At 59.3% G+C, this 55,686-nt stretch carries 54 protein-coding genes, 1 rRNA gene and 1 riboswitch (1 of these 56 only partly in view); of the genes, 27 read left to right on the top strand and 28 right to left on the bottom strand.

Annotated features, from left to right (window positions below; translation table 11 throughout):
• Positions 1-1,013, bottom strand: the start of a protein-coding gene (gene arcB / locus AB5Y90_RS02680) for an aerobic respiration two-component sensor histidine kinase ArcB (protein WP_201989610.1). The gene continues 1,300 nt to the left of window position 1, outside the view; 1,013 of the gene's 2,313 nt are visible here — the first part of the coding sequence; its start codon is at positions 1,011-1,013; its stop codon lies beyond the left edge, outside the window.
• A 206-nt stretch (positions 1,014-1,219) separates the two neighbouring features.
• On the opposite strand from arcB, the gene AB5Y90_RS02675 reads away from it, so the two are divergent.
• On the top strand, positions 1,220-2,227 hold the full coding sequence (locus AB5Y90_RS02675) for a DUF2860 family protein (protein WP_201989608.1): 1,008 nt from the start codon (positions 1,220-1,222) through the stop codon (positions 2,225-2,227).
• A 67-nt stretch (positions 2,228-2,294) separates the two neighbouring features.
• Here AB5Y90_RS02675 and AB5Y90_RS02670 read toward each other — a convergent pair whose 3' ends face one another.
• The 4 genes from AB5Y90_RS02670 to AB5Y90_RS02655 form a co-directional block, all read right to left on the bottom strand.
• Positions 2,295-2,993, bottom strand: coding sequence for a DUF3334 family protein (locus tag AB5Y90_RS02670; protein WP_201989606.1), 699 nt, complete (start codon positions 2,991-2,993; stop codon positions 2,295-2,297).
• A gap of 89 nt (positions 2,994-3,082) precedes the next feature.
• On the bottom strand, positions 3,083-3,529 hold the full coding sequence (locus tag AB5Y90_RS02665; protein WP_005358267.1) for an HIT domain-containing protein: 447 nt from the start codon (positions 3,527-3,529) through the stop codon (positions 3,083-3,085).
• A gap of 74 nt (positions 3,530-3,603) precedes the next feature.
• Positions 3,604-4,245 carry a DUF2057 domain-containing protein gene (locus tag AB5Y90_RS02660; protein WP_270820314.1) on the bottom strand — a complete coding sequence of 214 codons (642 nt, stop codon included), beginning with the start codon at positions 4,243-4,245 and terminating at the stop codon, positions 3,604-3,606.
• A gap of 71 nt (positions 4,246-4,316) precedes the next feature.
• A complete protein-coding gene (locus AB5Y90_RS02655; RefSeq protein WP_307896878.1) occupies positions 4,317-5,216 on the bottom strand; it encodes a LysR family transcriptional regulator in 900 nt (299 codons plus the stop codon).
• Between the two features lie 97 nt (positions 5,217-5,313).
• Between AB5Y90_RS02655 and AB5Y90_RS02650 the strand changes: the two genes are divergently transcribed.
• Complete coding sequence (locus tag AB5Y90_RS02650; protein WP_021231956.1) at positions 5,314-5,916, top strand: short chain dehydrogenase; 603 nt, start codon at positions 5,314-5,316, stop codon at positions 5,914-5,916.
• 128 nt (positions 5,917-6,044) lie between these two features.
• On the opposite strand, the gene AB5Y90_RS02645 is transcribed toward AB5Y90_RS02650, so the two are convergent.
• From AB5Y90_RS02645 to dapA, 3 genes are all read right to left on the bottom strand, one after another.
• On the bottom strand, positions 6,045-7,148 hold the full coding sequence (locus AB5Y90_RS02645; protein WP_265783925.1) for a phosphoribosylaminoimidazolesuccinocarboxamide synthase: 1,104 nt from the start codon (positions 7,146-7,148) through the stop codon (positions 6,045-6,047).
• Positions 7,149-7,314: 166 nt separating this feature from the next.
• A complete protein-coding gene (gene bamC / locus AB5Y90_RS02640; protein ID WP_005349235.1) occupies positions 7,315-8,442 on the bottom strand; it encodes an outer membrane protein assembly factor BamC in 1,128 nt (375 codons plus the stop codon).
• The gene (dapA, locus tag AB5Y90_RS02635; RefSeq protein ID WP_113740504.1) at positions 8,435-9,322 is read right to left on the bottom strand and encodes a 4-hydroxy-tetrahydrodipicolinate synthase; all 888 of its coding nucleotides are present in this window, start codon (positions 9,320-9,322) and stop codon (positions 8,435-8,437) included. Before dapA ends, bamC begins: the two co-directional genes overlap by 8 nt.
• A 205-nt stretch (positions 9,323-9,527) precedes the next feature.
• On the opposite strand from dapA, the gene AB5Y90_RS02630 reads away from it, so the two are divergent.
• The 3 genes from AB5Y90_RS02630 (at position 9,528) to AB5Y90_RS02620 (ending at position 11,213) form a co-directional block, all read left to right on the top strand.
• Positions 9,528-10,061, top strand: a complete 534-nt coding sequence (locus tag AB5Y90_RS02630) for a glycine cleavage system protein R (RefSeq protein ID WP_005349229.1) — start codon at positions 9,528-9,530, stop codon at positions 10,059-10,061.
• Positions 10,062-10,085: 24 nt separating this feature from the next.
• Positions 10,086-10,550, top strand: a complete 465-nt coding sequence (gene bcp / locus AB5Y90_RS02625; protein ID WP_167573810.1) for a thioredoxin-dependent thiol peroxidase — start codon at positions 10,086-10,088, stop codon at positions 10,548-10,550.
• A 162-nt stretch (positions 10,551-10,712) separates the two neighbouring features.
• Positions 10,713-11,213, top strand: coding sequence for a YfbU family protein (locus tag AB5Y90_RS02620; protein ID WP_043851808.1), 501 nt, complete (start codon positions 10,713-10,715; stop codon positions 11,211-11,213).
• Positions 11,214-11,271: 58 nt separating this feature from the next.
• Here AB5Y90_RS02620 and yfbV read toward each other — a convergent pair whose 3' ends face one another.
• Entirely contained in the window at positions 11,272-11,712 is a 441-nt protein-coding gene (gene yfbV / locus AB5Y90_RS02615) for a terminus macrodomain insulation protein YfbV (protein ID WP_005339116.1), read from the bottom strand.
• Between the two features lie 304 nt (positions 11,713-12,016).
• Here yfbV and AB5Y90_RS02610 point away from each other — a divergent pair, with 304 nt between their 5' ends.
• The 5 genes from AB5Y90_RS02610 (at position 12,017) to AB5Y90_RS02590 (ending at position 18,770) form a co-directional block, all read left to right on the top strand.
• On the top strand, positions 12,017-13,219 hold the full coding sequence (locus tag AB5Y90_RS02610; RefSeq protein WP_005349210.1) for an acetate kinase: 1,203 nt from the start codon (positions 12,017-12,019) through the stop codon (positions 13,217-13,219).
• Positions 13,220-13,273: 54 nt separating this feature from the next.
• Entirely contained in the window at positions 13,274-15,454 is a 2,181-nt protein-coding gene (pta, locus tag AB5Y90_RS02605; RefSeq protein ID WP_005339119.1) for a phosphate acetyltransferase, read from the top strand.
• A 377-nt stretch (positions 15,455-15,831) separates the two neighbouring features.
• Positions 15,832-16,152, top strand: a complete 321-nt coding sequence (locus AB5Y90_RS02600) for a ComEA family DNA-binding protein (protein WP_115521677.1) — start codon at positions 15,832-15,834, stop codon at positions 16,150-16,152.
• 95 nt (positions 16,153-16,247) lie between these two features.
• Entirely contained in the window at positions 16,248-17,159 is a 912-nt protein-coding gene (gene galU, locus AB5Y90_RS02595) for a UTP--glucose-1-phosphate uridylyltransferase GalU (protein WP_139405564.1), read from the top strand.
• Between the two features lie 213 nt (positions 17,160-17,372).
• Entirely contained in the window at positions 17,373-18,770 is a 1,398-nt protein-coding gene (locus AB5Y90_RS02590; RefSeq protein ID WP_047436211.1) for a peptide MFS transporter, read from the top strand.
• Positions 18,771-18,844: 74 nt separating this feature from the next.
• Here AB5Y90_RS02590 and AB5Y90_RS02585 read toward each other — a convergent pair whose 3' ends face one another.
• Entirely contained in the window at positions 18,845-19,816 is a 972-nt protein-coding gene (locus AB5Y90_RS02585; RefSeq protein WP_307895450.1) for a response regulator, read from the bottom strand.
• Positions 19,817-20,056: 240 nt separating this feature from the next.
• Between AB5Y90_RS02585 and AB5Y90_RS02580 the strand changes: the two genes are divergently transcribed.
• The 3 genes from AB5Y90_RS02580 (at position 20,057) to AB5Y90_RS02570 (ending at position 22,450) form a co-directional block, all read left to right on the top strand.
• Positions 20,057-20,755: a DnaT-like ssDNA-binding domain-containing protein gene (locus tag AB5Y90_RS02580; RefSeq protein WP_236367583.1), complete on the top strand. Its 699-nt coding sequence runs from the start codon at positions 20,057-20,059 to the stop codon at positions 20,753-20,755.
• Positions 20,756-20,826: 71 nt separating this feature from the next.
• Positions 20,827-21,681 carry a DnaA/Hda family protein gene (locus tag AB5Y90_RS02575; protein ID WP_005341142.1) on the top strand — a complete coding sequence of 285 codons (855 nt, stop codon included), beginning with the start codon at positions 20,827-20,829 and terminating at the stop codon, positions 21,679-21,681.
• A 133-nt stretch (positions 21,682-21,814) separates the two neighbouring features.
• Positions 21,815-22,450, top strand: a complete 636-nt coding sequence (locus tag AB5Y90_RS02570; protein ID WP_368166520.1) for an SDR family oxidoreductase — start codon at positions 21,815-21,817, stop codon at positions 22,448-22,450.
• Between the two features lie 110 nt (positions 22,451-22,560).
• Here the strand turns inward: AB5Y90_RS02570 and AB5Y90_RS02565 are convergent, their stop codons facing one another.
• The 4 genes from AB5Y90_RS02565 to AB5Y90_RS02550 form a co-directional block, all read right to left on the bottom strand.
• Entirely contained in the window at positions 22,561-23,757 is a 1,197-nt protein-coding gene (locus AB5Y90_RS02565) for an ABC transporter permease (protein WP_368166519.1), read from the bottom strand.
• The gene (locus tag AB5Y90_RS02560; RefSeq protein ID WP_139735817.1) at positions 23,757-24,911 is read right to left on the bottom strand and encodes an ABC transporter permease; all 1,155 of its coding nucleotides are present in this window, start codon (positions 24,909-24,911) and stop codon (positions 23,757-23,759) included. Before AB5Y90_RS02560 ends, AB5Y90_RS02565 begins: the two co-directional genes overlap by 1 nt.
• Positions 24,911-25,915 (bottom strand): HlyD family secretion protein, encoded by a 1,005-nt coding sequence (locus AB5Y90_RS02555; RefSeq protein ID WP_368166518.1) that lies wholly within the window; start codon positions 25,913-25,915, stop codon positions 24,911-24,913. The genes AB5Y90_RS02560 and AB5Y90_RS02555 overlap by 1 nt, the downstream gene beginning before the upstream one ends.
• 73 nt (positions 25,916-25,988) lie before the next feature.
• Positions 25,989-27,386, bottom strand: a complete 1,398-nt coding sequence (locus AB5Y90_RS02550) for a TolC family protein (protein ID WP_323897537.1) — start codon at positions 27,384-27,386, stop codon at positions 25,989-25,991.
• 291 nt (positions 27,387-27,677) lie between these two features.
• Here AB5Y90_RS02550 and dusB point away from each other — a divergent pair, with 291 nt between their 5' ends.
• The 6 genes from dusB (at position 27,678) to AB5Y90_RS02520 (ending at position 32,664) form a co-directional block, all read left to right on the top strand.
• Entirely contained in the window at positions 27,678-28,643 is a 966-nt protein-coding gene (dusB, locus tag AB5Y90_RS02545) for a tRNA dihydrouridine synthase DusB (RefSeq protein ID WP_019445016.1), read from the top strand.
• A gap of 26 nt (positions 28,644-28,669) precedes the next feature.
• Positions 28,670-28,966 (top strand): DNA-binding transcriptional regulator Fis, encoded by a 297-nt coding sequence (gene fis, locus AB5Y90_RS02540; RefSeq protein ID WP_005309538.1) that lies wholly within the window; start codon positions 28,670-28,672, stop codon positions 28,964-28,966.
• Between the two features lie 112 nt (positions 28,967-29,078).
• A complete protein-coding gene (locus tag AB5Y90_RS02535; protein ID WP_368166517.1) occupies positions 29,079-29,960 on the top strand; it encodes a DMT family transporter in 882 nt (293 codons plus the stop codon).
• Between the two features lie 258 nt (positions 29,961-30,218).
• Complete coding sequence (locus tag AB5Y90_RS02530; RefSeq protein ID WP_368166516.1) at positions 30,219-31,037, top strand: DUF3100 domain-containing protein; 819 nt, start codon at positions 30,219-30,221, stop codon at positions 31,035-31,037.
• On the top strand, positions 31,034-31,483 hold the full coding sequence (locus AB5Y90_RS02525) for a hypothetical protein (protein WP_322862721.1): 450 nt from the start codon (positions 31,034-31,036) through the stop codon (positions 31,481-31,483). The genes AB5Y90_RS02530 and AB5Y90_RS02525 overlap by 4 nt, the downstream gene beginning before the upstream one ends.
• Positions 31,483-32,664, top strand: coding sequence for a M20 family metallopeptidase (locus AB5Y90_RS02520; protein WP_368166515.1), 1,182 nt, complete (start codon positions 31,483-31,485; stop codon positions 32,662-32,664). The genes AB5Y90_RS02525 and AB5Y90_RS02520 overlap by 1 nt, the downstream gene beginning before the upstream one ends.
• An 89-nt stretch (positions 32,665-32,753) precedes the next feature.
• On the opposite strand, the gene AB5Y90_RS02515 is transcribed toward AB5Y90_RS02520, so the two are convergent.
• From AB5Y90_RS02515 to AB5Y90_RS02480, 8 genes are all read right to left on the bottom strand, one after another.
• On the bottom strand, positions 32,754-33,713 hold the full coding sequence (locus AB5Y90_RS02515) for a LysR substrate-binding domain-containing protein (RefSeq protein WP_368166514.1): 960 nt from the start codon (positions 33,711-33,713) through the stop codon (positions 32,754-32,756).
• 137 nt (positions 33,714-33,850) lie between these two features.
• Positions 33,851-34,477: a LysE family translocator gene (locus AB5Y90_RS02510; protein WP_368166527.1), complete on the bottom strand. Its 627-nt coding sequence runs from the start codon at positions 34,475-34,477 to the stop codon at positions 33,851-33,853.
• Between the two features lie 103 nt (positions 34,478-34,580).
• Positions 34,581-35,075, bottom strand: a complete 495-nt coding sequence (gene ilvN / locus AB5Y90_RS02505) for an acetolactate synthase small subunit (RefSeq protein WP_005311605.1) — start codon at positions 35,073-35,075, stop codon at positions 34,581-34,583.
• Between the two features lie 91 nt (positions 35,076-35,166).
• Positions 35,167-36,885 (bottom strand): acetolactate synthase 3 large subunit, encoded by a 1,719-nt coding sequence (locus AB5Y90_RS02500; protein WP_043823044.1) that lies wholly within the window; start codon positions 36,883-36,885, stop codon positions 35,167-35,169.
• A gap of 390 nt (positions 36,886-37,275) precedes the next feature.
• Positions 37,276-37,428 carry a hypothetical protein gene (locus AB5Y90_RS02495; RefSeq protein WP_005339147.1) on the bottom strand — a complete coding sequence of 51 codons (153 nt, stop codon included), beginning with the start codon at positions 37,426-37,428 and terminating at the stop codon, positions 37,276-37,278.
• 37 nt (positions 37,429-37,465) lie between these two features.
• Positions 37,466-38,575, bottom strand: a complete 1,110-nt coding sequence (locus tag AB5Y90_RS02490) for an MJ1255/VC2487 family glycosyltransferase (RefSeq protein WP_368166513.1) — start codon at positions 38,573-38,575, stop codon at positions 37,466-37,468.
• The gene (locus AB5Y90_RS02485) at positions 38,572-39,075 is read right to left on the bottom strand and encodes a phosphatase PAP2 family protein (RefSeq protein ID WP_005339149.1); all 504 of its coding nucleotides are present in this window, start codon (positions 39,073-39,075) and stop codon (positions 38,572-38,574) included. Before AB5Y90_RS02485 ends, AB5Y90_RS02490 begins: the two co-directional genes overlap by 4 nt.
• A gap of 126 nt (positions 39,076-39,201) precedes the next feature.
• Positions 39,202-39,822: a TetR/AcrR family transcriptional regulator gene (locus AB5Y90_RS02480; RefSeq protein ID WP_005349170.1), complete on the bottom strand. Its 621-nt coding sequence runs from the start codon at positions 39,820-39,822 to the stop codon at positions 39,202-39,204.
• A gap of 408 nt (positions 39,823-40,230) precedes the next feature.
• Between AB5Y90_RS02480 and leuA the strand changes: the two genes are divergently transcribed.
• The 5 genes from leuA (at position 40,231) to AB5Y90_RS02455 (ending at position 46,161) form a co-directional block, all read left to right on the top strand.
• Positions 40,231-41,793: a 2-isopropylmalate synthase gene (leuA, locus tag AB5Y90_RS02475; RefSeq protein ID WP_368166512.1), complete on the top strand. Its 1,563-nt coding sequence runs from the start codon at positions 40,231-40,233 to the stop codon at positions 41,791-41,793.
• Between the two features lie 192 nt (positions 41,794-41,985).
• A complete protein-coding gene (gene leuB / locus AB5Y90_RS02470) occupies positions 41,986-43,071 on the top strand; it encodes a 3-isopropylmalate dehydrogenase (protein WP_236321140.1) in 1,086 nt (361 codons plus the stop codon).
• Between the two features lie 33 nt (positions 43,072-43,104).
• Positions 43,105-44,502, top strand: coding sequence for a 3-isopropylmalate dehydratase large subunit (leuC, locus tag AB5Y90_RS02465; protein WP_257724796.1), 1,398 nt, complete (start codon positions 43,105-43,107; stop codon positions 44,500-44,502).
• Positions 44,503-44,514: 12 nt separating this feature from the next.
• Positions 44,515-45,114 carry a 3-isopropylmalate dehydratase small subunit gene (gene leuD / locus AB5Y90_RS02460; protein ID WP_368166511.1) on the top strand — a complete coding sequence of 200 codons (600 nt, stop codon included), beginning with the start codon at positions 44,515-44,517 and terminating at the stop codon, positions 45,112-45,114.
• A gap of 117 nt (positions 45,115-45,231) precedes the next feature.
• Positions 45,232-46,161 (top strand): transglutaminase domain-containing protein, encoded by a 930-nt coding sequence (locus AB5Y90_RS02455; protein ID WP_128815265.1) that lies wholly within the window; start codon positions 45,232-45,234, stop codon positions 46,159-46,161.
• A 30-nt stretch (positions 46,162-46,191) separates the two neighbouring features.
• On the opposite strand, the gene AB5Y90_RS02450 is transcribed toward AB5Y90_RS02455, so the two are convergent.
• Positions 46,192-46,482: a PilZ domain-containing protein gene (locus AB5Y90_RS02450; protein WP_005339160.1), complete on the bottom strand. Its 291-nt coding sequence runs from the start codon at positions 46,480-46,482 to the stop codon at positions 46,192-46,194.
• Between the two features lie 89 nt (positions 46,483-46,571).
• Positions 46,572-46,662, top strand: a riboswitch (TPP riboswitch).
• 60 nt (positions 46,663-46,722) lie between these two features.
• Between AB5Y90_RS02450 and thiB the strand changes: the two genes are divergently transcribed.
• Genes thiB through thiQ form a run of 3 tightly spaced genes read left to right on the top strand, consistent with a single transcriptional unit; the run spans position 46,723 to position 50,001 of the window.
• Positions 46,723-47,703: a thiamine ABC transporter substrate binding subunit gene (gene thiB / locus AB5Y90_RS02445; RefSeq protein ID WP_368166510.1), complete on the top strand. Its 981-nt coding sequence runs from the start codon at positions 46,723-46,725 to the stop codon at positions 47,701-47,703.
• Positions 47,700-49,319: a thiamine/thiamine pyrophosphate ABC transporter permease gene (gene thiP / locus AB5Y90_RS02440; protein ID WP_368166509.1), complete on the top strand. Its 1,620-nt coding sequence runs from the start codon at positions 47,700-47,702 to the stop codon at positions 49,317-49,319. Before thiB ends, thiP begins: the two co-directional genes overlap by 4 nt.
• Positions 49,306-50,001 (top strand): thiamine ABC transporter ATP-binding protein, encoded by a 696-nt coding sequence (thiQ, locus tag AB5Y90_RS02435; RefSeq protein WP_368166508.1) that lies wholly within the window; start codon positions 49,306-49,308, stop codon positions 49,999-50,001. The genes thiP and thiQ overlap by 14 nt, the downstream gene beginning before the upstream one ends.
• Before the next feature lie 78 nt (positions 50,002-50,079).
• Here thiQ and AB5Y90_RS02430 read toward each other — a convergent pair whose 3' ends face one another.
• From AB5Y90_RS02430 to rrf, 5 genes are all read right to left on the bottom strand, one after another.
• Complete coding sequence (locus AB5Y90_RS02430; RefSeq protein ID WP_005358170.1) at positions 50,080-51,450, bottom strand: PhoH family protein; 1,371 nt, start codon at positions 51,448-51,450, stop codon at positions 50,080-50,082.
• 220 nt (positions 51,451-51,670) lie between these two features.
• Positions 51,671-52,354 carry an NrdJb gene (locus AB5Y90_RS02425; protein ID WP_368166507.1) on the bottom strand — a complete coding sequence of 228 codons (684 nt, stop codon included), beginning with the start codon at positions 52,352-52,354 and terminating at the stop codon, positions 51,671-51,673.
• A 10-nt stretch (positions 52,355-52,364) separates the two neighbouring features.
• Positions 52,365-54,512, bottom strand: coding sequence for an adenosylcobalamin-dependent ribonucleoside-diphosphate reductase (locus AB5Y90_RS02420; protein WP_368166506.1), 2,148 nt, complete (start codon positions 54,510-54,512; stop codon positions 52,365-52,367).
• A 211-nt stretch (positions 54,513-54,723) separates the two neighbouring features.
• Entirely contained in the window at positions 54,724-55,176 is a 453-nt protein-coding gene (locus AB5Y90_RS02415; RefSeq protein WP_368166505.1) for a pullulanase, read from the bottom strand.
• 282 nt (positions 55,177-55,458) lie between these two features.
• Positions 55,459-55,573, bottom strand: a 5S ribosomal RNA gene (gene rrf / locus AB5Y90_RS02410).
• Between the last annotated feature and the right edge of the window lie 113 nt (positions 55,574-55,686).

Raw genomic sequence — 55,686 nt, 5'->3', positions numbered from 1 at the left:
ATGTCGTTGAAGATATTGCCAAGGGTCACCGCACTCAGGTGAATGGTCTTGAGCTGCTGGTGCTGCTTGGGATCGAGGGGGGTATCCATCAGCATCCGGCTTAAGCCCACGATGCCGTTGAGCGGGGTGCGCAACTCGTGGCTGATGGTGGAGATGAAGGTAGTCTTGTCGCGGCTCGCCTTCTCCAGCTTGTCCTGATACTGCTTGCGCTCGGTGATGTCGCGGCCAAAGCCGAGCAGGCCGAGTCGCTTGCCGAAGCGGTCGAAGAAGGGCACCTTGCGCAGCTCGAAGTAGGCTTTACGGCCATCGGGATACTCCAGCCACTGCTCGTAGGTGAGCGGCTCGTTGCTGGCAAAAACCTGCTTGTCGGTCTCCACCACCTTGTTAGCGATCTCCTGCTTGTAGACATCGAACGGGGTCAGACCGATCAGCTCGGCCTCCACCTTGCCGGTCAGCTCCTCCATGGCGCGGTTGCAACCGGAAAACTGCTCATCCTCGTTGCGGTAGTAGACCAGATCGGGGGAGCAGTCGATAAAGGAGCGCAGCAGGGCGGTACGCTCCCCCAGATGGAGCTGGGCTTTCTCCCGCTGGAACACCTCGTTCTCGAGATCCTCGATGGCCTGCAGACGCAGGCTCTCGGCCCGGTTGGTCTCGGCAATCTGGGCGTTGAGGCGGCTGATGTTCTCCTGCAGCTGGGTATTGAGCTCCAGATCCCGCTCACGCATATCTTGCAGCTTGCGCACCATCCGGCTCAGTCGCTGACGGGAATCCTCCAGCTGATCCACCACGATGGAGAGAAAATAGACCGCCCAGGGAGTCACCAGCAGGCCAAAGAAGACCGAGCGAACGAAGTCGATCACATCGATATTGCCGCGCAGGAACAGGGTCACCCCCATCTGGATGGCGACCGCCAGCACGATAATGCCCGCCGCCAGGAACATGCTGAAGCGCACCAGTCCCAGCTTGGTCATCAGATCGACATAATATTGCGCCCAGGATTTAATCTGTTTCATCTTATTGTTTTCCCCCGATATTCGCGGTACAGAATACCAGCACAACCGAGTGAACTCTTCTTAATCTCGCACAATTAATTAACGATTCGCCGAATGAAATGAGTGGGTTAGGATAATTGGCAATATTGAGTCAGTTGCCATTAAGTTTTTTTCTTTATACTCACCGGCTGAAATAATTCACAACCATTTAATTTAGGAGTTATCCGATGCGCAATACCACCTTGCTGGGCCTGGGCCTGCTGGTCGCAAATAGTGCTTATGCTGATTTGGGTGAAATTCCCAAGGAGTCTGGCTGGTCCGGTTTCCTGCTTGGCGGGGTCAGTGTCATCAATTACGAATCGAATTTTTATAGTGGTGATGATGAAAACCGCCGCCTGAGCGGACTGGGCAGTGCCGAGAGCAGCTCCGCCGTTGCCCCGCTGCTCAACGCCGATATCCGCTACACCTTTGCCGATACCCGCACCCAGGTCTTCCTCGGTAACCTGATCCAGGATGCCATCCGTTTCGACTTCACCCAGCAGCTCGGTATCCGTCAGGAGATGAGCGACAAGGGCATCGTAGCTGGCTCCGTGGTCTTTAATGCCATGCCGACCGAGCAGTGGAGCGATCCCTTCGCCGTAGGCGTTGATCGCCAGTCGACCGATATCAAGTCAAAAGGGGTGCGCTTCGCCTGGGACAGCATCTGGGGTAGCAACTTCAATGGCAGCCTGACCACCCGCAACATCGAGGTGGATGAGGAACGCAGCGGCCAGCAATACGATAAGGATAACCAGACAAACTATGCAGCCAAGCTGGATCGCAACGGCAAGATCCACGCCCTCGACCTCTCCTACAAATGGCAGCTGGCACCCGGTCAAATTCTGGAGCCAGCCTTTATCTACCGCCAAGCCGATCTGGACGGCAGCGCCCAAAGCTACAAGAGCAACGGCCTCCAGTTGACCTACGGCATGCGCGCTTCCCAGTGGTCTTTCGTCAGCAACGCCTATCTGGGCCAGACCAAATATGATGAAGCCAATCCAATCCCTGACTTTGGTAACAAAAAAGCCGACTCCGACGAGTTTGCCCTGACCGGCACCTTCTTCTGGCACCGCCTGTTCGGTATTGCTCCGCTCTCCGCAACCTTTACCGCTGGCTATGCCAAGTCCGATTCCGACATCAACTTCTACGATTCTGAATCAGTGATGTTCAACACCGGCCTGCTCTACAACTTCTAACGACAGTTGTGCGCACCGATACAACAAGGCCACCCGAAGGTGGCCTTGTTGCTATCCGGCGTTTGCTTCAGATACCCAGAGAGTCGAGCAGATCGTCGTGATCGTTGGCAACCGGGGCCGCAGCCTGAGCCTGCTTGGCGGCATCCTGCTTGGCCTGGGCGATCAGCGCATCGGGATCCAGCTCCTCGTGCTCCATCCCCTCATTGTGGATGCGGATGAACTCGGTTTTGTCCATCGCCAGCTCCAGATAGAAGATGTTGTTGCGGGCGGTGAAGAAGGTAACGCGGCGGGACTCCGGGCTGTCGAGATTGGTATCGACGCTCAGCATTACCTGCTTGTTGAGGGCCAGCATCTTCGGCTGGTTCTGGGTGATGTGGGTCTGCAGATCCCGACCCACCTTGACGGTGAAGCTGCCGACGATCTGGTTCATCAGCTCGCCCATCACGTTGCTCACCTCGTCAGAGGTGTGGGAGATGGCGAGATCCTCCTTGGAGAGCCCCATGCTCAGCATGTAGCTCTCGTACAGCTCCATGGCGGCGGCGGCGGAGAAGTTGATCACCACCAGACCGGAAAAACCGCCATCGAACAGCACGAAGCAGCCGATATCCGGCTTGAGGCAGGTCTTGCTGATCCGCTGCACCATGCCGGAAAACCGCACCTGACTCATGGTCGCGGCACTCAAAACGTCCGTCACCGAGTTGCACAGGCTGAGCAGCACATCCTCTGTGGTCAATACGGCATCGTCATCGGATCTTGTCACTATCATGGGACCTTCCTGAACATCGAAAATGGGCTTATCTATACCATAACTCTAACAGATGGCGCGGCCCGGAGACTGAAATAGCGACACGCCTCTCAGTTGACTCCATTATCAGCAGCCACAGGGGTGAAACCGCTCAGCTTGGCGAGCCGGGCACGCCATATATCGGCCTGCTGTGCCAAAACTTGTGGCTCATAAGGCACGACCGGATGAGCGCCCCAGATGGGGCCTGGCCAGGCGCGATCCGTCGCAAAGCGGGCTACATGGTGAAGATGGAGTTGCGGCACCAGATTGCCCAGCGCGCCGATGTTGATCTTGTCCGGGCTGAGGGCCTGTTCCATCAGGGCGGCGACGGCGCAGGACTCCTGCATCAGCTGTTGCTGCTGCTCCGGCGCCAGATGGTGAATTTCCCGCAGGTTGGCTACTCGCGGTACCAGGATCAGCCAGGGATACTGGCTGTCTTTGGCCAGCAAGACACGGCAGAGGGGCAGATCCCCGAGCCACCGGGTATCTGCCTGCAGGCGTGAATGCAATTCAAACATGAAAACCTCGTTGAGTACGATGAACAGAGCGCCTGAAAAAAGGAGTGTCCACGTTACTGCAACGGGCAGAAAACTTAAAGCTGTGGCACGGCCCAACCGATAAAGCGCTTGCGCAGGGCCGGGTCTGCCTGGAGGAACAACTGCTGCAACTGCCCTTCCAGCTCGCTGGCAGCCACAACGGGTTGCGCCCCACCGGAGAGCGTAGCGGTTGGTTGTGTAGTCACAGCGACGGCCGTCAGCGCCGCCTTGCCGCCGCTGCGGTTGTATTCAGCCAGTTTGCCATTCCAATCCACCCCAAGCAGCATGCCACTGGTCACCAGCACATCCTGCTGGATGGCAAGCGCGCGGCCATTCTCCTGCAGCGCCACCACCGGATCCTTGGCATAGGCCTGCATCCCCCGCTCGTCTCCCGGTACGCTGGCCGTCAGCTGCAAATGCTGATTGCTGCCCTGATAGCGCACCACCTGCGGCTCGGAACGTACCTGCCGATCATTCTCGCTGCTGCTGCGACTGGGGATCACCCCCTCGAAGCGCACCAGCAGTTGCTGTTCGCCATCCGCCAGGGTGGCATGCTGCTCATCCTGCAAGGTGCCGTTGCTCACCGCGAGGATGCGGAAATTCTCCGGCACCTTCACGTCCACCATGGCCTGTACACTGCCGGCCCCCAAGACTGCACAGAGCAGTACAAAACCGGTCAACCCTCTATTGTTCTTCATTCCCGCTGATCTTCCTGATGCCGATGATGGGCGCAGGGTAGCAGCCGAAGATGACAGAAAAATAACGCCGCTCAGAGAAGGTAGTGGGGTCGCTCGGCAAACCACTGGGCCAGCACCTGCTTGAACAGCCTGATCTTGCGCGGCACCCGCCGCTGCTGGGCATGCAGCACATGAAGCTGATGCAGCCCGCTCTGCCACTCGTCGAGCACGGTCACCAGCTCTCCTGCCGTCAGCTGCGATTCCACCAGCATCAGCGGGCACTTGGCATAGCCCATACCGGCGCGCGCCAGTTGCAACACTGTGCTGTAGTGGTTGGCCCGCACCTTGCCCTGCACCAGAATGTGGGCCTCTTCCCCCTCACGGATAAAGTGCCACTGCTCCCAGGCCGGATTGTGCCCCTGCAACAGGCAGCTGCGCCCGCTCAGCTCATAGGGAGTGGCAGGATACCCCTCTCGCACCACCAGCGCGGGGCTGGCCACCACCACATCCTTGAGCCGCCCCAGCGGCAGGGCCACCAGATTGTCCGGCACCTCGTTCATGGCGCGCAGGGCGATGTCGTTCTCCCCCTGGCTCATGTCGACCATCTGGTTGGTGAAATTGAGCTCCACCTCCACCCCCGGGCAGAGCGCGGCAAAACTGGTCAGCAGCTCACTCACCATGCGATCGCCGGTACTGACCGGGCAGGTAAAACGCAGTCTTCCGCTATCCTCTTCGGTCAGCGCCTGAATATCCTGCTCCGCCTGTCGAACCAGCGCGAAGCTCTCCCCCGCCTGCTGGTAGAGGGCCTTGCCCGCCTCGGTCAGACTGAGGCGGCGGGTGGTGCGCTGCAACAGTTGTGCATTGAGGGAGGTCTCCAGCGCACTGACATGGCGGCTCAGCATCCCCTTGCTGACCCCCAGCGTATCGGCAGCAGCCGAGAAACTGCCGCGCAGCACCACCTCGTAAAAACTGGCCAGATGGGCGATATCCATCATTAGCTCCAATATGGAAACAATGGGTTTATTTTACGCGCTTTTTCGCATTTTCTGTTGCGCTAGAATCTATACATCCCAACCAGGAGTGATGCAGATGAAAATTGTGATTGTGGGTGCCTCCGGCACCGTCGGCTCCGCTGTCAGTGAACTGCTTGCCAAAGATCATCAGGTGATCCGGGTCGGCCACAGCCGTGGCGATGCCACGGTCGATATGCGCGATCCCGCCTCCATCAAGGCGCTGTTTGCCCAGGTGGGCCAGTTTGATGCGCTGGTCGTCGCCAGCGGCAGTGTGGCCTTCAACGGCCTGACCGAGATGACCGACGAGCAGTGGCAGGTGGGACTGGAGAGCAAGCTGATGGGCCAGATCAACCTGACCCGAGCCGCCATTCCCTATCTGACTGACAAGGGTTCCATCACTTTGATCAGCGGTATTCTGAGCGAGGAGCCGATCAACTGGGGGGTGAGCGCCAGCACCGTCAACGGCGCCATCGATCACTTTGTGAAAGCGGCCGCCTGCGAGCTGCCCCGCGGCCTTCGCATCAACGTGGTGAGCCCCACCGTGCTGGCGGAGTCGATGGACAAATACGCCGACTTCTTCCCGGGGTTCGTGCCGGTACCCGCCGCCAAGGTGGCGCAGGCCTACAAGAAGTCGGTGCTGGGCATCCAGACCGGTCAGGTGTTCAGAGTGAACGGCTGAGCGCCGCTCGCTTGCCGCCAGACCAGCAATAAAAACGGGCCCCATAGCGGGGCCCGTCTGTTTCTCTGCCTCTCTCCTTCGCCGCCAGCAAACGTTTGTTTGTTGGCGACAAAAAAAGAGAGCAACCCTTAGTCGATCAGACCGTACTGATCGCGCAGCACCTCGATGATCTCCTGCTTGGGATTGGCAGAACGCGCCAGCTTGTGGCCGATGATCTTCTCGGCGATCCCGACATAGGTGTTGGAGATATCCATTATCACTTCGGTCGGCAGCTTGTTGTCGCGGGCCAGGGCAAAACGTTCCGGCATGCGGTTCTTGTTGAGCAGGATGTCCGGATCCGGGAAGTGGTTGAGCAGCCACTGACGGAAACCCTCTTTGGACTTCTCGACGATCTGTCCGTCGCGCAGGGCCGCGCCATCCCAGATACGGGAGCTGTCGGGGGTGCCCACTTCGTCCATGTAGATCAGCTTCTCGTTGCCGGCGGCATCGTGGACGTAACCAAACTCGAACTTGGTATCGACGAAGATCTGATCCAGCCCAGCCAGCGCGTCGCTAATGACGTTGAAGCCCTCTTTGAGCAGCACTTCGTAGCGGTCGATGTCGGCCGGTTTGCTGAAGTTGAAGCCTTTATAGTGGCGCTCGATATCGGCACGGGAGACGTTGACGTCATCGGCTTCCGGCACGCCATCCAGCCCTTTCAGCACGCCCTTGGTGGAGGGAGTGATGAGGATCTCCGGCAGTTTCTGATCCTTTTTCAGCCCTTCCGGCAGGGTGATGCCGCAGAACTCGCGCTCGCCATCCTTGTAGGCACGCCACATGGAGCCAGTGATGTACTGGCGGGCAATCGCCTCGATCATCACCGGACGGGCTTTTTGCACGATCCAGACGAAGGGGTGCGGAATATCCAGAATGTGGCTGTCGGCCAGTCCCTTCTCCTTGAACAGCTTGAACCAGTGGCTGGAGATGGCATTAAGCGCAGCCCCTTTGCCCGGTACGCCGTTCAGGCCATCCACACCTTGCCAGATGCAATCGAAGGCCGAGATGCGATCGCTGATCACCATGAGGGCGAGGGGCGCATCGGCCGGCACATCATAGCCTTTCTCTTTTATGAGCCGGGCACTGTCTTCGGGGGTCAACCAGTAGACGCTGCGCACTTTGCCGGAATGGACAGGTTTATCGGTACGGATCGGCAAATCGTCATTCACCGCCAATACTTGATCTGCAAGACTCATGGCTAATAACACTTCCTGTTTGTGGGGGGTAAACATCGCGAGTCCCTCACCTGCGCGCTCTGTTTGCAACGGCTGGCAAGGGGGCTCGCATCATCGAAAACCGCTCGGAATCCCCGCGTTTTCAGGGGGATTTTGATAACAAAACAGGGGCACAAGGCCCCTGTATTTATTCTGCTTTTGCTGCTGCCTGATCGGCCAGCCCCTTGGCGAACGCCTCGGACAGGCTGATATACATCTGGGAGATAACCCCGGACGATACCGGCTTCTTGTCCTTGTCGAACAGGGTAATGGAGGTCTTGCCTCCCGCCATTTCGCCAAGCTGGAAGCGGTATTTCTCCTCCTCCAGTTTGAACGGCTCGCTCCCTTTCGCCTTCCAGAACTCGGCGCCCGGCTCTTCGTATTCGACGTCGATCCAGCCCAGAGACTGTTGGGTATCCTTGATGGTGAAACCGTAAGCAGGCAGTACCTGGTTGAGGCGACGCCACACCTGATCAAAGGAGCCTTCGGCAATCCAGGCGCTCAGTTCGTTGTTGTCCAGACCCAGTTGCAGACCCATGCCATCGTTGGACTTGTGCTGCTCGCGGGCTTTCAGCTGGCTGTCGTAATAGAGCGAGAACTGGTTCAGCACCCGCGCGGCATAGCGCTGGGCATCGGCAGGGGTCAGCTTGTTGCTGGTCTCGCCGTCGATGGTCTCTTCGTGATCCAGTACCCGGACCGACATGTTGACGGCGTGGCGCTGGGCATCGTTGCGCACGGTGAACTGGTAACGCTGACGGATTTTGAAATCTTCGTCATCTTCACCCCAGCCATCGAGGGCTACTGTGTTGTCAAACCAGCCGGTCTGCAATACGCCATCCTGTTGATCCAGCTTCTCGGTGGTGACCTTGTATTTGGCCAGGAAGTTCATCAGGAACGACCAGGTATCGCGCTCCACGCTCTGGCTGGTGCTCAGGGCATAGAAGGCAACGGTCGGTTCGGTTGCGCTCTGCACCACCTGACTGCCCGGTACCACGGTCAGCAGTTGAGCGGGTGGGCGCACATCGACCTGGGCGCCGAGGGCACCTTCACGGCTGCTCTCGGGAAGCGGCGGGATGTCGTACTGGCTGTTGAAGGTGGGGGCACTCAATCCTGCGGGGATCAAGAACGCGCGGCCCTCGAGGCGGGCATCTTCATAACCGAAGTCGCGGTTGGCCATTTTGCGATCCTGGGGGGTGCTGCAACCGGCCAAGACGGCCACAGTCGCAACGCTCAGCACCAGACGGGCTCTATTTCCCTTTCCATTAGATTTAAACACTCGCCATCAACTCCGCTGTGGTCAGTGCTCGCGCCATCAGCTGTTCGCCCTCGGGGGTGAGGTCAACCAGCGGCAGGCGCAAGGTGGCTGTTGCAATCAACCCCAGTTGGGCACAGGCCCATTTCACCGGGGTGGGGCTCGGTTCGCAGAACAGAGTCTTGTGCAACGGCATCAAGAGATTGTTGATGTCATGCGCCTGCCCGGCATCACCGGCCAGCGCAGCACGACACATGTCGGCCATCTGGGCCGCTGCAATATTGGTGGTGACCGAAATCACGCCATCGCCACCTTGCAGCATAAAATCACAACCAGTGGCATCGTCGCCACTGTAAAGAGCAAACTCCGGCCCGCACAGCTCGCGCAGCAGCGGGGTGCGGCTCAAATCGCCAGTTGCCTCTTTCAAACCGATAATGCCGGGAACCTTGGCCAGACGGGCCACGGTCTCCGGTTTGAGATCGCAACAGGTGCGACCGGGCACATTATAAAGAATTTGGGGCAGACCACTAGCCTCGGCGATCGCACAATAGTGGCGATAGAGACCTTCCTGAGTGGGTTTGTTGTAGTAAGGAGTCACCGAGAGGCCAGCCACCACGCCAGTTTTGGCCAATCGCTTGGTCAACTCAATGGCGTGGGCGGTATTGTTGGAGCCGCAACCGGCGATGACGGGAATGCGTCCGGCGGCATACTCAACGGTCTTTTCAACGACGGCGATATGCTCCTGCTCGCTCAGGGTCACCGATTCCCCCGTGGTACCCACCGCAACAATGGCGCTGGTCCCGGCGCTGACATGATAGTCGACCAGTTTGGCCAGACTGGCCCAATCGACTTCACCTGAAGCCAGCATGGGGGTAACGAGCGCAACAATACTACCGCGTAACATGGACTTTTCTCCCGATTTTCAGGGGCGTAATGGTAAAGCTGACCCCTTTGAAAAACAAGGGAGAGAGGGGGCAAGCCGTGATACCATCCGGAACAAAAAGTAATGGACGAAAGTCGGCAGCGCCCCTCAGGGAGTGGTCATCAGGGCCGGAGGGTTGGCTTGCCAGCGCGGCTTTCGCAACGAAATAACGGACGAGAGAAGATTTATGACTCACTACCTGGTCGTAACGGCCATCGGCACGGACAGGCCTGGCATCGTCAATGAAGTGACCCGCCACGTCAGTGGTTGTGGTTGCAACATTGTGGACAGCCGCCTTGGTATCTTCGGCAATGAATTTACCTTTATCATGCTGCTCTCGGGCGACTGGAACAGCATGATGCAACTCGAAATCAGCCTGCCCCTGCGTAGCCAGGAGTGGGATCTCATCACCATGATGAAACGCACCGAACGCCACCAGTCCCTGCAGTATGACGTCCGCGCCAGTGCCGACCTGTTGATCCGCGACGAGCCCGGCATCGTAAGCCAGTGCACCCAGTTCTTCAGCGAACATGGCTGGAACATTCAGGCGATGCAATCCATGACCCTGGAGCAGCAGCCGTTCAACCTGCTGAAGATCAGTTTTCAGCTCAATCTGGCCAGAGAGGGTGAAGTGGAAGGTTCGCAAACCGCCTTCGCCGAATTCTGTCGTCAACTGGGTGCCGAATCGTTCGAGTTTATCGTCAATCGCAAACACGCCTGAGAGCGTTTTACCCGAGGAGACCCCATGCAACCACTACAAGCTGGCAGCCCCGCCCCCGATTTCTCCCTGCCCGACCAGAATGGCAATCAGGTCAGCCTCGCTGGCCTGCGCGGCAAGAAGGTGCTGGTCTATTTCTACCCCAAGGCGATGACCCCCGGCTGCACCACCCAGGCCTGCAGCCTGCGCGATGTGAACACCGAACTGGCCGCCCTCAATGTGGTGGTGCTTGGCATCAGCCCTGATCCGGCCAAACGTCTGAAGAAATTCGAAGAGCGGGACCAGCTCAACTTCACCCTGCTGGCTGATGAGGACCACGCCGTCGCCGATGCCTTTGGCGTCTGGGGCCCGAAGAAGTTCATGGGCAAGGAGTATGATGGTATTCACCGCCAGAGCTTCCTCATCGACGAAGATGGCAAGATTGCCCACCACTTCGACAAGTTCAAGACCAGCGATCACCATCAAGTCGTGCTGGATTTCCTCAAGGGGTAACCCTTCTCTGCATTATTGAAAGGCCTGCCACGCAGGCCTTTTTGCTCTGACAAGCCATCCCTTGCCTGAAGATTTTTCTCACCAACCCCCCGCCCAGATCAAAAAATTCATTTTATATATGGGTTAACGTGACCCCAGAATCATCTTCCAGCGAGATATCCCATGAACATGAGCAACACAGAGCGTTTGATCCTGAGCAACCAGTACGAAATTCTGGCAAAACTCAATCCGGAGAAAGCGGACTTCTACCAGCGTGCCAGCACCATCATCGAGCGCGGCTACTGCCTGCAGATCCTCGAGCTGGAGAAGAGCTTCGGCCATCTGGATCTGGCGACCTGCCAGGAGGTGATCGATACCCTGGAGCTGCACCACGCGCTGGCTATCTCATGGGGTAATCTGGACGCAGCCGATCAGGGCGAGATCAACGCCAGCCGGCTGGAGTTCAACGGCTACAGCCGCAGCCAGGAGCGTGAGCTGGCCGACTACGTCTGCTTCCTGCTGGAGGTGGACAAGCGCTTCCCCGAGCTCAAGTGCCCGTGCGACGAGCTCTCCAGCGACATCGCCATGCGCGACAAGTACCAGCGGATGCTGCAGGTGTGGCGTCAGTGCCCGCGTCAGTACAAGCTCTCCATCCAGGAGATCCGCAAAGTGCTGGCTGCCTGATGGCAGGGCACCAGACAACAAAAAGGCGCCACTGGCGCCTTTTTGTATCTGAATCGGGTTATTCGTAGAGAAAGGATTTATCGAGCTGCTGGAAGGCGGCCTTGAGGGTATCGGCCAACTCTTCATAGCGCGGCTGAGACACCAGCTGACGACGGCCACCCTGCTCGTTCATCTTGCCGTTGATCTCCCGATACCAGCTCGCCAGCGACGGGGGTAAACGGGTGTCGGCACGCTGGCCGAGCCAGTAGTAGCCCTGCAGCGGCAAACTGAGCAGAAACAGCACGGATGTGATGACGGAGGGCCAGTAGTGCAGCTCGCCAAACTGGAACTGCAGCATCACGCTCAACACCGCCAGCGCGGGGATCACCTTGAGGGCGAACTCGGTTGCCTTGATCACCCGATTTTCAGGAAACATCGAATTGAGCTCGGGACGGCGCGGCCAAAGCGTCATATAATGGCGGCCTTGCTGTAACTTAGTTCCAAAAATGTTCATGCTCATACTACCTCCGAGCGCTTTTTGAACGTACTAACGGCAAAACCTCGACAAAATTTGATGCAAAGTAACAAAGGTTGAGGATGACTTTGTTATTTTTCAACAATCGGGTTATCCTTTGTACGCCCATTTTTGCGTCAAAAGCTTCTTGCTATTGACCTGTCAGGGACGTCTGGATTTCGGGTCTTGTATCACTATACAAGGGGCAAGCAACAGATTGCCAACCCTCATAAGGATAAGTTGAAAGTTTTTGGCCGCACCGCGTCCAACGCATCCGCCTACACAACCCAATCTGCGATAGGATTTATTCATGAGTAAGCTGGTTCTTGTTCTTAACTGTGGCAGCTCTTCCCTGAAGTTTGCCGTCATTGACGCAACCACCGGTGATGACCTGCTGTCCGGCCTGGCCGAGTGCTTCAACCTCGACGATGCCCGCATCAAGTGGAAACTGAATGGCGAGAAAGGCAGTGCCGATCTGGGCGCTGGTGCCGCTCACCAGGAAGCGCTGGACTTCATCGTCAACAAGATCCTGCCGCTCAATCCGGAACTGTCCAAGAACCTGATCGCCATCGGTCACCGTGTTGTTCACGGTGGCGAGCGCTTCACCTCTTCCGTTGTCATCTGCGAAGACGTGATTGCCGGCATCGAAGCTGCTGTTCCGTACGCCCCCCTGCACAACCCGGCTCACCTGATCGGTATCCGTGAAGCTCGCCGCGTATTCCCGGCGCTGGCTGACAAGAACGTGGCCGTATTCGATACCGCGTTCCACCAGACCATGCCGGAAGAAGCCTTCCTGTACGCCCTGCCGTACAAGCTCTACAAAGAGAACGGCATCCGTCGCTACGGAGCCCACGGCACCAGCCACTACTACATCAGCCTGGAAGCTGCCAAGCAGCTGAACAAGCCGGTTGAAGAGCTGAACATCATCAACTGCCACCTGGGCAACGGCGGTTCCGTCTGCGCCATCAAGAACGGCAAATCCGTTGATACCTCAATGGGCCTGACTCCGCTGGAAGGTCTGGTGATGGGTACCCGTTCCGGTGATCTGGACCCGGCCATCATCTTCTTCCTGCACGACAAGCTGGGCATGAGCGTGGCCGATATCAACACCATGCTGACCAAAGAGTCCGGCCTGCAGGGTCTGACTGAAGTGACCTCCGACTGCCGTTTCGTTGAAGACAACTACGACAGCAAAGAAGAAGCCAAGCGTGCTATGGACGTTTACTGCTATCGCCTGGCCAAGTACATCGGCGCCTACGCTGCCGCCATGGACGGTCGTCTGGACGCCGTTGTTTTCACCGGTGGTATCGGTGAAAACTCCGCCCCGATCCGTGAAATCACCCTGAACAAGCTGGGTCTGCTGGGCTTTGACGTCGATCACGACGCCAACCTGAAGGCTCGTTTCGGCAAGGGTGGCGAGATCACCAAGGCTGGTTCTACCAAGGCTCTGGTAATCCCGACCAACGAAGAGTGGGTTATCGCCCACGACGCGCTGGAACTGGTCGGCGCTTAATTGACGCAGTAACTCGAGGCCGCCCACAGGGCGGCCTTTTCCTGATCCCAAAAAATGAACAAGGGGTATAAAGTGGCACGCACTATTATGCTTATCCCGGTCGGCACTGGTGTCGGCGTAACTTCCGTGAGTCTGGGCGTTGTTCGCGCCATGGAGCGTCACGGTGTCAATGTCAGTTTCTTCAAACCGGTTGCCCAGCCGCGTCCGGGTGAAACCGGCGCCGAGCGCTCAACCGCCGTTATCCGCGCAGCTGCCAACATTAATCCGCCCGAGCCCTTCACCCTCTCCTACGCCGAGAACATGATCAGCTCCAGCAACACCGACATCCTGCTGGAAGAGATCGTTGCCCGCTTCGAAGAGCACGTGAAATCCAGCGGTGCCGAAGTGCTGGTTGTCGAAGGTATGGTGCCGACCGACAAGCAGCCCTTTGCCAACAAGCTGAACTACGACGTCGCTAAAGCTCTGGATGCTGACATGGTATTCGTGACCCACCCGGGCCATGACTCCAGCCAGAAGCTGAAAGAGCGCATCGAACTGGCCTGCTCCAACTTCGGTGGTGTCAACAACCCCCGTATCGTTGGTTGCGTAATCAACAAGGTTGGTGCGCCGGTTGACGAGCATGGCGTAACCCGCCCTGACCTGACCGAGATGTTCGAAGCCCATCACCACGCTTCTGACGCTGCCCACAACCTGGAAGTGCTGCAAGTGTTTGGCAAGAGCCCGCTGCGCATCCTGGGTTGCATCCCCTGGAACACCCAGCTGATCGCCCCACGCGCCAAGGATCTCGCCAAGCATCTGGCTGCCAAGATCCTGCACAAGGGTGAGCTGGACAGCCGCCGTCTGCAGACCGTGACCTTCTGTGCCCGTTCCATCCACAACATGGTCGAGCACTTCCGTCCGGGCAGCCTGCTGGTGACCTCCGGCGACCGCTCTGACGTCATTGTCTCCGCCTGCCTCTCCGCCATGAACGGCGTCAAGCTGGGCGCCCTGCTGCTGACCGGTAACTACCATCCGGAGCCGCAGGTCATGGCGCTGTGCCAACAGGCCATGGCCACCGGCCTGCCGATCATGATGACCGGTACCAACACCTGGCAGACCGCCGTCAGCCTGCAGAACTTCAACGTCGATATTCCGGAAGATGACCGCGAGCGTATCGAGCTGGTGCAGGACTACGTCGCTGGCCACATCGACAAGCACTGGATCGAGTCGCTGACCGTCAGCTCTACCCGTTCCCGTCGTCTGAGCCCGCCGGCATTCCGTTATCAGCTGACCGAGCTAGCCCGTCAGGCCAACAAGCGTGTCGTGCTGCCGGAAGGCGACGAGCCGCGCACCATCAAGGCTGCCGCCATCTGTGCCGAGCGTGGCATTGCCCGTCCGGTGCTGCTGGGTAACCCGGAAGAGATCCGTCGCGTTGCCGAACAGCAGGGTGTGGTACTGACCGATCGCGTCGAGATCATCGATCCGGCCGTTGTGCGCGAGCGCTATGTGCCGCGTCTGGTCGAGCTGCGCAAGAACAAGGGCATGACCGAAGTGGTTGCTCGCGAGCAGCTGGAAGACAACGTGGTACTGGGTACCATGATGCTGGAGCGCAATGAAGTTGACGGCCTGGTATCCGGCGCGGTACACACCACTGCCAACACCATCCGTCCGCCGATGCAGATCATCAAGACCGCTCCGGGCTCTTCCCTGATCTCCTCCATCTTCTTCATGCTGCTGCCTGACCAGGTGCTGGTCTACGGTGACTGCGCGATCAACCCGGATCCGACTGCCGAGCAGCTGGCCGAGATCGCTATCCAGTCCGCCGACTCCGCAGCCGCGTTCGGCATCGAGCCGCGCGTCGCCATGATCTCCTACTCCACCGGTACCTCAGGCGCCGGTGCCGATGTAGAGAAAGTGCGTGAAGCGACCGAGCTGGCCAAGGCCAAGCGCCCCGACCTCATCATCGACGGCCCGCTGCAGTACGACGCGGCCATCATGGAGAACGTGGCCAAGTCCAAGGCACCGAACTCACCGGTTGCCGGTAAAGCTACCGTGTTCGTCTTCCCGGACCTGAACACCGGTAACACCACTTACAAAGCGGTGCAGCGTTCCGCTGACCTGGTCTCCATCGGCCCGATGCTGCAAGGCATGCGCAAGCCGGTCAACGACCTCTCCCGTGGCGCCCTGGTTGACGACATCGTCTACACCATCGCCCTGACCGGTATCCAGGCTGCCCAGGCTGACGAACAAGCCTAATCAGTGCCTGTCTGAAAAAAACGATCACAAAGGCTGCTCACCCCAGGTGAGCAGCCTTTTTTATTGGTTCTTTTTTGAAGACCAGTGAAACATGCCATCAGCACAGTGTTATGTAGAATAATGCCATGTGATGTGCAAGAAATGTCTCGAGCGTAACTCTGCGGGAAAGCGTGTCCGCCACCTTAAAGATGCATCTAAAATAGATTCAAGATCATACGCTTAGATATATGAGGGCATTTATAGCTGAGCGCTTATAGCAAATATTTCGCCATCGGCATGAGGATTTGACCTGTTAGAAATAGCAGTGAAAAAGACCCGTTTGATACGCTATTCATCAATGTGCCACTCGGCAATATCCACATCATGGAGGAATGGAAATGCTGATGAAGAAGCTCTCTGCAGTCATGCTGCTGGCCTGCTTGCCCCTGTTCAGCCAACCTGTGCTGGCCGTAGATAAGGCAGCGCCCAAGCAAACAACCACAGCCGAGGTCGCCAAGGAGTCCGGCAAGCTGAACATCAATACGGCCACCCTTGCCGAACTCACCAGCCTGAAAGGGATTGGCGACAAGAAGGCACAAGCCATCGTCGACTATCGGGAAAAACAGGGAAAGTTCACCTCGGTCGATCAGCTGGCGGATGTCAATGGCATTGGCCCGGCCACGCTGGAAGCCAACAGGGACATGATAATAGTCAAATAAAGTCGAATGGATCAGTTGCAAATGGGGCAGCCTGTGGCTGCCCCATTTTTCTTGGGGTATGATTGCCGCACTTTAATCCCGCTGGATAGTTTTCCATGAAAAAGACTCCTCTTGTTGTTCGTAAGGCCGTGCTCCCGGTAGCCGGTCTGGGTACCCGTATGCTGCCAGCCACCAAGGCCATCCCGAAAGAGATGTTGCCGGTGGTCGACAAACCGCTGATCCAGTACGTAGTGCGCGAAGCCATCGCCGCCGGTATCAAAGAGATCGTGCTGGTCACCCACTCGAGCAAGAACTCCATCGAAAACCACTTCGACAAGAGTTTCGAACTGGAAGCGACCCTCGAGAAGCGAGTCAAGCGTCAGCTGCTGGAAGAGGTGCAACAGATCTGCCCGAAAGACGTCACTATCATGCACGTCCGCCAGGGTGAGGCCAAAGGTCTGGGCCACGCGGTGCTCTGCGCCCGCCCGCTGATCGGTGACAACCCGTTTGCCGTGCTGCTGCCGGATGTGCTGATCGACGACGTTGCCAGCAACCCCAAGCAGGACAACCTGGCCGAGATGGTGCACATGTACGAAGAGAACCAGATCAGCCAGATCATGGTGGAAGCGGTTCCCGAGAGCGAAGTGGACAAGTACGGCATCGCCGACATCAAGGGCGAGGCCCTGAGCGAGGGGATGTCTCTGCCGATGCAGGCCATTGTCGAGAAGCCGCCCCGTGACGAAGCCCCCTCCAATCTGGCGGTGGTGGGTCGTTACGTCCTCTCCTCCAATATCTGGCCGCTGCTGGAGAAGACCCCGGCCGGTGCCGGTGACGAGATCCAGCTGACTGACGCCATCGCCATGCTGATGGAGCAGGAGCAGGTCAACGCCTACTTCATGAAGGGCAAGAGCCACGATTGCGGCAGCAAGCTGGGCTACATGAAAGCCAATGTGGAATATGGTGTGCGCCATCACGAGCTGAATGGTGAATTCATCGGCTGGCTGAAGCAGTTCGTCAAGCAGTTGTAATCGCTGATAAATCTGTTTTTTATAGACGTATTTAAGGGGCATCAAATGATGCTCCTTTTTCATTTTTGCAACAAAAAATCAATCAAGAGTAAATAAACTCTCAGCAAATCATAATGTTGTAATTTATTCACACATGCTCTATAAGGATTGAGGCGTGTTTCTCGCCCTTGCATAAAAAACTCAAAAAAATATAAGACACAGGTGGAAGTTCCAATGAATAACCCGTCAAAAGGGACCTTTTTAGGTCACCCTAAAGGGCTTTTTTTGCTCTTTAGTACCGAACTGTGGGAGAGATTCTCCTATTACGGCATGCGTGCCGTGCTGGTGCTCTATCTGACCGACCTGACTGCCAACGGCGGTCTGGGCTGGAGTCAGGCAGATGCCCTCAAACTCTACGGTATCTATACCGGTCTGGTTTATATCACTCCGCTGATCGGCGGCTGGCTGGCTGACACCTTCCTGGGTCAACGTCGCGCCATCCTGATCGGTGCCGTGCTGATGGCCGCAGGTCAGTTCACTCTGGCACTGCCCCACGCCATGTTCCCGGATATGGTCAACACCATGTTCTACGCGGGCCTCGCGCTGCTGATCGTGGGTAACGGCCTGTTCAAACCGAACATCTCCACCATGGTGGGTGACCTCTATGAAGAGGGCGATCACCGCCGTGATGGTGCTTTCACCATCTTCTACATGGGTATCAACCTGGGTTCCCTGCTGGCAGGCGTGATCTGTGGTGCTGCAGCTACCGCCTACGGCTGGCAAGCTGCCTTCGTCGGCGCCGGTATCGGTATGCTGCTCTCTCTGGTGATCCAGGCTACCATGGCCCAGCGTTTCCTGGGTGACATCGGTCGCGTCACTGCCGCCCAGCGCGCAGCCGCCCTGCGTACTACCGAGCAGAAAGCACCGCTAACCAAGCAGGAAGTGGATCGCATCAAGGTTATCCTGGTACTGGGTCTGTTCACCATCATCTTCTGGGCCGGTTTCGAGCAGGCCGGTGGTCTGATGAACCTCTACACCCAGGAGTATACCGACCGCATGATCGGCAGCTTCGAAGTGCCGACCGCCTGGTTCCAGTCCCTGAACCCCTTCTTCATTATCACACTGGCACCGGTCGTTGCGGCCATCTGGATCAAGCTCGGCAAGAAAGAGCCGAACTCTCCGGTGAAATTCGCCATGGGTCTGCTGTTCCTGGCTATCGGCTTCCTGTTCATGGTCGGTGCCGTGCTGCAGCAGGGTGGTGACAACACCGTCAAGACCTCCATGTTCTGGCTGGTTGGCGCATACCTGTTCCACACCCTGGGCGAGCTCTGCCTCTCCCCGATCGGCCTCTCCATGGTGACCAAACTGGCTCCGCTGCGTCTGGCTTCCCTGATGATGGGTGCCTGGTTTGGCTTCGTTGCCCTGGCCAACTACGCTGCGGGCTTTATCGGCTCCTTCGTGGGTGAAGCCGGCCCGATCGCCATCTTCGGTGGCATCGCCCTGGCTGCAGTACTTAGCGCACTGATCCTGCTGACCATGGCCAACCGCCTGGTTTACTGGATGCACGGTGCCGAAGGCCCGGCCAAAGAGCCGCAAGCTCAAGAGAAGAAACTGCACTCCGCCACCGTCTAAACGGTCAGGATTGTAAACAACAAACAGGGCGCCCATCGGCGCCCTGTTTGTTTTAGCCTGTTTATCAGGCGGCATCAGTGATGACGAACCTGCACATCCAGCGAGCCGCCGCTGTCGCTGCGAAACTGCAGGGCGAACGGTTCATGCCAGCTGCGTTTGTGCAGGGCGTAGTGGCTACTGCGCATCAGGCCAAGGGGCAAGCCGCCGGAGCGCATCAGCCAGTGGGGAGAGGTGAGCCCTGCGTTGGCAAACACCAACCCATCATGCTGATCAAACAGCAGCGCCGCCATGGCAAAAGAGTGGCGAAGCCCGGACGCCATCAACTGATGGTTGAGGTATTCTAGCAACCGGTGCGGCTGGCTCAGCAACCGGCTCTCGTTCTGCTGAAACTGGCGGTAGGGAACGTTCATCAAGGAGCGCACCAGCGCACCACAAAATGCCGCATCCGTCCCCATGATCGGCAGCTCCATCACCAGCACCAGCAGCTTGTCTTCCACCTTGAAGGTATCGGGAATAAACAACTGACCCAGCCCCTTGAACGTGACCTGCCAGGGGCCCCACTCCTGCAAGCCCGGCGGCTTGAGCCCCGCCAGCAGGCGGCTGGCCGCCTTGTCGTAGGCACTGAAATAGTCGATGTGATCCATCAGCTCCAGTTGCTGCGCCCGGTTGGCGCTGCCATTGAGACACTGTTCGATGCTGCGCTCTACCAGCGCGTAATCCTCGAGGGGTTTGAGCAGATAATCCCGCGCACCGGCACGCAAGGCGCTGGCGACCGCCTCCATGGTGCTCTGGGCCGAAATGACGATAACCGAAATATGGGGATAGCGCGCAGAGAGGCAGGCGATCACCTCGTGGCCATCCATATTGGGCATATTGAGATCGCAGAGCACCACATCGGGATGATAGAGGGCCGCCGCCGACAGACCCTCAATACCATCTTCGGCCTGAAACACCGTTGCCCCGTCCCGTGCGAGGTAACTTACTAACGAGTGGCGAAAAACGGCCTCGTCCTCCACCACCAGGATCCGTAGCCCGGCTTTTGACATCTTGATAAAGCTCTTATTAGTCAATTGGTTATTTAGGTATTAAGACTAGCTCAAAAGTGCGGTCAGCGCGGAAACCCTGCGTCAAAAGTAGACCTCGATCATATGATGGCATCAAGAGAAACCTATCCGCCCGCGCAGCTCTATTCGCTCGGGTGGCCCCACGACTACGACCGCCATCCGAATTGTGCAAGTGGGCGCCATAAGGGATAATGCCCCCCACTCCAGCTCGTGAAGAAGACCATGACCCCAGCCGAATACAGCGCCCTTGCCCACCCAAGATTGTCCCATCCGGCTCGCAGTCTCTATACCCTGCAGCTGCGCCGACTGGTGCTGGAAAATCAGGCGGCAAGGCTCAACTATCCCGAGCTGGGTCGGGCGCTGGCAGTGGTCGATCCGGGAGATCCCTGCGGCTTTTCGTTTCAGGTCAATGCCCGCCAGCTCACCGAGCTGTTCGATGAACTGATGGAGGCGGGCCTGCTGCAAGTCGAGGCTCAGCCCGAGAGTGAGCACTACCATCAGTGCCCGTTCCAGTTGCCACTGCTGACCCAGAAATTGCGCAGCCCGCTGCCGGAGCGCCCCTTCCAGATGCATCTGCAATGGCGACCGGACGAAGAGCTGCCTGCCCTCGCCCGTCTGTGCGGAGTGATCGATGCCAGCTACAGCGAAGAGGATCTGGGGGAGTTTATCGCCTACTGGCTCGGGCGCCCCGAGGTGTTCGACTCCCAGCATCAATGGATGCTCAAGTTCATTCGCGCCCTCAAGACCCGCCGCTATACCCGTCGCAAACCGATGGAGGTGCAGGGCTACCAGCAGGTGACTCCGGCCCCGGCGGAGCCGGGCCCCAGCAAACGGGCCCAACAGATGATCGAAGAGGCCAAGCGACTGGCCCAACAGCAGACGCAAGAACCCGCAGCGCAGCAGGAGCCGGATAATGATTGATAGCGGCCCCCGCCTGCAGGCAGAATCAACCCCTTGTCTACCCATCCCTGATCGAGCAGAAGGAGCATTCCATGACTGACCCGCAAGATCCCCTGCGCCAGGAGCTGGAAGAGATCGAAGCCAAGCGCCAGAAGATCGCCAAGGCCAAGCAGGATCACCGCATTCACGACCCGGAATTGAGCCGCCATGTGGGTGGCCTGCTGGAGCGCATTCGTCGCCTGCAACAAGAGACCGGTGGCGGCCAGTATGACTACGAGACCCTGCGCAAGGAGTATGACGCCAAGGCCAACGCCGAGGTGCGCGAGCTGCAGAAGGCAGCCCGTCAGGAGCGGATCCAGAAGCTGATCGCCCAGGCCGACCTCAATCCTGACTGGGTATTTGACAAGATGGATGCCGGTGACCCGGCGCTGCAATACCCAATCGAAACCGCCCGTTACTTTATCAGCGGCTTCGAGCACTGGGAGAAGAGCGGTGGCGGCTGCATGCTGATCTACGGCGACTACGGCACCGGCAAGTCGACCCTGGCGGGGGCGGTTGCGCATGAGCTGATCGCCCGTCACCAGAAATCGGTGATCTTCCAGCAGTGGGCCTCCATCGTCGATCGGCTGTTCTTCAACGTCATCCCCGATCAGGACGAGCGAAACCAGTACCGCCGCGCACTGGAAGAGGTGGATCTGCTGATCATCGACGAGGTATCGGCCAACCGCGCCAAGATGGCGGAGAGCCAGTCCAGCTTTCTCGGCCACTTGCTGCGCCGTCGCCGCAACCTGTCAAAGAGCGTCATCATCATCACCAACCACACGCCCCAGACCCTGCATCAGGCGATCGGTGATTTCAGCTATGAGGCGATCAAGGCGTTCAATCCGGTGGATATCCACCTGAGCGGCCCCAGCCGTCGCCCCAGCATCGGCAACTACAACGGCTGATCCCTCTCAAAGAGTGCGAGTCGCTGGCGGCTCGCACTCTCTCCTCCCTGCCAGCTCACAAATAGAAACAACTCTCATTTACAGTAGGCGAACAAGCCACTAGGCTAGCCCCTTTTGCCAAGGGAGCTCATCTATGCCAACCACACTGATTTTCGGAGCCAGCCGCGGGCTGGGCCGTGCCTTTACTCACCACGCCCTTAACAAGGGTCACCGGGTCGTTGCGCTAGTGCGCAGCCCCGAGATGGCCATGGAACTGAGTGCGCTGGGAGTCGAGGTGATCGAGGGGGATGCGCTGGATCCGGCTGCGGTGCAGCAGGCATGTGTTCTGGCGGGGCTAGAAGCACAGGTCGTCTCTACCCTCGGCAGCTTTCGCCAAACAGTGCCAGTGGACTATCAGGGCAACCGTCATGTGATCGATGCCATGGAGCAGGCAGGCCTGAAACGGCTGCTGCTGGTCACCTCCCTCGGCTGTGGCGACAGCTGGCAGTATCTGCCGGAGCGGGCCCGCGCCGCCTTCGGTCACGAGGTGCGTCTCAAGAGTCTGGCGGAGAGCTGGCTGCAGACCAGCTCCCTCGCATGGACCATTCTTCGCCCGGCGGGCCTTCAGGATGGCGACGCCACCGGCCGCGCCGAACTGAGTCAGGGCAAGGAGGTTCATGGACTGGTACGCCGCGCCGATGTGGCCGCCCAAGGGCTGCGTCTGCTGGCGGATGAGACTGCTGTGGGGCAGATCTACGCCATCGGGGATCCCACGCTCCAGCGTGGCTAAAGCAGCAGTAAAACCGCTTAACCCCACCACATAACAAAACGGTCAGCCCAAGGGCTGACCGTTTTCGCTTTACCGCACACGCCATCTCACGGGCGCTTGCCCTATTCCGCTTAACCGGTGGTCGTTTCACCCTGCACGACTGACGGACAAGCAACCGGCAACGACTGCTGCCGCCAACGCAGCAACAGGCAGGCCAGCACGCCGTAGAGCAGCGCCAGTCCCCACAGCTGCCACCAGTAACGGGAAACCTGCGCGAAGTCTGCCCCCATCTGGTTAAGGCGCAGAAAACCCTCGATGGCGGGGATAGTGGGCACCCACTGAGCCAGCCAGTTGAGAGGCGCCGGGATCAGCTCGAGCGGCCAGATAAAGCCCGCCAGAAAGACCAGTGGCAGGGAGGAGAGGAGTACCACCTGAGTGGGCAGATCCCGCCGGGTAAAGATGGCGCCCAGCACAATACCGAGCCAGCAGGTCGCCAGCAGGAACGGCAGGGCGAACAGCCACAGCTCCAGCGGATCGGCATGACGGGCGATGTTGTAGTGATCGAAGCAGAAGCCGAGGAAGTAGCTCACCGGCAGCAGGAACAACCCCGCCAGCACCAGGGTTCTGGCCAGCAGCAGCGGCAATACAGGCGCGCTTTGCCAGTAACCATGCTCGCCGCGGCAACTGCGCTGGTTCTGGGTCGCCCCCAGGATCCCCGCCCCCATCAGCAACACCTGATGGAGGATCAGCACGAACACCGCTGGCACCACGTAATTCACATAGCCCATGGTGGGGTTGAACACCGGTACCACGTTGAGGGCCACCGCATTCCAGCCCATAGCCGCTTGTGGCAGCGCCTCACCGTGACTCAACAGCCGCGCCACCTTCACCTGCGCGGCGAGAGTGCCACCGGCCTGCGACAGCCCTTCGGCAATGGTGCCGTAGACCAGAAAGTAGGAGGCATCACCGGCATAACTCAGGGTGACGCTCTTGCCCTGCATCAGATCCCGATAGAAGTGGTTGGGGATATGCAGGATCCCGCTCGCCTCCCCGGCCATCATCAGCTGGCGCGCCTCGGCCAGCGAATTGGCCCGCGCAACCAGCTTCACCTGCGGCGTGGCATCGGCCATAAACTCCAGCTGACGGGACAACTGACTGCCATCCTCGTTGACCACCACCACCGCCTCTTCCCGCGGCAGCTGATGCAGATAGGGCTGGGGATAGAGAAACGAGTAGAAGATCACCCCGCCAAACAGGGTCAGCATGATGGCGCGATCCGCCAGCAGGGTGCGCAGCTCTAGGCGCAACAGATCGACAAATCCCAGCATCACTCAGGCTCCTTTTCGGCGCTCGCCACTGCGGCTGATTGACGGGCCAGCTCGGCCTGCTGCTTGTAACGACGAACCACCAGCAGCAGGGGGAGCAGAAACAGCAGCAGCGCCCCCAGTTGCGGCAACGCCGATGCGAGAGGCAGACCGTAGTTGCTCTGACCAATCTGCAGCTCCACATAGTGAGAGACCGGCAACAGGCTGCGCCAGAAGCGGGCGAAATCCCCCATGGCACTCACCGGAAAGGTGACCCCCATAAAGGCGAAACCGGGCGCAGTGTAAGCCCCCGCCAGCGACAGAGCGCGCGCCGGATCCCGGATGATGCCGTAAAAGAAGGCCCCCATGGTGACGCAGGCGGCCGAAGCCAGCCCCAGCCCCACCAGCAATACCAGCCAGCTGCCGTGCATGGGGTATGAGAAGCCCTTGAACAGCAGCAGCGTCCAGACAATCCCCCAGCCCCAGCCAATCAGCACGTGGGGCAGCAGGGTGCGCCAGAGGCCAAACCAGACACCGCGAGTAGTCCAGTCCAGCCCCAGCCGATCGGTACGGGCCAGCGCATTGAGGCCGAACAGCACCACCAGGATCTGCCACACCGCGGGCAGAATGGCGCTCAGCAGAAATTGGGCATAGCTGGAGTTGAGGTTGTAGAGCGCAGTGACCTGACTGCTGATAGGCACCGACTGCCCGAGCGCGCCGGGCAGAGCCTTGCCATCGGCCATCGCTTCCAGCACGCCCACCTGACCGTTGAGGGTGCCGACCACCTGCGCCAGCGCCGAGTTGACCAGCTTGGCGATCAGGATGAACTGGCCGTTGTTGAACACAGTCACCTGCGGCTGGGTGCCCTGACGGGCATCCCGCTCCAGATGGTTGGGGATCACCACCAGCGCATAGATGTCGCCACCGCGCAGGGCGTGGGCACCGGCATCGATGGAGTCAAACTGTTGCGCCACCTTGAGCCCGGCCGAGCCATCCAGCGAGAAGGCGAGCTGGCGCGACAGCATGCTGTGGTCGAGATCCACCAGCCCCACCTTGAGGTCGCGGGCCAGCCCTGCCGAGAAGATCCAGCAGAGGATCCCCATCAGCAGCAGCGGCACCCAGCTCATCAGGGCACGACTGAACGGATCCTGCCACAGCAGCCGAAATTCACGTCCCATCAGAGTTCAACCAGCACACTCATGCCAACCCGCAGCCCCTCAACCGGTTGCAGCGGGCGAGCCTCCACCTGGAAGCTCTTCATGTCGAAGCCCTGACGGGTATCGGTGGCACGCCAGGTGGCGAAATCCCCCATCACGGCCACATGGGTCACCTTGAAGCGCACCATCTGATCGCCAAGGCCCGGGATGCGGGCATCGAACTCGGTACCGACCGGGAAGCGGGGCAGCAGATCCTCGCGAACATGGAACTGGGCCCAGGCATCGCTCATGTCGAGCAGGGTCACCACCGGGAAGCCTTGCGGCGCCAACTCGCCACTGCGCAGCAGCACCTGGCTTACCTCGCCGGTGTGGGGGCTGACGATACGGGTATCGGCCAGATAGGCCTCAACCTCGGCCACCGAACCGGCCGCCATCTTGGCCTTCTCGCGGGCGGCGATCTTGGTCTCTTCCCGCGCCCCTTCCAGCGCCATCTGGTACTGCTGCCACGCCATCCCTTCGCTGTAGCGGGCGGCTTGCCAGGCAGTCCAGGCCTCATCGCGTTTTTGCAACGGCATCACGCCGTCGCGGTGCAGGCTGGCCACCCGCTCATAGGTCTTGCCACGCAGTTGGGCTGCAGCCTTGGCTTTTTGCCACTGATCCTTGGCGGCAGCGATCTGTTGAGCACGGGCCCCTTTCTCCGCCTCTTGCGCCATGGCGCCCGCAGCGGCTTCACCGGCCTTCGCCTGGCTCAGCTTGGCTTCAATCTCGGGGCTCGCCAGGGTAAAGACCAGCTGATCCTTGGTCAGCAGATCACCCTTTTTCACCAACACTTCGTCGATGCGACCCGGCACCTTGGAGGAGACCGAGTACTGCTGCGCTTCAATCTGCCCTTGCAGATGCACCGGCTCCGGCTGATAAGCCAGCCAGAAACGCCAGCCGAGCCACACCACCAGGATCACCAGCGCCAATGGCAACAACAGCGGTTTACCCTGGCTCATCTTCTTTTTGATGGGGGGATGGCTCATCACTTCACCTCGACAAACGGGCGACCCTTGACGGTCGGAAAAGACATGAAAAAAGGAACAAACAGGGCAGGGATCATGAGTTCACCTCGATCACCTGGCCATGCTGATATTGATTGAAACTGTTCATCTGGCCGGAGAGGGCCAGCAGGCGGGCCAGCGATACCACATATTGGTAGGCCGCAGCTGCGCGCTGGGTCTTGACCCCCGCGAGCTGGTTCTGGGCATCCACCACATCAAGGGAGGTAGAGAGTCCCTGACCGAAGGCCTTGTCCCGCAGCAGCACGTTCTCCTCGGCCAGCGCCTGGGTGGAAGAGAGGGATTGATACTCCTCCAGCCCCTGCGCCGCTTCGCGCCAGGTCTTCTCAACGAGCAACTCCAGATCCTGACGGGTCTTGGCCTGCAGCAGATTGACCTGCAACTCGGCACTCTTGGCGGCCTGCACCGTCTCGGAGCGGCCATCGCGGCTCACCAGCGGCATGCTGACCCCCACCCCCACCAGCCAGTCCGGCGCGGTCTTGGAGGCGAGTGAATCATCTTCATAGAGGTTGTAGTTGCCGAACAGGAACACCTCGGGGGCATATTTGCCCTGCTCGACCCGGATCAGCCCCTTGGCCTGCTCCTTCTTGGCGCTTAGCAGCTTGAGACCGGGGTGCACCTCCAGGGTCTGGCTCACCAACCCCTCAAGGCGCGGCAGCTCCTTGTTGACGAACAGGCCGCTGCCCGGCTGGGCATTTGGCAACTTCAGCATGCGGCCGAGGGCCAGCTCGGCGATCTCGAGGCTGCGGCGCGCCTTCTGGGTATCGATGCGCGCTCTGTCATAGGCCGACTGGGCGGAGAGGCGCTCCACCCTGGCTATCTGCCCCTGTGCTTCGAGCTTCTTGGCGTGATCCAGATGGTGGGCGAGCCCCTCTTCGATCTCCTGTTTGGTCTGCACCACCTGAGCAGCCAGCACCACGCCGAAATAGGTCTGGGAGAGGCTCTCGAAGGTGGATTGCTGCTTGAGCACCAGCAGCTGCTGCGCCTCGCTCACCTGCGCCAGGCGGATATCCTGCGCCGCATCGATGCGACCACCGGCAAACAGCGGCCAGAGCATCTTGACCGAGCTGGTCACTACATTCTGTTTGGTCAGGGGGGTGACAAATGCGTTGGCCCCGACCCCGAACAGGCTGCCGAGTGCCAGGATCAGATCTTTCTGCTTGGCCAACGGATTGAGATCGAGGGCATCAAGTTCAATCGGCTGATCAAGATGGGTATAGCTGGCCCCCAGATCCACCTTGGGCAGATACATGTCCTTGGCCGCCTCGCGCAGCTGCTTGGCCCGATCGACCCCGGCCTGCTCGGCAGCCAGCCCTTCATCCTGCTGGATGACCCGGGTCCAGGCTTCACCGAAGCTGATAGTTTGCGCCTGCGCCGACCCCAGCACGGCCCCCATCAGACACGGCCAGAGTGATTTAATGAACCTTGACGTCATAGATCCCCAATCCGCTTTTGTTGCATAAATGTTTGGAGCTTTTGCTCGCATAAGCCCGCCATCATAACGCAAACGAGGCCTGCAAGTGGACTGACAATTATGCAGGCGTCCGACCCGAATGGTACAGCGCTCACTCTCCGGCAATCTGGCCGTTTTTCAATAACTCCAGAATTTGCAAGCCTTGGCGCGACGTTTTTTTCAGAAAAAAATGGCTGACGCTCAAATACTAACCTTTTCTCCTGCCTAAAAAATGCGTAATATACGCCGCCCTAAGCCGATGGTAACCGTGGAATGCAGATAGGTCCCCACACGCTTGAAACTCCCTTGATTGTGGCTCCCATGGCCGGTGTAACTGACCGACCATTCCGTGAACTTTGTTTGCGATTGGGGGCTGGCATGGCCGTTTCCGAGATGCTGCTGGCCAACCCGGATGTCTGGGATACCCAGAAAACCCGGATGAGGATGGATCACTCTGCAGAAGGCGGATTGCGATCGGTCCAGATTGCCGGAGCCGACCCCGAGATGATGGCGTTTGCTGCCCGCTACAACGTGGAGCAGGGCGCACAGATCGTCGACATCAACATGGGATGTCCGGCAAAAAAAGTGAATAAGAAGTTGGCAGGTTCTGCCCTGCTGCGCGCCCCCGATCAGGTCAAAGCAATTTGCCGGGCCGTGGTGGATGCAGTGGAGGTGCCTGTCACCTTGAAGATCCGCACAGGATGGGATCCGGATAACCGCAATGGCGTGGAGATCGCCCGAATCGCCGAAGATTGCGGTATCGCGGCCCTTGCCGTGCATGGTCGTACCCGTGCCTGCCTCTACAAGGGCGAAGCGGAGTACGACACGATCAGGGCGATTAAGCAGGCCGTATCGATTCCTGTTGTCGCCAATGGTGACATCAACAGCCCGGAGAAAGCCCGGTATGTCCTCGACTATACCGGTGTTGACGCCGTGATGATCGGCCGAGCTGCGCAAGGACGACCCTGGATTTTCCGGGAAATCCGTCATTTTCTTGAGACGGGCACCAAGCTGCCGCCTCCCGAGAGGGAAGAGGTCCGCACCCTGATGAACGAGCATGTAACCAACCTGCACCGGTTTTATGGTGCATATCTGGGAGCGCGCATAGCCCGTAAACACGTGGGCTGGTATCTGGATGAAGAAGAGACGGGCCGAGAATTCCGTAAGCACTTCAATGCCCTGGATTGCGCAGACGCGCAACTTGAGGCACTCGAAGCGTATTTCGATGGATTAGGTTAACAAGATAACTAAAGAGCCGACCGAATATGTTCGAACAAACCCTGACTTCTGATGCATTGGTAACAACTACTCACAATCACGCTGCCGAGCCGACCCAGCGCCCCCTGCGTGACTCTGTGCAACAGGCCCTGCGTAACTACCTGGCCCAGTTGAACGGTCAGGAAGTGATTGATCTGTACGATATGGTTCTCTCCGAAGTCGAAGCGCCGATGCTGGACGTGATCATGCAGTACACCCGTGGTAACCAGACTCGCGCTGCCGTGATGATGGGTATCAACCGTGGCACCCTGCGCAAGAAGCTCAAGCGTTACGGCATGAACTGATTGCTGGCCGCGAGCCGCGACGGCGGTTCAAGGCAGATGCGAAAGGCGCCAGGTAGCAATACCTGGCGCCTTTCCTTTATGCTCTCCCATCCATTTCACCATGGCGACCCCGATGAACCGCACTCCCCTGCTGCTGATGGTACTGGTCACCCTGCTGGCCGCCGCTGGCTGGCTCTTCTCGAAAGAGGCGATCCGCGAACTGCCCCCTGCCGCCTTTATCGGCAGCCGCTTCCTGCTGGCGGCGCTGCTGTTGCTCCCCTTGGCTTGGTTGCGTGAACCGCTGCCGACTCGCGCCCAACTGGTGCGCGCTGCCGGTTGCGGCACATTGCTCGGTGCCAGCCTGCTGCTGTGGGTCACCGCCATCAGCCAGAGCGATGCGCTGGGCAGCGGCGCCTTTATCATGAGCGTCGCGACCCTGATGGCCCCGCTGGCCGCATGGGGAGCCTTTCGGGCCAAGCCCGGCCGCCACTACTGGCTCACCCTGCCCATCGCCATCGCCGGTTTGCTGCTGCTCTCCAGCAGTACCCACTGGGGCGTGTCGCTCTCGCTGTTCTGGTTTCTGGCGGCGGCCACCACCCTCGGTATCCAGCTTGCCGTCCATCGCCACTTCGCTCAATCCATTGCCCCCACCTGGCTCACGTGCATCCAGCTGGCGATGACCGGCCTGCTCGGCACCCTGCTCTCCCTGCTGACTGAACAGTGGCCCGAGGCTGGAGTCAGCCACGGCATCTGGGGCTGGTTTGCGGCGAGCGTCTTGATCGCCACCACATTGCGCTACTGGCTGCTCACCCACGCATTGAGCAAGATGACTACCGCCCACGCCGCCCTGATGATGCTGCTGGAACCGGTCTGGACTCTGCTGCTGAGCACCCTCTTCTACAGCGAACCCCTCGGCAGCGCCAAACTGGCCGGTGCCGGACTGGTACTCGGCGCCCTGGTGCTCTACCAGCTCCCCCTGCTGCTGCGCAGTGCACGGCTCAAAACGCCCGTCTGATACGCGTCACCGCCCTGCGGGGCGGTGTCGCCATTTCACTCCTGTTTGCTTATCTTGTCCTGCCAATGCTGACGTTCTGTTAACGACATTTAACCCTTGCTATCCAGAGGGTTAAAGGGCATACCCCATGAAAAAATGCCATATAGCCAGCTTGATGAAGGTCACATTCCTGCCCCTCTTCGCTCCCTATGATGCCCCCATCATCGGTCTGGACAATCCTGACGATGGCCACACATGGGAATAACAAGAGAAAAGACTATGCAGCAAACCAGCCCCCTCAAGACGGTCACGGTCAGCATATTGGCAACCGCCATGCTGATCTTTGTGGCCCAGTACCTGATAGGCAAACAGGAGATCAAGATCGGCATCGCCATCATCCCGATCCTACCGATGCTCTTTGCCGTCATCATCGGCATGATTGTCTCCGCCAAACCGGTCAAGGATCGCATCCCCGGCTGGAAGCAGCTCTTCACCGAAAAAGAAGAGGGCTTCTGCGGCAAGATGGTGGGCTTCAGCCTGCTGATCCTGGGCACCCAGTATGCGGGGATGATCATCCCCAACCTGAAGATGATCCTTAGCGTCGGCGTGCCGCTGTTCCTGCAGGAGATTGGCAACCTGCTGCCGATCCTGATCGCCATCCCGCTGGCGGTGAAGTTCGGCTTTGGCCGTCGCGCCATCGGGGCCTGCTCCTCCATCAGCCGTGAGCCGTCCGTCGCGGTAATTCAGGGCAAGTTCGGCACCGGCTCCCAGGAGTACATCGGCGTGCTGGCCATCTACCTGTGCGGCTCCGTCATCGGCACCCTCTGGTTCAGCGTGCTGGGTAGTATCGCCCCGCTCACCGGTCTGCACCCGCTGGCGCTGGCCGCCGGCTCCGGTGTGGGCTCAGGCTCCATGCTGAGTGCCGCCTCAGGCGCCCTGATCAACGGTCTCGACGAAACACTGGCTCAGCAGGTGCTGAGCATCGCGGCAGCCTCGAACCTGCTCTCCTCGGCTCTTGGCGCGCTTTCCCTCACCTATCTGGGTCTGCCGCTCGCTGAAAAAATCTATGCCCTGACTGCCAAAGGAGAGAAAGCATGAAAAGCATCGTAATGGATATGCGGTTCGTCTTTCTGGCGATCCTGCTGGCCATGTTTACCCAGACCCTGACCACCGGCACTCCGCTCTGGCTGATGGGTGACAGCTTCGTCGCCATGTCACTGGTGGTGTTCGCTTCGCTGATTGCCAAGCGCTATCTGCCCTCCTCCCTGCCGGCATTTGCCTATGCCACCATCATCGGCATTCTCATCTGCCTGCCGGAAACCCCGGTGCGCGGCCTCTTTATCGACGCAGTTGCCAAGATATCCTTCCTCTCCTGCTGCGTACCGCTGCTGGCTTTTGCCGGTCTCTCGGTGGGCGGTCAGCTGGAAGAGCTGAAGAAGATGTCCTGGAAAGTGATCCTGATCTTCATGATCGTCTCCACCTGCTGCTTCTTCGGCGCCTCGCTGGTGGCCCAGCTCGGCTTCTCCATGCAAGGGATCATCTGATGAACAACATCCACATTGAACCGGCCCTGCTGGCCCTGCGCGACTTCAGTCAGGAAGTGCGCCACCATCTGCACACCATTCCGGAAGCCTCCGGCGTCGAGTTCAAGACCTCGGCCTACTGCCGCGAGCTGATGGCAGGCTTTGGCTATCGCCTCACCGACTATCCGGGCTTCACCGGTTTTCACGGCGATCTGGTGGTTGATCCTGTGCTGCCGACCATCGCCTTCCGTGCCGACATGGATGGCCTCGAGATGCACGACATGAGCGACGTTGTGTTCAAGTCAAGCCACGAGGGAATGGCTCACAACTGTGGTCACGACTCCCATATGGCAATCGCCCTGACTGCGGCCAAGTTTCTGGCCGCCAACCGCGATCGCCTGCAGTACAACGTCCGCTTTATCTTTCAGATGGCGGAAGAGGACATGCGGGTGCCGGGAGCCGAGAAGATGGTGGAACTGGGCTGCATGAAGGGGGTAGACGAGGTCTATGCCCTCCATAACGACGGCGCCATGGAGACCGGCACCATCAAGTTCAACAACGGAGTCATGTCCTCCTGGGGCTCTGCTTGGACGCTGGATGTGCACGGTATCTCCGCCCACGGCTCGACCCCCCACAAGGGGCTGGATGCCATCCGCGAAGCGGTGCGGATCATCGAGGATATGGACTACATCGTCGCCAAGCGCACCAGCCCGTTCAGCCCGGCGGTCTTTGGCTGCGGCATGATCAACGGCGGCACCATCCCCAACGCCATCGCCGACCATGTGCAGGCGCGAGGCACCATCCGTGCCATGGATGCCGAGACCGACCAGATCCTGAAGAACAGCTTCAAGGAGATCGTGGCCCAGAGCGAACTGCGCGGCTTCAAGACCAAGATGGTCTATGCCGGGTATCCGGCGGTTGAGAACCACGCCGATGCATGCGCCCGTCTGCTGCAAGCGGCCGCCGATGTATTGCCCTCCGAGGGGATCAACGCTCAGGGTCAGCCGATGACCGGCAGCGAAGACTTCAGCTATATGGTCAACGCCTGCCGTGGCCGCAAGGGGGCCATGTTCTTCCTCGGCAGCGGCTGTCAGGCCAAGGGGATCTGCAACTACCTACATGCGAATCCCTACTACCTCGATGACGACTGCCTGCTGGTCGGAGCCCAGATCTTTATCAATCTGGCGACCCGCAGCGCTTAATCCCGCATACCGATAAAACCAAAAGAGAGGCCACGGCCTCTCTTTTTTATCTCTGCATGTTTGCTCTGTGCGTGGCAAACAACCCGCGGCTAGAGCCACGGCAGCTCCGCCATATTGGTGGCAGGCGGCTGATTGATCAGATGAAGTTGCACCGTCTCCCGGCTGATATGGGGGGCGTAGAGGTGGATAAAGTCGTACATGTAGTCGCGCAGATGGGCATGCTTGCGCAGGCAGATGTGGGTCGCGCTCGAGGCGATCAGGTGGTCGATATTGAGGCTCACCAGATCCTCCCGATCCCCCTCGTCGAAGGCCACGCTGGCAATCACCCCGACCCCCATCCCGAGCCGGACGTAGTGCTTGATCACGTCGGTGTCGGTGGCGGTCAGCACGATTTTCGGCGAGAGGCCGTGGCGGCTGAAAGCCTTATCCATCTTGGAGCGACCGGTAAAGCCGAACACATAGGTGATGAGGGGATAACGAGCCAGATCCGCCATCGACAGCGGCTGACAGTCGATCAGCGGATGGCCGTGGGGCACCACCACGCTGCGGCCCCAACGATGGCAGGGGACGGCGGCCAGCTCATCGAACAGATACATGGATTCGGTGGCGATCGCCATATCCACATCGCCACTTTGCACCATCTGGGCCAGCTGGGCCGGTGCCCCCTGATGGATCTGGATCGCCACCTCGGGATAGCGGCGGCTGAACTCGGTGATCACCGCTGGCAGCTTGTAGCGCGCCTGGGTGTGGGTGGTGGCGATGCGCAGCACCCCGCTGGTGGCCAGTTGCTCTCCCAGCGACAGCTGGTTGATCTGCTCTACCTGCGCCACTACCCCCTTGGCCAACTCCATCACCTGCTCGCCTGCGCTGGTCAAGCCGACCAGATTCTTTCCCTTGCGGGTAAAGAGGGCGAGCCCCAGCTCATCTTCCAGCATCTTCATCTGCTTGCTGAGGGTGGGCTGGGAGGTGTAGAGCTTCTCCGCCGTCGCCGAGATATTGAAGTTGTTCTTCACAATCTCGGTAAAGTTCTTGAGCCGGGCGATGTTCATCTGGGCAAGGGATCTCGCTGCTGCGGCCAGTGGGGCTGACCTAAAAAAGAGAGAGAGCGGGGCTGGCCCCGCAGCTGACCGCCGACCATACCACAACGCCGCGCGCGATAACCTGCCCCAGGTCAGAAAGCGGCGAGCTAGTCGCTGGCGAGCTTGATCCCGAGCCCGACAAACAGGGTGCCGATGACCCGATTGAGCCAGCGGCCGAGACGCTGCGACAACCGAACCTTGTGGCTGGCATAGACGGTGGTAAAGACCAGCAGGTGACACCAGATGATGCCGCCCAGATTGAAGATGCAGCCGAGCAGGATAAAGGCGAACGCCTTGTCGGGGGCATCCGTCGCGATGAACTGGGGCACGAAGGCGAGAAAAAAGAGCGCCACCTTGGGGTTGAGCACATTGGTCAGCACTCCCTGCCGGTAAATCTGGCCATAGGAGAGGACAGGCAGGGTGGCCCCTCTCTCCATTGCACCCGTTGCTTGCTGGCGCAGCAAGGAAAACCCCAGATAGATGAGGTAGATGGCACCAGCCAGCTTGATAAGGGCAAACAACTCGGCCGAGGTGCTGAGCAGGGCCGACAGACCGAGGGCCGCCGCCAGCACATGCACCATGACACCTGTGCCGATGCCAAGGGTCGCGACCGAACCGGCACGCCCCCCTTGCGAACCGCTGCGCAGCATGACCAGCAGGGAGTCGGGCCCCGGCATGATATTGAGCAGCAAGCCCGAGACCATAAACAGTGCAAGATCATGAATACCGAACATCATCCCTCCCCTCGTAAAGCAAAACCAAACAAAAAGGGCTCCGCAGAGCCCTCTTTCCTTTCCTCTGCGGCAGCTGACGCATCATCAGCTGTCCCGCCAGCCATCAGGGCCGCAGCGCCTTATCCGCCCGGGAGATACCGCAGACGCCGGAGCGCACCACTTCGATGATCTCGTTGGTCTGGGCGGCAGTCTTGATAAAGGCATCCAGCTTCTCGCTGGTGCCCACCAGCTGTACCGTGTACTGCTCGGGGGTGACGTCGACGATCTGGCCACGGAAGATATCTGCCAGCCGTTTCAGCTCGTCACGGGCCCCACCGGCGGCACGCGCCTTGACCAGCGCGATCTCCCGCTCGATATGCTCCCCTTCACTCAGGTCGCACACCTTGAGCACATCCACCAGCTTGTGCAGCTGCTTCTGGATCTGCTCCAGCACCCGCTCGTCACCCATGGTGACTATGGTCATGCGTGACAGGGTGGGATCCTCGGTCGGTGCCACCGTCAGGGTCTCGATGTTGTAGCCGCGCTGGGAGAAGAGGCCCACCACCCGGCTCAGGGCGCCGGATTCGTTCTCCAGCAGTACTGAAATGATGTGTCTCATGATATTTCCCCCGCCTTGCTCAGCCACATCTCGTCCTTGATGGAACCAAACTTGAGCTCCTTGAGTACGGCCGAAATAATATGTTCCATCGTCAGGTTCTCTCCGTCTTGCTCAGCCACATCTCGTCCATGGCGCCAAACTTGATCTGCATTGGATAGACGTGCTCATCCGGGTCTACCGAGATATCCATGAACACCAGCCGATCCTTCATGGCGAAGGCCTTCTCCATGGCGCTCTCCAGCTCGGCCGGATCACTCACCGCGATGCCGACGTGGCCGTAGGCTTCCGCCAGTTTGACGAAGTCTGGCAGGGACTCCATGTAGGAGTGGCTGTGACGACCGCCGTAGAACATCTTCTGCCACTGCTTGACCATGCCCAGCGCACGGTTGTTGATGGAGATGATCTTGATGGGCACCCCGTACTGCATACAGGTCGAGAGCTCCTGAATGTTCATCTGCACCGAGCCATCGCCGGTGACGCAGCAGACCACCGCATCCGGGTTGGCAAACTGGGCCCCCATGGCGGCCGGAATGCCGAAGCCCATGGTGCCTAGGCCCCCTGAGTTGATCCACTGGCGCGGTTTGGCAAACGGGTAGTAGAGGGCAGCAAACATCTGGTGCTGGCCCACGTCGGAGGCAACGAACGCCTGACCCTGAGTCACCTTGTAGAGGGTCTCGATAACCTGTTGCGGCTTGATCTGGGTGGCCGACTTTTCGTAGGCCAGACAGTGACGGGAGCGCCACTGGTTGATCTGGCTCCACCAGTCCGCCAGCGCCTCCTTGTCGTTATCGAAGCCACACTCGCGGATCACTTCCAACATCTGCTCCAACACGGTTTCCACCGAGCCGACGATGGGCACATGGGCCTGCACCGTTTTGGAGATAGAGGTGGGGTCGATATCGATATGAACCACGGTCGCATTGGGGCAGAACTTGGCCACGTTGTTGGTGACGCGGTCATCGAAGCGGGCTCCCACGGCGAAGATGAGATCCGCGTTGTGCATGGTCTTGTTGGCTTCGAAGGTGCCGTGCATCCCCAGCATGCCGATAAATTGCGGATGGACGCCGGAGAAAGCCCCCAGTCCCATCAGGGTGGTGGTCACCGGCAGATTCAGCAGCTCCGCCAGCTTGGTCACCAGATGGTCCGCATTGGCGTTGATGGCGCCGCCGCCCACGTACATCACTGGGCGCTGGGCATCCACCAGCAGCTTGGCTGCCCGCTTGATCTGCCCTTTATGGCCAGACTTGGTCGGGTTGTAGGAGCGCAGGGAGACCGTCTCGGGATACTGGTAGGGGAATTTTTCTTTCGGGTTCTGCACATCTTTGGGCAGATCCACCACCACCGGCCCCGGGCGGCCGCTGGCGGCAATGTAGTAGGCCTTCTTGATGGCCTCGGGAATATCGCTCGCCTTCTTGCACAGGAAGCTGTGCTTCACCACTGGGCGGGAGATACCGATCATGTCGGTCTCCTGGAACGCATCCTCACCGATCATGCTGGTCGGCACCTGGCCGGAGAGGATCACCAGCGGAATGGAATCCATATAGGCGGTGGCAATACCGGTAATGCAGTTGGTCGCTCCCGGGCCTGACGTTACCAGCACAGTCCCCACCTTGCCGGTGGAACGGGCGTAACCGTCAGCCATGTGAACCGCGGCTTGCTCGTGCCGCACCAAGACATGCTCCATCTTGCCGTTTTCGAAGAGAGCGTCATAGATGTCGAGCACTGAGCCACCAGGGTAGCCGAAGACGTGCTCAACTCCCTGATCTTCCAGCGCTCTAACCACCATCTGGGCGCCTGATAACATCTCCATGATAAAGCCCTCCAGGCTTTGCTCCGTTTAGCGAATCCCGCCGACGATGCCGTGCTTCCCGGCACGGCCCGATCCGTTTCTTGTTGTTATCTGAATGCAGATCGGCCCAATTCAGCCCCGTCGACAGTAGAAAAAAAGGATTTTTCCGTCATTCACCCGAAAATAGGGTGAAAAACCAACTTAACCCGCTTCATAACGCTTGTCCACGGCTTTATCTGACCAGAACAGTCATACATTTCAACCGGCTATTAACATTCAATGACTTGCCGCAGCGACCATGAGACAAAAGGGAAGGAAGTCGGGGAATGGCCAGCGGATCATTCCGCTGAGGGGAAAAACAGCCACAAAAAAGCCCACCGCTCAGCGGTGGGCTTGATGCCGAATGATGACTCAGTTCTCCTGATCCGGCTCCGCCAGCCAGATCTGCTGATCCGGATCGGTCTCTTCACTGACCGAAATGCTGACACCCATATCGAGCAACTCGTGCAGGGTGAGATTGTCAGCCAGGTTCATGACTTCGCCGTTTTCATTGGTAAAGCGCATTTGCTCCGTCCTCTCCTTGGTGGGATCGCCTTTCAGTCTAGTCAACAACGCTCACTTGCGATAACCAGCAACTGGATAAACAGTCGCCCCCATCCAGCTCGCTCAGGCGATCACTCACCTCCTCCGGAAACAGGGTGCGCGCCCAGAGCCGCCGTGACAGAGAGGCTACGCTCTCGTCGGCTCCCGCCGCCAGCCAGCGGGCCAGCTCCCCCGCTACATCGGGGTAACAGACTGCCCCCGGCGAGGCGCTGTCGAGCCAGGTACGCACCAGATTGGCATCGAGCACATCCATCAGAGTTGCCAGCCCCATCATCTCCAGAGTCTTGCCATTGGTCAGCTGCTCGAACTGGCCGCCGAGGGGCTTGACCAACAGCTTCTTGCCGAGGGTGAGCGCCTCGGAAGCCAGCTCGAAACCCGCGTTGGATATCACGCCGCGACAACCGGCCAGTACGGCGATAAACCCGTGCCTTGACGGCGGCTCGAAGCGCAGGTTGCGCCATTGGCTCGGGGTGCGAATGGCGGGGTGAAAGCAGACGAAGCGTTGCTGACCAAAGCGCGACAACAGGGCGGCGATCGCCTCGGTCTGCTCGAACGGCAGATAGACCAGGATCTCGCCGTTATCCGGCGCAGCGGCGATAGGGTCGATCACCGGCGGCAGCAAGGGGTGGCCGAAGTGAAACCAGTGCAGCCCGAGCGGCTGATCCACCGGAGCAAAGTGGCGCATCAGCTGGCGGCTGACCCCATCCGCCCCCCAGCGCGGGATGGGCCAGTTGAAGCTGGCCTGATGGCTGACGGTGAGGCTCGGCTTGCCATAGCGGCGGGCGGCGTGGGCGGTCAGCGGCTCAAAATCGCTCACCACCAGATCGTATTCGCTGCAATCGAGAGCCCGCAGATCCCGCCAGAAGGTGAGCGGCGAGGCGGCCTGCAGGGTGCGCCACGGCGAGACCCGCCCCTCGTGACTGACAAAAGTGAGGCCGGGAAAGGCGCGGTAGGCGCCAAACTCCTCCATGTCGAAGTAGCGGTCGGCAGGACGGCCGCTGAAGAGATAATCCACTTCGACCCCTGCCGTGCGCAGCGCCCGGGCCAGGGTGCGACTGCGACTGATATGGCCGTTGCCGGTGCCTTGCACCCCAAACAGTATCCTCATGAGTGGCTCCAGCCGAGCGCCAGCACGGCGCAACCGCCACCCAGCAGGGCACCGGCTACCAGATCGCTCAGGTAGTGAACCCCGAGCAACAACCGGGATGCCCCCACCAGCGCCGCCCAGCCAAACAGCAGGGGCGCCCAGAGCGGAAAGCCGGTGGCCAGTATGGTGGCCATCAGAAAAGCGGCGGCGGTGTGGCCGGAGGGGAGGCTGTAGCGATCGGAAGGAGTGATAAAGACCGGCAAGCCGACCGGCCGTTGCCGTTTCAGGCTGTTTTTCAGCAGCAGATAGAGGGGCAATTCGATGGCGAAGGCTAGCAGCGCCAGTCGCACCAGCTCCCGCTCTGCCTCCCCCTGCCACCAGAGCAGGGCAGCCAGCACGGCGTAAAGCGGACCATCACCGGTGCGGGAAATGAGGCGGCTCACCCTCGCCTGCTGCCGATTGTAGCCGTGAAGCAGGCAGACCCGGCACACCTGCAGGTCCCATTGCTGGATCTTGTTCATATCCCCTCCTTCCCTGAATTCTGCTTGCAGAGTAAGAAAGCGGGATGACGTTACGTTGAACAAGGGATAACAGATTTATGAAAAAAGGGCCGAATGGCCCTTTTTAATCTCGATGTTGCGGCAAAATCAGTGACTGCCGCGCAGACCGGTCTCCATCAGACGGCAGTTGTGGTCCGCCAGACGGGCCATGAAGTGCTCATCCACTTTCAGACCAAACACCTGCTCGTAGAGATCTTTCATCACGAATGGCTGCCACATCATGCTAAGGAAGGAGATCTTAAGCATGTCGGGATCCAGGTTGTCACCCAGCTCGCCGTTGGACTTCATGGTTTCCAGCAGGGCATCGAACTGCGGCAGCTGGCGTTCCAGCAGGCGGTTCAGCACAAAATCCCGGCCCGGGCTCTTCTCGGTCGACAATGCGCTGGAGATGGCAGAGGTCAGCTCGCTGTTGGGCGCCATCACCTGATAGTAGGTGTTGAGCAGCTCGTTGAGGCTGTGATTGCTGTGTTCATCTTGCCAGGCATGGTCGAGGGGCTCGGCGACATCGCCCAACACCGCTTTGTAAAGACCCTCTTTACTGCCGAAGTAGTAGTGGATCATTGCCAGATTGGAGCCAGCAAGCTCCGCGATTTCGCGTGTAGTTACCTTGCTATAGGGAGTATTGAGAAAACGCTCACGGGCGGCAGCAAGCAACTTGTCACGAATGTCAGAACGTCCGACCGGACGACCAGGTCTACGTTTTTCCATTTAACACCTCAGATAATTCAGCCAATGCTGATAAGTCGATCTGGTTGTGCAGAGAATAGAGCACAGCAGGAATGACCAGATAATCGGTCATGGGCCGAATATGGGACAAGGAAATTTGCAATCCTTTACAATCCGATTAAATACGTCAGCAGATTGCCCCTGACCTTCCGTGTTGACACAGCATAAAAATCTCGATATTGGTAAAAGCGTTATCGACTGGAAGGAATAACAACGTCATGCGTATCGCCACCCCGCTACTACTAATCTCCCTAATCGCGTTAACTCGCGCGGGATCCTTGTAGCCGGGCTAAGGCATAGCCGGAATTTACAAAAACCCGTGCACCCTGCACGGGTTTTTTTATGCCGCCGCAGGATGCACGTTACCGAACTTAGGAAGAGGGAAGTCACATGTCAGATCGGGTCATCATATTCGACACCACCTTGCGTGATGGTGAGCAGGCCCTGGCGGCCAGTTTGACAGTCAAGGAGAAGCTGCAGATAGCCCAGGCACTGGAGCGGCTCGGTGTCGACATCATGGAGGTGGGCTTCCCGGTCTCCTCTCCCGGCGATTTTCAATCGGTGCAGACCATCGCCCGCCACATCAAGAACAGCCGGGTCTGCGCCCTCGCCCGCGCCCTGCCCAAGGATATCGATGCCGCCGGTGAAGCCTTGCGGGTCGCCGAGGCGTTTCGCATCCATACCTTCATCTCCACCTCCTCCATTCATGTGGAGAGCAAGCTGAAAAAGAGCTTCGAGGATGTGCTGGAGATGGGGGTCGGCGCCATCAAGCACGCCCTGCGCTACACCGATGATGTGGAGTTCTCCTGCGAGGATGCGGGCCGCACGCCGATCGATAATCTCTGCCGCATGGTGGAGGCCGCCATCAAGGCGGGCGCCCGCACCATCAATATCCCCGATACCGTGGGCTACACGGTACCAACCGAGTTCTCCGGCATCATCCACACCCTGTTCAACCGGGTACCCAACATCGACAAGGCGATCATCTCGGTCCACTGCCACGACGATCTGGGGCTCTCGGTGGCCAACTCCATCGGCGCGGTGCAGATGGGGGCCCGCCAGATCGAGTGCACCATCAACGGCATCGGCGAGCGGGCGGGCAACTGCTCGCTGGAAGAGGTGGCGATGATCCTCAAAACCCGCGCCGACCTGCTCGGGGTGCAAACCAATATCCGCCACAACGAAATTCATCGCACCAGCACCCTCGTCAGCCAGCTGTGCAATATGCCGGTGCAGCCCAACAAGGCGATCGTCGGGGCCAACGCCTTTTCCCACAGTTCCGGCATCCATCAGGATGGAGTACTCAAGGCGAAAAATACCTACGAAATTATCACCCCCGAGAGCATTGGCCTGACCCAGAACAACCTCAACATGACCTCCCGCTCCGGCCGCCATGTCATCAAGCACCGGATGGAGTCCATGGGCTACGCCGAGAGCAGCTACGACCTCGACCACCTCTACGGCAAGTTCCTGACCCTGGCCGACAAGAAGGGGCAGGTGTTCGACTACGACCTCGAAGCGCTGGCCTTCTTCAGCCAGATCCACGAGGAGCCGGAGCACTTCAAGCTGGAGTATCTCGGGGTACAAAGCGGCAGCTCGGTACTCGCCACCGCCTCGGTCAAATTGAAGGTAGGACAGGATCTGATCTGTGAAGCGGCCACCGGCAATGGCCCGGTGGATGCGGTCTACCAGTGCATCAACCGAATCACCGGCTATGAGATCCGCATCGACAAATATGCCCTCAAGAGCAAGGGCGAAGGGGAAGATGCCCTCGGTCAGGTCGATATCGTCGCCGAGTACAAGGGGCGCAAATTCCACGGCATGGGGCTGGCCACCGACATCATCGAATCCTCGGCCCATGCCCTGCTCCATGTGATCAACAGCATCTGGCGCGCCGATCAGGTGGCCGAGCAGATGGAACGCAATAACAGCATCAAATCAGAAACCGTCTGAACAGGGCTCGGAACCAAACAGACGGAATGGAATGACAGCATCACATCGGAAACCGTCTGAGCAGGACTCGCAGCCACACAGACGGCATGGAATGACAACATCAGGACGGGGAACGTCTGAACCGGCAACCGCGCGCAGCGTCGGGGAAACCGGACAGAGGGATCTCAAAGACAATATCAGGATGGAGAGTGTATGAGCAGTTATCGGATCGCAGTATTGCCGGGTGACGGCATTGGCCCGGAAGTGATGGCCGAGGCCGTCAAGGTGCTGGAGAAGGTGCAGGCGAGGTTCGGCCTCGCCTTCGAGTATGATCGCCATGACGTGGGCGGCATCGCCATCGACAACCACGGCACCCCGCTGCCGCAAAGCACCATCGCGGGTTGTGAAGCGGCCGATGCCGTGCTGTTCGGCTCGGTGGGCGGCCCGAAATGGGAACATCTGCCCCCCAACGATCAGCCTGAACGTGGCGCCCTGCTGCCCCTGCGCGCCCACTTCAAGCTGTTCTGCAACCTGCGTCCGGCCCGCATCTACACTGGTCTGGAGCAGTTCTCCCCGCTGCGCGCCGATATCTCCGATCGCGGTTTTGACATCGCCTGCGTGCGCGAGCTGACCGGTGGCATCTACTTCGGCCAGCCCAAGGGGCGTGAGGGAGAAGGGGCGAACGAGAAGGCATTCGACACCGAGGTGTACCATCGCTTCGAAATTGAGCGCATCGCCAAGATTGCCTTTGAGTCGGCTCGTGTGCGCCGTGGCAAGGTCACCTCCATCGACAAGGCCAATGTGCTCGCCTCTTCCATTCTGTGGCGCGAGGTGGTGACGCAAGTCGCCAAGTCCTATCCGGACGTAACCCTCAACCATATGTATATCGACAACGCCACCATGCAGCTCATCAAGGATCCGTCCCAGTTCGATGTGCTGCTCTGCTCCAACCTGTTCGGTGACATCCTCTCCGACGAGTGCGCCATGATCACCGGTTCCATGGGACTGCTCCCCTCCGCCAGCCTCAACGAATCGGGTTTCGGCCTGTTCGAACCGGCCGGTGGTTCGGCCCCGGATATCGCCGGCAAAGGGATTGCCAACCCCATCGCCCAGATCCTCTCCGCCGCCCTGATGCTGCGCTACAGCCTGGGCCAGGAAGACGCAGCTCAAGCCATCGAGCAGGCCGTGGCCCAGACCCTGGCCGAGGGTTACTTCACCGCCGACCTGCATCAGGCCAGCGCCCGCCACCCGGTGCAGAGCACGTCCGAGATGGGTAGCCAGATCGCCGCCCGGATCTGAGCCGCATAACAGAGAACAAGGAAGAGAGAAGCAATGGCCAAGACCCTCTATCAGAAAGTATTCGACGCCCACGTGGTACGGGAAGTGGAGGGGGAGACCCCCCTCATCTACATCGACCGCCATCTGGTGCATGAAGTGACCAGCCCGCAGGCATTCGACGGCCTGCGTGCCATGAACCGCCAGCTGCGCCGCCCGGACCTGACCTGGGCCACCATGGATCACAACGTCTCCACCACTACCAAGGACATCGCCGCCTCCGGCGAGATGGCTCGCATCCAGATGGAGACGCTGGCCGACAACTGCAAGGAGTTCGGGGTTCGCCTCTACGATCTCAACCACAAATATCAGGGGATCGTCCATGTGATGGGCCCCGAGCTCGGCATTACCCTGCCCGGCACCACCATCGTCTGCGGCGACTCCCACACCGCCACCCACGGCGCCTTCGGCTCGCTGGCGTTCGGCATCGGCACTTCCGAAGTGGAACATGTGATGGCGACCCAAACCCTGAAACAGGGCCGCGCCAAGACCATGCGCATTTCGGTCAACGGCAAGCTGGCCGAGGGCATCAGCGCCAAGGACGTGGTACTGGCCATTATCGGCAAGGTCGGCCACGCCGGTGGTACCGGCTACGTGGTGGAGTTCGCTGGCGATGCCATTGCGAGCCTCTCCATGGAAGGGCGGATGACGGTCTGCAACATGGCCATCGAGCTGGGCGCCAAGGCGGGGATGATTGCCCCCGACCAGACCACCATCGACTACATCCGTGGCAAGGAGTTTGCTCCCAAGGGCGAGGTTCTGGAGCAGGCCATCGCCTACTGGCAGAGCCTCAAGAGCGACGATGGTGCCCACTTCGATGCCGAGGTGCTGCTGGACGCCGCCGATATCGCCCCGCAAGTCACCTGGGGCACCAATCCGGGTCAGGTGATTGCCGTCAACGAGCCTATTCCGGCGCCAGAATCCTTCAGCGATCTGATGGAACAGCAATCCGCCCGCAAGGCGCTCGCCTACATGGACTTGCAACCGGGTCAGAAGCTCTCCGACGTTGCCATCGACAAAGTATTTATCGGGTCGTGCACCAACAGCCGCATCGAGGATCTGCGCGCCGCCGCCGCCATCGCTCGCGGTCGCAAGGTAGCCGCTGGCGTGCAGGCGCTGGTGGTGCCTGGCTCCGAGCAGGTGAAGGCACAGGCCGAAGCCGAGGGGCTGGACAAGATCTTCATCGAGGCCGGTTTTGAGTGGCGCCTGCCCGGCTGCTCCATGTGTCTGGCGATGAACAACGACCGGCTGCAACCGGGGGAGCGCTGCGCCTCCACCAGCAACCGCAACTTCGAAGGGCGTCAGGGCCGCGCCGGCCGCACCCATCTGGTGAGCCCGGCCATGGCCGCCGCTGCCGCCGTCACCGGCCGCTTCGCCGACATTCGCGCACTGTAAGAGGACATTTAGATGACAGGATTCAAACAGCATAAAGGGATCGTCGTCCCCCTCGACAGCGCCAACGTCGACACCGACGCCATCATTCCCAAGCAGTTTTTGCAAAAAGTAAACCGCATCGGTTTTGGCAAGCACCTGTTCCATGACTGGCGCTTTCTGGACGATGCAGGCCAGCAGCCCAACCCCGAGTTTGTACTGAACCAGCCGCAATTCACCGCTGCCAGCATTCTGCTGGCCCGCGAGAACTTCGGCTGCGGGTCGAGTCGCGAGCACGCCCCCTGGGCGCTGGCGGACTACGGCTTCAAGACCATCATTGCCCCGAGCTTTGCCGACATTTTCTACGGCAACGCCATCAACAATGGCATGGTGCCGGTGCGCCTGAAGGAGGAGGAGGTTGACGCCCTGTTCCAGCTGGTCGCCGCCAAGCCGGGCATCGAGATCGAGGTGGATCTGGAAGCCAATCAGGTGCGCGCAGGTGAGCTCAGCTTCGGTTTCGAGATCGACGAGTTCCGCCGTTATTGCCTGCTCAACGGCTTGGATGCCATCGGCCTGACCCTGCAGCACGAGGCCGCCATCAGCGCTTTTGAAGCGAAGCAGCCGAGCTGGATTTAACGCGCCAGTTGCAAAAAAACGAGTAGAATCAACAGGGAGCTTCGGCTCCCTGTTTTACTGTCCGCTACGCTTCCCACTTTGGGCCACCGGAACTGGCCCGTGCCACAGGAAAGGATGATGAAGAGACCGACGGCAATTCCTCTGCTCTGTGCCCTGCTGCTTGCCCTGCCTGCGGGGGCCAGCCAAACCAGCTTCAACAACAGCCTCGGCCAGATCAGCGTCGGCTGGCAGGATAGCGAAGGCAAATCCCAACAGCTCACCTACCGGCTCGAACAGGGCAAGTTACCGCCCCTTATCGCCTATCGCCCGGCGAGAATGCAGGAGGAGGTGTTGCAGGTGTTGCTGCGGGAGGTGCGCCAGAACTACCCCGAGGTGCAGTTCACCCTCGCCCGTCCCTCGCTGGAGCTGCATCTGAAAAGCCGCAATCAGGACAAGGCGCGCGAGGCGATGGCCTTTCTGCAGTCCAAGCGGAGCAAAGAGGAGCAGGCGTGGCTGACCAAACACTACTTCCAGTACTTCAACACCCCGGACGGGCAGCTGGCGGTGAAGCAGGATCATGTGCGCATCGCGCTGGAGAGTCGCAGCGGGCTGGCTCCACTGGCGGATCAACTCAAACAGCAGGGCAGTACCGAAATAGAAGCGCGCCAGAAAACCGTGGCCCATATGCTCACCTTTATCCAGAGCATCCCCTATCAGCAGCTCGACAGCCTGAATGGAAGACAGGGCAAGGGATTTCTATCTCCCCGTCAGGTGCTGGAGCAGAACCGGGGTGATTGCGACAGCAAGGTAACCCTGATGGCCGCCATGCTGGCCCAGCTCTTTCCCGAGCTGAAACAGGCTATGGTGTTCGTCCCCGGCCATGCCCTGCTGGCCGTTGACCTGCCCGCCAAGCCGGGGGATGTGACCCTCAACTGGCAGGGGCAGAACTACCTGCTGCTCGAACCTACCGGTCCAGCCACCTTGCCTGCGGGCCAAATAGCATCGACCAGCAAAACGCTGGTCGATAGCAAGCAGTTGAGTGTGCAGCCGGTTCAGGAGAAAGGCTAATCCCCTCCCTCTGCCGATGGGGAGAGAGGATTAACCCTGAGGCAGAAACTCTACCGCCAGCAGCAACCCGCTCTCCTCCTCCAGCACCCGGATAATACGGGCATGGGCTTCAAAGGGAGGCAACAGATTGTTGTTGGTGGCAAGACTGATCCGGATGGGCTGATTGATGTCGAGCTGGTGTTCAGAGACCGCAATCCCCATGCCGTTAGCACTGAGATCCCGGCAGATCCCCTCCAGCACCAGCTGCTGCTGATAGACGGTGACCGGAGCATTGATGACCATGCGCGCAAAGGCACGCCTTTCCTTGGTATTGGTAAGCACGCGAACATCCTCTGTTGGGTGGGCGTCATCTCATGGGTATTGCACAATTGTGCTGGTCTACCCAAAAGAACGTTAATACAATGCGGTTCGTTTCTCAAACGGGGTGCGGTTTACCGCTGAGATTATACCCGTGTACCTGATCCAGATAATGCTGGCGGAGGAATTTGAGGCATGGCGCTCATTTTTTGCGCCCTCACCCGCTGGCACCTCGTTATTAACAAGTAATAGGGAGTGCCACCCATGAAGACCCTGCTGCTGGTCACCACCGGCCTGCTGTCGGCCAATGTGTTCGCCGCCGACACCCTCACCGTCTACACCTACAGCTCCTTCACTGCAGAATGGGGTCCGGGGCCCAAGATCAAACAGGCCTTCGAGAAAGAGTGCGACTGCACCCTCAATCTGGTTCCCCTCGAAGATGGGGTCGCCATCCTCAACCGGCTGCGGCTGGAGGGCAACCACAGCAAGGCCGATCTGGTGCTGGGGCTCGACGATGCTCTCATCAGCGAAGCCAAGCAGAGCGGCCTGTTCGCCCCCCATCCCGCCAAGCTGGATGGCATCAAGGTGCCAGGTGGCTGGCTGGATGACACCTTCGTCCCCTACGACTACGGCTACTTTGCCTTCGTTTATGACAAGGACAAACTCAAGCAACCACCCAAGAGCCTGAAAGAGCTGGTGGAGCGCCCCGACCTCAAGGTGATCTATCAGGATCCCCGCACCTCTACCCCGGGACAGGGGCTGATGCTGTGGATGAAGTCTGTATATGGCGACAAGGCGCCTGCCGCCTGGGCCGAGCTTGCCAAAAAGACGGTCACCGTCACCAAGGGGTGGTCAGAGGCTTATGGCATGTTCCTCGATGGCGAAGCGGACATGGTGCTCTCCTACACCACCTCTCCGGCCTATCACCTGATTGCCGAGAACAAGCCCCAGTATCAGGCTGCCGCCTTCGAGGAGGGTCACTACCGCCAGGTAGAAGTGGCCGCCAAGCTGAAAAGCGCCAAACAGGAGAAGCTGGCTGACCAGTTCCTGCAATTTATGGTGAGCCCCGCCTTCCAGCAGGAAATCCCGACCGGCAACTGGATGTATCCGGTTATCGACACGCCGCTGCCCAAGGGCTTCGAGCAGATGATCACCGTAACCAAGCCGCTCGCCTTCAGCAGCGATCAGGTGGCCGCCAATCGCAAAGGGTGGATCCGCGAGTGGCTGCAAGCCGTCACCCAGTGAGCCGTCATCTGAGACCACAGGCTCGTCCCCTCTGGTGGTTGCCGGGCAGTGCAGCCACCCTGTTGATCCTGCTGTTATCCCTCGGGCCGCTGGTGGCACTGTTGTGGCAGGCCGGTTCGCTGGCCCCGCGCACTTTGCTGGCAGACCCCTATCTGCGCCATGTGCTGGGCTTCAGTCTGGGGCAGGCACTGCTCTCCACCCTACTCAGTCTCGGGCTGGCCATTCCGGTGGCCCGCGCGCTGGCGCGGCGCCGTTTCATTGGCCGAACCCTGCTGATCAAGCTATTTGGCCTCTCGCTGGTACTGCCGGTCATCATCGCCATCTTCGGCATAGTAGCGGTACACGGCAAGCAGGGGTGGCTGCCGCAGCTGCTGCGCACCTTGGGGCTGGATCCCGGCAATTATCTCTACGGCCTGTTCGGTATCCTGCTGGCCCACGTCTTCTTCAATATGCCGCTGGCGGCACGCCTGATGCTGCAGAGCATAGAGAGCATCCCCGAATCGAGCTGGCGCCTCGCCAGCCAGCTCGGCATGCGCTCATCCCATATCTTCCGGCTGCTGGAGTGGCCGCTTATTCGCGGCATATTGCCTGGGCTGGCCAGCCTCATCTTTATGCTCTGTTTCACCAGCTTCACCACCGTACTGGCGCTGGGGGGCGGGCCGAAATCGACCACTCTTGAGGTGGCCGTCTATCAGGCGCTGCGCTTTGACTTCGATCTCGCCACCGCGGGCGGACTGGCGCTGGTGCAGCTCATCCTGACCGCCGCCCTGCTCGCCCTGCAGCACAAGCTGCAGAGCACCCCGGCCAGCAGGGTGACACCCCGTCGCCCCTGCCTGCGGCCGGACCGTCATCAGCCGGGCACGGCGGTGGTGGATCTGCTCTCGCTCGGTATCGGGCTCGCCATCTTTCTGCCACCGTTGCTGGCCATCGTGGTGGCAGGCCTTCACCCCGGCCTGCTGACGGCACTCACTTCCGCCAAACTGTGGCAGGCGAGCGGCCAGTCGCTGCTGATTGCACTGGCGGCAGGCACCCTGGCGACCCTGCTCGGCAGCGGCCTGCTGCTCACCAGCCGTCACCTCAAGGTGCGCACCCGCCAACGACGAGCTGCCGCCCTGTGGGAGGCCAGCGGTTCGGTGATCCTGATGATCCCGGCGGTGGTGCTCTCCACCGGTCTCTTCATCCTGTTTATGCCCTTTGCCGACGTGTTCGCCCTCGGCCCCTGGCTGGTGGTACTGGTCAACGCCCTGATGGCGCTGCCCTATGTACTGCGCACCCTCTCAGCCCCCATGCAGCTGGTGGTGCGCCAATATGACCGGCTGGCGGACAGTCTGGGGGTACGTGGCCTGCATCGCCTGCGGCTGGTGGAGTGGCCGCTGCTGCGCCGTCCGTTGGCACTGGCGATGGCGCTGTCGATGATCCTCTCGCTGGGGGATCTCGGCGCCATCGCCATGTTTGGCAGTCAGGAGCTCACCACCCTGCCCTGGCTGCTCTACCAGCAGCTCGGCAGCTACCGATTGACCGAGGCAGCCGCCACCGCTCTGCTGCTGCTGGCACTCTGTTTCTCCCTGTTCTGGCTGGTGGAGCGGGGTCTTGGAGGAAAACATGCTGAACATTGATACGCTTGCGACCAGCTACCCCGACTGGCGCGTCAGCTTCAGCGCGAAGCTGCCCAAGGGGGAGATCACCGCGCTGATTGGCCCGAGCGGTGCTGGCAAGTCGACCCTGCTCGGGATGATCGCCGGATTCGTGCCGGTGGAGTCGGGCCGCCTCAGCTTCGATGGCGAAGATCTGCTGCCGCTGGGCCCGGCCGAGCGGCCAGTCACCACCCTGTTTCAGGATCACAACCTGTTCCTCCACCTGTCGGTGTTCGACAATATCGCTATCGGCCTGCACCCGGGTCTACGCCTGAGTGCAGCCCAGCGGGCACAGGTGATCGATGCAGCCGCACGGGTTGGTCTTGGCGAGATGCTAAGCCGCCTGCCTGAACAGCTCTCCGGCGGCCAGCAGCAGCGGGTCGGGCTGGCTCGCGCGCTGGTGCGCGGCAAACCGCTGCTGCTGCTGGATGAGCCCTTCTCTGCCCTCGATCCCGCCCTGCGCCGGGAGATGCTGGCGGAAGTAGCCCGCCTCGCCTGCGAGCAGGGCATCACCGTATTGATGGTTTCCCACAATCCGGAGGATGCCCAGCTGATTGCCGATCAGGTGCTTTTTGTAGACGAGGGCCGCATCGCCCTGCAGGGAAAGCCGGATATTCTGCAAAACAGCAACCACCCGGGGCTGCTGCGCTATCTTGGTCAATAGCCCTTGGCACAAGACTGCGCCGGGATCAAAAAGGGAGGCCGATTGGCCTCCCTTTGTATCTGGAAATATTCAGTTTAATCAGAGGTTTTCCTCGGCGAATGAAGCCAGTCGGCTGCGCACCACGCCGTTGAGGAAGATGTTGGCACTGCCGTCAAAATCCTTGAAACGCTCGACAATGTAGGTGAGACCCGAGGTCACCGGACTCAGGTAGTTGGAATCGATCTGGGCCAGGTTACCGGAGCAGACGATCTTGGTGCCCTCGCCGCAGCGGGTGATGATGGTCTTGATCTGCGATGCTGTCAGGTTCTGGCACTCATCCAGTAGTACGAAGGTGTTCTGGATGCTGCGCCCGCGCATAAAGTTGACCGATTTGAACTGGATGTTGGCCTTCTCCATGATGTAGCTGAGCGAGCCGCTCATGTTCTCGTCCTGCTTGTGCAGCACCTCCAGGGTGTCGGTCACCGCCGCCAGCCAGGGCATCATCTTCTCCTCTTCGGTGCCGGGCAGGAAGCCGATGCTTTCAGCAATTTCCGGAGTATTCCGGGTGACGATCACCTTCTCGTAAATGCCCTTCTCAATCACCAGCTCCAACGCAGCAGCCATGGCCAGCAAGGTTTTGCCGCAACCCGCAGGGCCGGTCAGGATCACCAGATCGATGTGCGGATCGAGCAGTGCATCCAGCGCCATCCCCTGATAGACATTCTTGGGATGGACACCCCACGCCTTTCGGGACATCAGCCGCTCGCGGCCCAGATCCTTGATGCGGATCTTGTTGCCATCGTGGCTGAGTACCCGGGCGGCGAAGAAATTCTCTTCATCCACCAGATACTGGTTTACGTGAACTCCCTCCAGCAGGTTGGCATCGATCACATGGATGGTGTCGCGGCCATGGGTCTCGCTCTCGCACTCGCCAACCCGCTCCCAGAAGCTGCCGGGCACCACCTGAAAGCCTTTGGCCAGCAGGCGGATATCATCGATCAGCTGGTCACTACGGTAATCTTCAACGTGAGCAAGCCCGGCCCCTTTAGCCTTGAGGCGCATGTTGATGTCTTTGGTTACCAGCACCACCTGACGCTTCAACTCGTGCTTTTGCAGATAGAGGGCCGCGTTGATGATGCGGTTGTCGGCCTCCTTGTCGGTAAACACCTCGGCATCCTGCGGCAGATGGTGATCGCTGAAGATGCAGATATTGCCGCTCGCTTCGCCAGCCAGCGGAACGCCCTGGGTGATCTGATCCGGGGTTGCATCGCGGAACACATCTTCCAGCGCACGGATGGCTACCCGCGCGTCGCGGCTGACATCCTTGTTGCGATCCTTGATGTTATCGAGCTCTTCCAGTACCGTCATGGGGATGAGCACGTCGTGCTCTTTGAAGGAGTAGATAGCGAGGGGTTCGTGAAGCAGAACGTTGGTATCCAGGATAAACAGCTTTCGGTCCGTATTGTCCATAAGCATCCTCCTTGGCACTGAAGGGCCACGTGTGTGAATCTCAGATGTCATTGAAACCACACGGCCGTGACAGTTTTATTACCTTCAACGCTACGCCCGATTTTACTATCGCGCAACAAATCACTTGGCCGCCTGATTTGATTGCGCATAAAAACAGCAATAAAAAGACCGGCACTATGGTCGGTCTTTTTTCTATCATTCAACTACTTGGGCATGTCTGTCAGCCGCACTTGGAGTCGCCACAGTTGAGGCAGGTCATGCAGCCATCCTTCAGCACCAGCGCCTTGGTGTGGCACTTGTAGCAGAGAGCGGCATTGGCCGGGAAACCACTGCCAGCCTGCTGCTCTTCAGCATCCTGAGCCGCCTTCAACTCGGCCTGCTTCTCGGCCAGAAACGCCTGCTGATGCTCGTCCAGTCCCGGCGCCTTGAGCATGCCGATCTCGGTGAGATGGCTCTCGATCACGTTGCCAATTTCGGCGATCAGCGACGGCACATACTTGCCCTTGTTCCAGTAGCCGCCCTTTGGATCAAACACCGAGCGCAGCTCCTCCACCAGGAAAGTGACATCCCCACCCTTGCGGAATACCGCCGAGATGATGCGGGTCAGCGCCACGATCCACTGATAGTGCTCCAGGCTCTTGGAGTTGATGAAAATCTCGAACGGACGGCGAGTTTCGTGCACCGTGCCCTCGTTGAGAATAATGTCGTTGATGGTGATGAACAGCGAGTGCTCGGAGACATGCTCCGGCGTCTTCAACTTGTAGGTGGTGCCCATCAGCCGCTCCGGGCGCAGCACGGTTTCGTGCATATGCACTACGTCATCCTGCACAGAGAGATCTTCTTGCGGCTCATCCTTGGTACGCACCTTGTAGGCGACGATTTTCTTGTCGATCTTCTTGACCATAATGTCGTTCTCAGAATTTACCGTAATAGCCTTCTTTCAAGGCATCGTAGAGGTTGGCGGCCGTATGCAGCTCGCCATCGTATTCGATCTCTTCGTTCCCCTTGACGGAGATGACGGAGCCATCCTCCAGGGTGAAATCGTACAGGGTGTTCTCCAGATCCTTCTCCTTCACCAGCACGCCCTGGAAGGCCTCCGGATTGAAGCGGAAGGTGGTGCAGCCCTTGAGGCCGGAGTCCGAGGCATACATGTAGATGTCCTTGAACTGCTCGAACGGGAAATCGGTTGGCACGTTGGCAGTCTTGGAGATGGAGGAGTCAATCCAGCGCTGAGCCGCAGCCTGAATGTCCACGTGCTGGGCCGGGGTGATGTCATCAGCAGTAATGAAGTAGTCCGGCAGACGACTCGCCTCATCATCGGCATAGGGCATGGCGGCCGGATTCACCAGCTCGCGATAGGCCAGCAGCTCGAAGGAGTAGACATCCACGCTCTCCTTGCTCTTCTTGCCCGGCTTGATGACGTTGCGGCTGTAGTGGTGGGCAAAGCTCGGCTCGATGCCGTTGCTGGCGTTGTTGGCAAGTGACAGCGAGATGGTGCCGGTCGGCGCAATACTGCTGTGGTGAGTGAAACGCCCACCCACTTCCGCCAGCTCGGCGACCAGCGCAGGATCCACTTCGGCAACCTGCTGCATGTAGCGGCTGTAGCGCGCATGCAGCACCTTGCCCTTCACCTTGTCGCCCACCTTGATGCCATCAGCCGCCATTTCCGGGCGCAGACGCAGCATCTTGCCAGTCACTTCAAACTCCTGCTCCATGATGGGGGCCGGGCCCTTCTCCCTGGCAAGACGCAGGGACTCCTGCCAGCCGGTCATCGCCAGCTCCTGGGATACCTGCTCGGTAAAGGCCACGGACGCGGCAGAGCCGTACTTGATCTGCAGCATGGTCAGGGTCGAACCAAGCCCCAGGAAACCCATGCCGTGACGGCGCTTGGCTGTGATCTCCTCGCGCTGTTTGGCTAGCGGCAGCTGGTTGATCTCTACCACGTTGTCGAGCATGCGGGTAAAGATGGCTACCACCTTGCGAAACGCCTGCCAATCGAACGCAGCGCTTTCAGTAAAAGGGTCGCGCACAAACTTGGTCAGATTGACCGAGCCCAGCAGACAGGCACCGTAGGGCGGCAACGGCTGCTCACCACAGGGGTTGGTCGCGCGGATCTCTTCACAGAACCAGTTGTTGTTCATCTGGTTGACCTTGTCGATCAGGATGAAGCCGGGCTCTGCATAGTCATAGGTGGAGGTCATGATGACATTCCACAGCTTGCGGGCTGGCATGGTCTTGTAGACCTTACAAGCGACCTGCCCCAGCTCGTTGAATACAACCCCTTCCTTGTTGGGCCAGTCGGCCCATAGCACCTGAGCGGGATCGTCCAGCGCAATGCCATCCTGCTCCACCTCTTTAGAGGTATAGGGGAAGATCAGCGACCAGGGGGCATCCTCTTTCACCGCCTTGACGAAATCTTCGGTGATGAGCAGGGAGAGGTTGAACTGACGCAGGCGGCCATCTTCACGCTTGGCCTGAATAAACTCGATCACATCGGGATGGCGGATATCCATGGTGCCCATCTGGGCGCCGCGACGGCCACCGGCTGACGAGACGGTGAAACACATCTTGTCATAGATATCCATAAAGGAGAGCGGGCCGGAAGTGTAGGCACCGGCACCGGAGACAAAGGCACCGCGCGGGCGCAGGGTCGAGAAGTCATATCCGATGCCGCAACCGGCTTTCAGGGTCAGACCGGCCTCGTGCACCTTGCCAAGGATATCGTCCATCGAATCTTCGATGGTACCGGAAACAGTACAGTTGATGGTTGAAGTGGCAGGCTTGTGCTCAAACGCCCCGGCGTTGGAGGTGATGCGGCCCGCCGGAATGGCCCCATTGCGCAACGCCCACAGGAACGGCTCATACCAGGCCTCCGGTTCCAGCTCCTGCTCTGCCAACGCACGGGCTACCCGCTGGTAAGTCTCATCGATAGAGCTGTCGATGGGAGTGCCATCCTTGCTCTTGAGGCGATACTTGCTATCCCAGATCTCGAGGGACGTTTCCTGCATGGGGATAAGGCGGGAGCCAAGCTCACTCTCCAGCACCGGGTTCGATTTAGCCATTTTCAATCAACCTTATGTGAATGCATCAACATCATGACAACAGCATAAAACACAACTAATGGTGCCATCTAAAATTAATGGCACAACATATAGTACACCTGATGCCATGAGGGCGCCGATTCTAACCTAAAAAAATGCCCCGGCCAGCAGATTTCTGGGCCAGGGCACTTAACTGATTAATTTGCTGAGAGATTTAACACTCAGAGATAGATCAGGACTTCTTGACGTAAACGGTCGGTGTTTCACCCGCCATATTCAGATAGAACTCGTAGACGCCATCAGCATCTGGTGAGAACTTCATGTCCTCATACTTGGAGCATGGGTTGACCGGCACCGCCTCACCACCCAACACGGCAACACCATCACTCGGGCTCTTATAGCCAAAGTTGGTACCGCAGCTCCAGCCTGAATCAGCAAACTTGAACTTGTAGGGGGCCCACTCTTTCTTGAGGGTGCCTTTGGCCATATAGAGCTTGTCGGCCACCTTGACTACCTTGCTTTCATCAGTCGCCATCCAGTCGTTCATCTCCCCGCGCAGGTAGATGGACTTGCCACCGAAGTCGCTGTTGTCTGCCCCCGCCTGCTCTGCACCACCATTGGATGCGCAACCGCCTAATACCAGGGTTCCCGCCGCCAGCATCATCGTTACTGTTCTTTTGAACATGGGTCTATTCCTTAAATTATTGTGATGCCTTGGTCCGTCCATGTGGTCTGAAGAATTAAACCAGAGCGGGCATCACAAGAAAGGTAGAGGCATCACATTCTGTGTTTTTATATCCAACCCATTAAACCAGTGATCAAATCTCGAACAGAAAAAAAGGGCCTTTTGTGGCTTTATGGGAGATTTCACTGAATGACGGGAAGATGGAAGACTAATAATTAAGCGATTTTCTGAATTGCAGGCAATAAAAAACCCCGCTCGATGAGCGGGGTTCTTAAATTGGGTGCCTGGCAGTGTCCTACTCTCGCATGGCGAATGCCACACTACCATCGGCGCTACCGCGTTTCACTTCTGAGTTCGGCATGGGATCAGGTGGTTCCACGGCGCTATGGCCGCCAGGCAAAAATCTTCAATCTTAGAAAGCTGACGTAAGTAGTTCGCTTGGTATTTGCTACAAGCCTTAGAACACTTCTTGGGTGTTGTATGGTTAAGCCTCACGGGTAATTAGTATGG

Origin of the sequence: Aeromonas sp. R4-1 (assembly GCF_040908325.1) — a bacterium.
GTDB lineage: Bacteria > Pseudomonadota > Gammaproteobacteria > Enterobacterales > Aeromonadaceae > Aeromonas > Aeromonas veronii.
This window is presented reverse-complemented; position numbering and strand designations above follow the sequence as displayed.

What these genes read in the sequence shown, in the direction of transcription:
- dusB (WP_019445016.1), top strand. Translation starts at nt 27,678, where the DNA reads ATGCAGATAGGTCCCCACACGCTTGAAACTCCCTTGATTGTGGCTCCC.
- AB5Y90_RS02510 (WP_368166527.1), bottom strand. Translation starts at nt 34,477, where the DNA reads ATGTTCGGTATTCATGATCTTGCACTGTTTATGGTCTCGGGCTTGCTG.
- AB5Y90_RS02430 (WP_005358170.1), bottom strand. Translation starts at nt 51,450, where the DNA reads ATGGACAATACGGACCGAAAGCTGTTTATCCTGGATACCAACGTTCTG.
- AB5Y90_RS02530 (WP_368166516.1), top strand. Translation starts at nt 30,219, where the DNA reads ATGCAGCAAACCAGCCCCCTCAAGACGGTCACGGTCAGCATATTGGCA.
- galU (WP_139405564.1), top strand. Translation starts at nt 16,248, where the DNA reads ATGAAAAAGACTCCTCTTGTTGTTCGTAAGGCCGTGCTCCCGGTAGCC.
- AB5Y90_RS02490 (WP_368166513.1), bottom strand. Translation starts at nt 38,575, where the DNA reads ATGAGGATACTGTTTGGGGTGCAAGGCACCGGCAACGGCCATATCAGT.
- AB5Y90_RS02575 (WP_005341142.1), top strand. Translation starts at nt 20,827, where the DNA reads ATGACTGACCCGCAAGATCCCCTGCGCCAGGAGCTGGAAGAGATCGAA.
- AB5Y90_RS02620 (WP_043851808.1), top strand. Translation starts at nt 10,713, where the DNA reads ATGAACATGAGCAACACAGAGCGTTTGATCCTGAGCAACCAGTACGAA.
- dapA (WP_113740504.1), bottom strand. Translation starts at nt 9,322, where the DNA reads ATGTTACGCGGTAGTATTGTTGCGCTCGTTACCCCCATGCTGGCTTCA.
- leuA (WP_368166512.1), top strand. Translation starts at nt 40,231, where the DNA reads ATGTCAGATCGGGTCATCATATTCGACACCACCTTGCGTGATGGTGAG.
- pta (WP_005339119.1), top strand. Translation starts at nt 13,274, where the DNA reads ATGAACAAGGGGTATAAAGTGGCACGCACTATTATGCTTATCCCGGTC.
- AB5Y90_RS02525 (WP_322862721.1), top strand. Translation starts at nt 31,034, where the DNA reads ATGAAAAGCATCGTAATGGATATGCGGTTCGTCTTTCTGGCGATCCTG.
- AB5Y90_RS02585 (WP_307895450.1), bottom strand. Translation starts at nt 19,816, where the DNA reads ATGTCAAAAGCCGGGCTACGGATCCTGGTGGTGGAGGACGAGGCCGTT.
- AB5Y90_RS02535 (WP_368166517.1), top strand. Translation starts at nt 29,079, where the DNA reads ATGAACCGCACTCCCCTGCTGCTGATGGTACTGGTCACCCTGCTGGCC.
- AB5Y90_RS02560 (WP_139735817.1), bottom strand. Translation starts at nt 24,911, where the DNA reads ATGGGACGTGAATTTCGGCTGCTGTGGCAGGATCCGTTCAGTCGTGCC.
- yfbV (WP_005339116.1), bottom strand. Translation starts at nt 11,712, where the DNA reads ATGAGCATGAACATTTTTGGAACTAAGTTACAGCAAGGCCGCCATTAT.
- AB5Y90_RS02455 (WP_128815265.1), top strand. Translation starts at nt 45,232, where the DNA reads ATGAAGAGACCGACGGCAATTCCTCTGCTCTGTGCCCTGCTGCTTGCC.
- leuC (WP_257724796.1), top strand. Translation starts at nt 43,105, where the DNA reads ATGGCCAAGACCCTCTATCAGAAAGTATTCGACGCCCACGTGGTACGG.
- AB5Y90_RS02590 (WP_047436211.1), top strand. Translation starts at nt 17,373, where the DNA reads ATGAATAACCCGTCAAAAGGGACCTTTTTAGGTCACCCTAAAGGGCTT.
- AB5Y90_RS02675 (WP_201989608.1), top strand. Translation starts at nt 1,220, where the DNA reads ATGCGCAATACCACCTTGCTGGGCCTGGGCCTGCTGGTCGCAAATAGT.
- AB5Y90_RS02655 (WP_307896878.1), bottom strand. Translation starts at nt 5,216, where the DNA reads ATGGATATCGCCCATCTGGCCAGTTTTTACGAGGTGGTGCTGCGCGGC.
- AB5Y90_RS02650 (WP_021231956.1), top strand. Translation starts at nt 5,314, where the DNA reads ATGAAAATTGTGATTGTGGGTGCCTCCGGCACCGTCGGCTCCGCTGTC.
- AB5Y90_RS02610 (WP_005349210.1), top strand. Translation starts at nt 12,017, where the DNA reads ATGAGTAAGCTGGTTCTTGTTCTTAACTGTGGCAGCTCTTCCCTGAAG.
- thiB (WP_368166510.1), top strand. Translation starts at nt 46,723, where the DNA reads ATGAAGACCCTGCTGCTGGTCACCACCGGCCTGCTGTCGGCCAATGTG.
- leuD (WP_368166511.1), top strand. Translation starts at nt 44,515, where the DNA reads ATGACAGGATTCAAACAGCATAAAGGGATCGTCGTCCCCCTCGACAGC.
- AB5Y90_RS02520 (WP_368166515.1), top strand. Translation starts at nt 31,483, where the DNA reads ATGAACAACATCCACATTGAACCGGCCCTGCTGGCCCTGCGCGACTTC.
- AB5Y90_RS02570 (WP_368166520.1), top strand. Translation starts at nt 21,815, where the DNA reads ATGCCAACCACACTGATTTTCGGAGCCAGCCGCGGGCTGGGCCGTGCC.
- thiQ (WP_368166508.1), top strand. Translation starts at nt 49,306, where the DNA reads ATGCTGAACATTGATACGCTTGCGACCAGCTACCCCGACTGGCGCGTC.
- AB5Y90_RS02415 (WP_368166505.1), bottom strand. Translation starts at nt 55,176, where the DNA reads ATGTTCAAAAGAACAGTAACGATGATGCTGGCGGCGGGAACCCTGGTA.
- AB5Y90_RS02480 (WP_005349170.1), bottom strand. Translation starts at nt 39,822, where the DNA reads ATGGAAAAACGTAGACCTGGTCGTCCGGTCGGACGTTCTGACATTCGT.
- AB5Y90_RS02630 (WP_005349229.1), top strand. Translation starts at nt 9,528, where the DNA reads ATGACTCACTACCTGGTCGTAACGGCCATCGGCACGGACAGGCCTGGC.
- AB5Y90_RS02670 (WP_201989606.1), bottom strand. Translation starts at nt 2,993, where the DNA reads ATGATAGTGACAAGATCCGATGACGATGCCGTATTGACCACAGAGGAT.
- AB5Y90_RS02580 (WP_236367583.1), top strand. Translation starts at nt 20,057, where the DNA reads ATGACCCCAGCCGAATACAGCGCCCTTGCCCACCCAAGATTGTCCCAT.
- AB5Y90_RS02425 (WP_368166507.1), bottom strand. Translation starts at nt 52,354, where the DNA reads ATGGTCAAGAAGATCGACAAGAAAATCGTCGCCTACAAGGTGCGTACC.
- AB5Y90_RS02645 (WP_265783925.1), bottom strand. Translation starts at nt 7,148, where the DNA reads ATGAGTCTTGCAGATCAAGTATTGGCGGTGAATGACGATTTGCCGATC.
- AB5Y90_RS02555 (WP_368166518.1), bottom strand. Translation starts at nt 25,915, where the DNA reads ATGAGCCATCCCCCCATCAAAAAGAAGATGAGCCAGGGTAAACCGCTG.
- AB5Y90_RS02495 (WP_005339147.1), bottom strand. Translation starts at nt 37,428, where the DNA reads ATGCGCTTTACCAATGAAAACGGCGAAGTCATGAACCTGGCTGACAAT.
- AB5Y90_RS02660 (WP_270820314.1), bottom strand. Translation starts at nt 4,245, where the DNA reads ATGAAGAACAATAGAGGGTTGACCGGTTTTGTACTGCTCTGTGCAGTC.
- leuB (WP_236321140.1), top strand. Translation starts at nt 41,986, where the DNA reads ATGAGCAGTTATCGGATCGCAGTATTGCCGGGTGACGGCATTGGCCCG.
- AB5Y90_RS02565 (WP_368166519.1), bottom strand. Translation starts at nt 23,757, where the DNA reads ATGCTGGGATTTGTCGATCTGTTGCGCCTAGAGCTGCGCACCCTGCTG.
- bcp (WP_167573810.1), top strand. Translation starts at nt 10,086, where the DNA reads ATGCAACCACTACAAGCTGGCAGCCCCGCCCCCGATTTCTCCCTGCCC.
- ilvN (WP_005311605.1), bottom strand. Translation starts at nt 35,075, where the DNA reads ATGAGACACATCATTTCAGTACTGCTGGAGAACGAATCCGGCGCCCTG.
- fis (WP_005309538.1), top strand. Translation starts at nt 28,670, where the DNA reads ATGTTCGAACAAACCCTGACTTCTGATGCATTGGTAACAACTACTCAC.
- AB5Y90_RS02600 (WP_115521677.1), top strand. Translation starts at nt 15,832, where the DNA reads ATGCTGATGAAGAAGCTCTCTGCAGTCATGCTGCTGGCCTGCTTGCCC.
- AB5Y90_RS02550 (WP_323897537.1), bottom strand. Translation starts at nt 27,386, where the DNA reads ATGACGTCAAGGTTCATTAAATCACTCTGGCCGTGTCTGATGGGGGCC.
- AB5Y90_RS02665 (WP_005358267.1), bottom strand. Translation starts at nt 3,529, where the DNA reads ATGTTTGAATTGCATTCACGCCTGCAGGCAGATACCCGGTGGCTCGGG.
- AB5Y90_RS02515 (WP_368166514.1), bottom strand. Translation starts at nt 33,713, where the DNA reads ATGAACATCGCCCGGCTCAAGAACTTTACCGAGATTGTGAAGAACAAC.
- AB5Y90_RS02500 (WP_043823044.1), bottom strand. Translation starts at nt 36,885, where the DNA reads ATGGAGATGTTATCAGGCGCCCAGATGGTGGTTAGAGCGCTGGAAGAT.
- AB5Y90_RS02420 (WP_368166506.1), bottom strand. Translation starts at nt 54,512, where the DNA reads ATGGCTAAATCGAACCCGGTGCTGGAGAGTGAGCTTGGCTCCCGCCTT.
- AB5Y90_RS02485 (WP_005339149.1), bottom strand. Translation starts at nt 39,075, where the DNA reads ATGAACAAGATCCAGCAATGGGACCTGCAGGTGTGCCGGGTCTGCCTG.